This is a genomic window from Pseudomonas syringae group sp. 26L6 (assembly GCF_032587815.1).
Classification (GTDB): Bacteria; Pseudomonadota; Gammaproteobacteria; order Pseudomonadales; family Pseudomonadaceae; genus Aquipseudomonas; species Aquipseudomonas amygdali.
Genome location: NZ_JAWHPJ010000041.1, coordinates 1 through 57,671, shown reverse-complemented (window position 1 = coordinate 57,671; position 57,671 = coordinate 1). Strand labels below are relative to the sequence as shown.

51 protein-coding genes, 4 tRNA genes and 2 pseudogenes (1 of these 57 running past the window's edge) are annotated in these 57,671 nt (G+C 57.9%); 36 read left to right on the top strand and 21 right to left on the bottom strand.

The window, feature by feature from the left end; genetic code table 11:
• On the bottom strand, window positions 1-395 hold the 5' portion of the coding sequence (locus RYA97_RS17835; RefSeq protein ID WP_117140404.1) for a pilin. The gene continues 37 nt to the left of window position 1, outside the view; only the first 395 of its 432 coding nucleotides appear in the window; the start codon lies at window positions 393-395; the stop codon falls past the left edge of the window.
• Between the two features lie 226 nt (window positions 396-621).
• On the opposite strand from RYA97_RS17835, the gene pilB reads away from it, so the two are divergent.
• From pilB to yacG, 5 genes are read left to right on the top strand one after another with little or no spacing between them, the layout of a single operon-like run.
• A complete protein-coding gene (gene pilB / locus RYA97_RS17830) occupies window positions 622-2,316 on the top strand; it encodes a type IV-A pilus assembly ATPase PilB (protein WP_117140405.1) in 1,695 nt (564 codons plus the stop codon).
• Window positions 2,317-2,318: 2 nt separating this feature from the next.
• Window positions 2,319-3,536: a type II secretion system F family protein gene (locus RYA97_RS17825; protein ID WP_117140406.1), complete on the top strand. Its 1,218-nt coding sequence runs from the start codon at window positions 2,319-2,321 to the stop codon at window positions 3,534-3,536.
• A 1-nt stretch (window position 3,537) separates the two neighbouring features.
• Complete coding sequence (locus tag RYA97_RS17820; protein ID WP_117140407.1) at window positions 3,538-4,410, top strand: prepilin peptidase; 873 nt, start codon at window positions 3,538-3,540, stop codon at window positions 4,408-4,410.
• Complete coding sequence (gene coaE / locus RYA97_RS17815) at window positions 4,407-5,030, top strand: dephospho-CoA kinase (protein ID WP_117140408.1); 624 nt, start codon at window positions 4,407-4,409, stop codon at window positions 5,028-5,030. The genes RYA97_RS17820 and coaE overlap by 4 nt, the downstream gene beginning before the upstream one ends.
• Window positions 5,027-5,236, top strand: a complete 210-nt coding sequence (gene yacG, locus RYA97_RS17810; RefSeq protein WP_002552020.1) for a DNA gyrase inhibitor YacG — start codon at window positions 5,027-5,029, stop codon at window positions 5,234-5,236. The genes coaE and yacG overlap by 4 nt, the downstream gene beginning before the upstream one ends.
• 138 nt (window positions 5,237-5,374) lie before the next feature.
• Here the strand turns inward: yacG and RYA97_RS17805 are convergent, their stop codons facing one another.
• The 3 genes and pseudogenes from RYA97_RS17805 to RYA97_RS17795 all read right to left on the bottom strand — a co-directional run.
• Window positions 5,375-5,833, bottom strand: a complete 459-nt coding sequence (locus RYA97_RS17805) for a hypothetical protein (protein ID WP_005782685.1) — start codon at window positions 5,831-5,833, stop codon at window positions 5,375-5,377.
• Between the two features lie 104 nt (window positions 5,834-5,937).
• Window positions 5,938-7,410, bottom strand: coding sequence for a tetratricopeptide repeat protein (locus RYA97_RS17800; protein ID WP_117140409.1), 1,473 nt, complete (start codon window positions 7,408-7,410; stop codon window positions 5,938-5,940).
• Window positions 7,407-7,720: pseudogene (locus RYA97_RS17795) on the bottom strand (hypothetical protein); the annotation flags it as partial. The pseudogene RYA97_RS17795 and the gene RYA97_RS17800, both read right to left, overlap by 4 nt.
• Before the next feature lie 114 nt (window positions 7,721-7,834).
• On the opposite strand from RYA97_RS17795, the gene RYA97_RS17790 reads away from it, so the two are divergent.
• The 13 genes from RYA97_RS17790 to RYA97_RS17735 all read left to right on the top strand — a co-directional run bounded on the left by RYA97_RS17790 (window position 7,835) and on the right by RYA97_RS17735 (window position 19,608).
• Window positions 7,835-8,464, top strand: coding sequence for a DUF1780 domain-containing protein (locus RYA97_RS17790; protein ID WP_003430735.1), 630 nt, complete (start codon window positions 7,835-7,837; stop codon window positions 8,462-8,464).
• Complete coding sequence (locus RYA97_RS17785; RefSeq protein WP_117140410.1) at window positions 8,461-8,994, top strand: MOSC domain-containing protein; 534 nt, start codon at window positions 8,461-8,463, stop codon at window positions 8,992-8,994. The genes RYA97_RS17790 and RYA97_RS17785 overlap by 4 nt, the downstream gene beginning before the upstream one ends.
• Window positions 8,879-9,115 (top strand): DUF3094 family protein, encoded by a 237-nt coding sequence (locus RYA97_RS26590; protein WP_327203937.1) that lies wholly within the window; start codon window positions 8,879-8,881, stop codon window positions 9,113-9,115. The genes RYA97_RS17785 and RYA97_RS26590 overlap by 116 nt, the downstream gene beginning before the upstream one ends.
• A 96-nt stretch (window positions 9,116-9,211) precedes the next feature.
• Window positions 9,212-10,510 (top strand): NAD(P)/FAD-dependent oxidoreductase, encoded by a 1,299-nt coding sequence (locus RYA97_RS17780; protein WP_011167718.1) that lies wholly within the window; start codon window positions 9,212-9,214, stop codon window positions 10,508-10,510.
• Between the two features lie 389 nt (window positions 10,511-10,899).
• Window positions 10,900-12,117, top strand: a complete 1,218-nt coding sequence (locus RYA97_RS17775) for a methyl-accepting chemotaxis protein (RefSeq protein WP_410478508.1) — start codon at window positions 10,900-10,902, stop codon at window positions 12,115-12,117.
• 9 nt (window positions 12,118-12,126) lie between these two features.
• The gene (locus RYA97_RS17770) at window positions 12,127-12,495 is read left to right on the top strand and encodes a response regulator (protein WP_002553206.1); all 369 of its coding nucleotides are present in this window, start codon (window positions 12,127-12,129) and stop codon (window positions 12,493-12,495) included.
• Window positions 12,496-12,518: 23 nt separating this feature from the next.
• Window positions 12,519-12,809 (top strand): lipid asymmetry maintenance protein MlaB, encoded by a 291-nt coding sequence (locus RYA97_RS17765; RefSeq protein ID WP_057404257.1) that lies wholly within the window; start codon window positions 12,519-12,521, stop codon window positions 12,807-12,809.
• A gap of 46 nt (window positions 12,810-12,855) precedes the next feature.
• The gene (locus RYA97_RS17760; protein ID WP_016981128.1) at window positions 12,856-14,958 is read left to right on the top strand and encodes a chemotaxis protein CheA; all 2,103 of its coding nucleotides are present in this window, start codon (window positions 12,856-12,858) and stop codon (window positions 14,956-14,958) included.
• Between the two features lie 30 nt (window positions 14,959-14,988).
• Window positions 14,989-16,644, top strand: a complete 1,656-nt coding sequence (locus RYA97_RS17755) for a methyl-accepting chemotaxis protein (protein ID WP_005745467.1) — start codon at window positions 14,989-14,991, stop codon at window positions 16,642-16,644.
• Window positions 16,645-16,680: 36 nt separating this feature from the next.
• A complete protein-coding gene (locus RYA97_RS17750) occupies window positions 16,681-17,220 on the top strand; it encodes a chemotaxis protein CheW (RefSeq protein ID WP_005745466.1) in 540 nt (179 codons plus the stop codon).
• 9 nt (window positions 17,221-17,229) lie between these two features.
• Window positions 17,230-18,039 carry a CheR family methyltransferase gene (locus tag RYA97_RS17745; RefSeq protein WP_003371237.1) on the top strand — a complete coding sequence of 270 codons (810 nt, stop codon included), beginning with the start codon at window positions 17,230-17,232 and terminating at the stop codon, window positions 18,037-18,039.
• On the top strand, window positions 18,036-18,569 hold the full coding sequence (cheD, locus tag RYA97_RS17740) for a chemoreceptor glutamine deamidase CheD (RefSeq protein WP_003371235.1): 534 nt from the start codon (window positions 18,036-18,038) through the stop codon (window positions 18,567-18,569). The genes RYA97_RS17745 and cheD overlap by 4 nt, the downstream gene beginning before the upstream one ends.
• Complete coding sequence (locus RYA97_RS17735; RefSeq protein WP_003430751.1) at window positions 18,532-19,608, top strand: chemotaxis response regulator protein-glutamate methylesterase; 1,077 nt, start codon at window positions 18,532-18,534, stop codon at window positions 19,606-19,608. Before cheD ends, RYA97_RS17735 begins: the two co-directional genes overlap by 38 nt.
• A gap of 94 nt (window positions 19,609-19,702) precedes the next feature.
• Here the strand turns inward: RYA97_RS17735 and RYA97_RS17730 are convergent.
• The 3 genes and pseudogenes from RYA97_RS17730 to RYA97_RS17720 all read right to left on the bottom strand — a co-directional run bounded on the left by RYA97_RS17730 (window position 19,703) and on the right by RYA97_RS17720 (window position 24,170).
• Window positions 19,703-20,506: pseudogene (locus tag RYA97_RS17730) on the bottom strand (type III effector).
• 166 nt (window positions 20,507-20,672) lie between these two features.
• A complete protein-coding gene (locus RYA97_RS26585; RefSeq protein ID WP_410478509.1) occupies window positions 20,673-21,950 on the bottom strand; it encodes a cellulase family glycosylhydrolase in 1,278 nt (425 codons plus the stop codon).
• A 114-nt stretch (window positions 21,951-22,064) separates the two neighbouring features.
• Window positions 22,065-24,170 (bottom strand): NUDIX hydrolase, encoded by a 2,106-nt coding sequence (locus tag RYA97_RS17720; protein WP_005782659.1) that lies wholly within the window; start codon window positions 24,168-24,170, stop codon window positions 22,065-22,067.
• 705 nt (window positions 24,171-24,875) lie between these two features.
• Here RYA97_RS17720 and RYA97_RS17715 point away from each other — a divergent pair.
• From RYA97_RS17715 to RYA97_RS17670, 10 genes are all read left to right on the top strand, one after another.
• Window positions 24,876-25,889, top strand: coding sequence for a LacI family DNA-binding transcriptional regulator (locus RYA97_RS17715; RefSeq protein ID WP_005745459.1), 1,014 nt, complete (start codon window positions 24,876-24,878; stop codon window positions 25,887-25,889).
• 258 nt (window positions 25,890-26,147) lie between these two features.
• Window positions 26,148-27,092, top strand: a complete 945-nt coding sequence (locus RYA97_RS17710; protein ID WP_005745458.1) for a substrate-binding domain-containing protein — start codon at window positions 26,148-26,150, stop codon at window positions 27,090-27,092.
• A gap of 11 nt (window positions 27,093-27,103) precedes the next feature.
• Window positions 27,104-27,880, top strand: coding sequence for an ATP-binding cassette domain-containing protein (locus RYA97_RS17705; RefSeq protein WP_005745457.1), 777 nt, complete (start codon window positions 27,104-27,106; stop codon window positions 27,878-27,880).
• Between the two features lie 14 nt (window positions 27,881-27,894).
• Window positions 27,895-28,914 carry an ABC transporter permease gene (locus RYA97_RS17700; protein WP_005745456.1) on the top strand — a complete coding sequence of 340 codons (1,020 nt, stop codon included), beginning with the start codon at window positions 27,895-27,897 and terminating at the stop codon, window positions 28,912-28,914.
• A complete protein-coding gene (locus RYA97_RS17695; RefSeq protein WP_005745454.1) occupies window positions 28,911-30,026 on the top strand; it encodes a phosphotriesterase in 1,116 nt (371 codons plus the stop codon). The genes RYA97_RS17700 and RYA97_RS17695 overlap by 4 nt, the downstream gene beginning before the upstream one ends.
• Window positions 30,023-30,778 carry a glutamine amidotransferase gene (locus tag RYA97_RS17690; protein WP_016981123.1) on the top strand — a complete coding sequence of 252 codons (756 nt, stop codon included), beginning with the start codon at window positions 30,023-30,025 and terminating at the stop codon, window positions 30,776-30,778. Before RYA97_RS17695 ends, RYA97_RS17690 begins: the two co-directional genes overlap by 4 nt.
• Window positions 30,779-30,790: 12 nt before the next feature.
• On the top strand, window positions 30,791-31,954 hold the full coding sequence (locus tag RYA97_RS17685; RefSeq protein WP_005745451.1) for a M20 family metallopeptidase: 1,164 nt from the start codon (window positions 30,791-30,793) through the stop codon (window positions 31,952-31,954).
• 195 nt (window positions 31,955-32,149) lie between these two features.
• Entirely contained in the window at window positions 32,150-32,347 is a 198-nt protein-coding gene (locus RYA97_RS17680; protein ID WP_005745450.1) for a hypothetical protein, read from the top strand.
• Between the two features lie 64 nt (window positions 32,348-32,411).
• On the top strand, window positions 32,412-32,588 hold the full coding sequence (locus tag RYA97_RS17675) for a hypothetical protein (RefSeq protein ID WP_005745449.1): 177 nt from the start codon (window positions 32,412-32,414) through the stop codon (window positions 32,586-32,588).
• Window positions 32,589-32,762: 174 nt separating this feature from the next.
• A complete protein-coding gene (locus RYA97_RS17670; protein ID WP_002553187.1) occupies window positions 32,763-32,987 on the top strand; it encodes a hypothetical protein in 225 nt (74 codons plus the stop codon).
• A 34-nt stretch (window positions 32,988-33,021) separates the two neighbouring features.
• Here the strand turns inward: RYA97_RS17670 and RYA97_RS17665 are convergent, their stop codons facing one another.
• From RYA97_RS17665 to RYA97_RS17650, 4 genes are all read right to left on the bottom strand, one after another.
• Window positions 33,022-34,638, bottom strand: a complete 1,617-nt coding sequence (locus RYA97_RS17665) for a hybrid sensor histidine kinase/response regulator (RefSeq protein ID WP_005745448.1) — start codon at window positions 34,636-34,638, stop codon at window positions 33,022-33,024.
• Window positions 34,639-34,714: 76 nt separating this feature from the next.
• The gene (locus tag RYA97_RS17660) at window positions 34,715-36,079 is read right to left on the bottom strand and encodes a TolC family protein (protein WP_005745447.1); all 1,365 of its coding nucleotides are present in this window, start codon (window positions 36,077-36,079) and stop codon (window positions 34,715-34,717) included.
• A gap of 11 nt (window positions 36,080-36,090) precedes the next feature.
• The gene (locus RYA97_RS17655; RefSeq protein WP_117140412.1) at window positions 36,091-38,229 is read right to left on the bottom strand and encodes a peptidase domain-containing ABC transporter; all 2,139 of its coding nucleotides are present in this window, start codon (window positions 38,227-38,229) and stop codon (window positions 36,091-36,093) included.
• Entirely contained in the window at window positions 38,226-39,482 is a 1,257-nt protein-coding gene (locus RYA97_RS17650) for an HlyD family secretion protein (RefSeq protein WP_117140413.1), read from the bottom strand. The genes RYA97_RS17655 and RYA97_RS17650 overlap by 4 nt, the downstream gene beginning before the upstream one ends.
• Window positions 39,483-39,731: 249 nt before the next feature.
• Here RYA97_RS17650 and RYA97_RS17645 point away from each other — a divergent pair, with 249 nt between their 5' ends.
• Entirely contained in the window at window positions 39,732-39,956 is a 225-nt protein-coding gene (locus tag RYA97_RS17645; protein ID WP_005782644.1) for a hypothetical protein, read from the top strand.
• Window positions 39,957-40,018: 62 nt separating this feature from the next.
• Here RYA97_RS17645 and RYA97_RS17640 read toward each other — a convergent pair whose 3' ends face one another.
• Window positions 40,019-40,519, bottom strand: a complete 501-nt coding sequence (locus RYA97_RS17640) for a hypothetical protein (protein WP_004663667.1) — start codon at window positions 40,517-40,519, stop codon at window positions 40,019-40,021.
• A gap of 335 nt (window positions 40,520-40,854) precedes the next feature.
• Between RYA97_RS17640 and RYA97_RS17635 the strand changes: the two genes are divergently transcribed.
• Window positions 40,855-43,878, top strand: a complete 3,024-nt coding sequence (locus RYA97_RS17635) for an autotransporter domain-containing protein (protein WP_117140414.1) — start codon at window positions 40,855-40,857, stop codon at window positions 43,876-43,878.
• Between the two features lie 279 nt (window positions 43,879-44,157).
• Here RYA97_RS17635 and RYA97_RS17630 read toward each other — a convergent pair whose 3' ends face one another.
• Window positions 44,158-44,364 carry a hypothetical protein gene (locus tag RYA97_RS17630; RefSeq protein ID WP_005782638.1) on the bottom strand — a complete coding sequence of 69 codons (207 nt, stop codon included), beginning with the start codon at window positions 44,362-44,364 and terminating at the stop codon, window positions 44,158-44,160.
• Between the two features lie 119 nt (window positions 44,365-44,483).
• Between RYA97_RS17630 and RYA97_RS17625 the strand changes: the two genes are divergently transcribed.
• Entirely contained in the window at window positions 44,484-44,855 is a 372-nt protein-coding gene (locus RYA97_RS17625; protein ID WP_005782636.1) for a hypothetical protein, read from the top strand.
• Between the two features lie 82 nt (window positions 44,856-44,937).
• Here the strand turns inward: RYA97_RS17625 and RYA97_RS17620 are convergent, their stop codons facing one another.
• Complete coding sequence (locus tag RYA97_RS17620; protein WP_005732296.1) at window positions 44,938-45,096, bottom strand: hypothetical protein; 159 nt, start codon at window positions 45,094-45,096, stop codon at window positions 44,938-44,940.
• A 360-nt stretch (window positions 45,097-45,456) separates the two neighbouring features.
• Between RYA97_RS17620 and RYA97_RS17615 the strand changes: the two genes are divergently transcribed.
• A complete protein-coding gene (locus RYA97_RS17615) occupies window positions 45,457-47,541 on the top strand; it encodes a M10 family metallopeptidase C-terminal domain-containing protein (RefSeq protein WP_005782635.1) in 2,085 nt (694 codons plus the stop codon).
• Between the two features lie 274 nt (window positions 47,542-47,815).
• On the opposite strand, the gene RYA97_RS17610 is transcribed toward RYA97_RS17615, so the two are convergent.
• The 7 genes from RYA97_RS17610 to rluD form a co-directional block, all read right to left on the bottom strand.
• Window positions 47,816-47,892 (bottom strand) — tRNA-Pro (locus RYA97_RS17610).
• 97 nt (window positions 47,893-47,989) lie between these two features.
• Window positions 47,990-48,065: transfer RNA gene (locus RYA97_RS17605), tRNA-Lys, on the bottom strand.
• A 5-nt stretch (window positions 48,066-48,070) separates the two neighbouring features.
• Window positions 48,071-48,147 (bottom strand) — tRNA-Pro (locus RYA97_RS17600).
• A 29-nt stretch (window positions 48,148-48,176) separates the two neighbouring features.
• Window positions 48,177-48,252 (bottom strand) — tRNA-Asn (locus RYA97_RS17595).
• Between the two features lie 295 nt (window positions 48,253-48,547).
• A complete protein-coding gene (clpB, locus tag RYA97_RS17590; RefSeq protein ID WP_004663469.1) occupies window positions 48,548-51,112 on the bottom strand; it encodes an ATP-dependent chaperone ClpB in 2,565 nt (854 codons plus the stop codon).
• A 170-nt stretch (window positions 51,113-51,282) separates the two neighbouring features.
• Window positions 51,283-52,011 carry a peptidoglycan editing factor PgeF gene (gene pgeF, locus RYA97_RS17585; RefSeq protein WP_046832873.1) on the bottom strand — a complete coding sequence of 243 codons (729 nt, stop codon included), beginning with the start codon at window positions 52,009-52,011 and terminating at the stop codon, window positions 51,283-51,285.
• The gene (gene rluD, locus RYA97_RS17580) at window positions 52,008-52,970 is read right to left on the bottom strand and encodes a 23S rRNA pseudouridine(1911/1915/1917) synthase RluD (protein WP_002551999.1); all 963 of its coding nucleotides are present in this window, start codon (window positions 52,968-52,970) and stop codon (window positions 52,008-52,010) included. Before rluD ends, pgeF begins: the two co-directional genes overlap by 4 nt.
• Window positions 52,971-53,119: 149 nt before the next feature.
• On the opposite strand from rluD, the gene RYA97_RS17575 reads away from it, so the two are divergent.
• The 4 genes from RYA97_RS17575 to RYA97_RS17560 all read left to right on the top strand — a co-directional run bounded on the left by RYA97_RS17575 (window position 53,120) and on the right by RYA97_RS17560 (window position 57,433).
• A complete protein-coding gene (locus RYA97_RS17575; RefSeq protein ID WP_005733851.1) occupies window positions 53,120-54,142 on the top strand; it encodes an outer membrane protein assembly factor BamD in 1,023 nt (340 codons plus the stop codon).
• 129 nt (window positions 54,143-54,271) lie between these two features.
• Window positions 54,272-54,511, top strand: coding sequence for a PP0621 family protein (locus RYA97_RS17570; protein WP_002551997.1), 240 nt, complete (start codon window positions 54,272-54,274; stop codon window positions 54,509-54,511).
• The gene (locus RYA97_RS17565; RefSeq protein ID WP_005777807.1) at window positions 54,501-56,093 is read left to right on the top strand and encodes a sensor histidine kinase; all 1,593 of its coding nucleotides are present in this window, start codon (window positions 54,501-54,503) and stop codon (window positions 56,091-56,093) included. Before RYA97_RS17570 ends, RYA97_RS17565 begins: the two co-directional genes overlap by 11 nt.
• 2 nt (window positions 56,094-56,095) lie before the next feature.
• Window positions 56,096-57,433 carry a sigma-54-dependent transcriptional regulator gene (locus RYA97_RS17560; protein WP_016982716.1) on the top strand — a complete coding sequence of 446 codons (1,338 nt, stop codon included), beginning with the start codon at window positions 56,096-56,098 and terminating at the stop codon, window positions 57,431-57,433.
• Window positions 57,434-57,671 lie beyond the last annotated feature (238 nt).

Here is a 57,671-nt window from a genome sequence, read left to right as displayed (position 1 = left end):
GCAGTGACAGCACAAGTCCATGTTATTTGGTCATTTACTGTAGCCTGCGCTGGCGTCAGAGTAAATATTGGCTGAACTGCAGCGCCAGTTGCTTTAGTAGTTACAGTAATAACACCTCCGTTGGCAATAGCCACAGCTGCTACGTAAGTATTGTTACCAGCAACTTGATTAAATACATAGCCGGAGTTAGCTGCTGTAACGTTAGCAACACCACCAACGTTTGCAGCTGCCTCAGTTACGGCCAGCTTCGCGGAGGCAGCCTGACCCATACCTTCAGTGACCTTGCTTCTGATGGTATAGTCCTGATAAGCAGGTAATGCCACCGCAGCCAAGATACCAATAATCGCAACGACGATCATCAACTCAATTAATGTAAAACCTTTTTGTGCTTTCATCACGAACTTCTCCGAGGCGTCAATTTTTGGGTGCCTTGATGAAAGGTAAGCACACGTCATGCCAAGATGAAAGATCAGGACCTTCTGATTTAAAAAGGTGCAACGCCTGCCTTAACCCATCATAAAATTCGCAAAAACTGACAATTTTTGTCACGTAGCTGTATGTCATTTGGCACGACCGCCCGACTACGCTATAAACCTCTCACTGTCTGTATCTGGTGGATTTATGACTGATGTCGTCCTTACCGGTTTGGCCAAGCAACTGGTTCAGGCCGAGCTACTTACCGAAACTGCCGCGCAGCTAGCTCATCAGCAAGCTCGCCGCGACAAAATTCCGTTAGTCAGCCATTTAGTCCAGACCAAATTGGTCAAAAGCCTGACGCTCGCCGAAATGGCTTCCGATCAGTTCGGCGTGCCATTCATGGACCTCGCCAGTCTAGATAAGGAAAGCCAGCCTAAGGGCCTTGTGAGCGAAAAACTGGTTCGCCAACATCACGCGCTGCCCCTGTGGCGACGCGGTAACAAGCTATTTATCGGAATTTCAGATCCGACCAATCATCAGGCGGTAACGGATATTCAGTTCAGTACTGGCCTGAACACAGAAGCGATTCTGGTCGAAGATGACAAGCTGACCGCTGCCATAGATCGTTTTTTTGACAGTGATAGCGGTCTGGGTAATCTGGAAGATGTCGACTTGGGTCTGGATATCGAGCCGGCCGATGGCAAAGAAACCTCCCTCGCTGCACAGAACGACGCTGATGACGCTCCAGTGGTACGTTTTGTCAACAAAATGCTTATGGATGCCATCCGATTAGGGTCATCCGACCTGCACTTTGAGCCTTACGAAAAGATATTCCGCGTGAGATTGCGTACTGACGGCATCTTGCATGAAGTCGCCAGACCGCCCATTCACTTGGCCAATCGTATTGCCGCGCGTTTGAAAGTCATGGCCAGTCTGGATATCTCGGAACGGCGCAAGCCGCAGGACGGACGTGTAAAGTTGCGGGTGTCCAAAACAAAAGCCATCGATTTTCGTATGAATACGTTGCCCACGCTGTGGGGCGAGAAGATCGTGATGCGGATCCTCGATCCTACCAGTGCACAGATGGGCATTGATGCGCTGGGCTACGAGCCAGAACAAAAAGCGTTGTATCTGGAGGCGCTGAAGCAGCCGCAAGGTATGATTCTTGTTACCGGCCCGACAGGCTCCGGCAAGACCGTGTCCCTGTATACAGGCCTGAATATCCTTAATACCGTGGACATCAACATTTCCACTGCTGAGGATCCAGTAGAAATTAATCTGGAGGGCATCAACCAAGTCAACGTCAACCCGCGCCAAGGACTGGACTTTTCCCAAGCATTGCGCGCATTTTTGCGTCAAGATCCCGACGTAATAATGGTCGGCGAGATACGAGACCTGGAAACGGCAGAAATTGCCATTAAAGCCTCGCAGACCGGCCATATGGTGCTTTCCACACTGCACACCAACAGCGCAGCGGAAACTTTGACTCGACTGCATCATATGGGCGTTGCAGCGTTCAACATTGCCACAGCAATCAACCTGATTATTGCGCAACGACTTGCGCGGAAGTTGTGTAGCCATTGCAAGAAAGAACTGGATATCCCTCGTGACACACTGATTCAGGAAGGTTTTCCAGAAGCTAAAATCGGCACCTTCAAGATCTTTGGTCCGGTGGGCTGTGAGCACTGCAACGGGGGCTATAGAGGCAGGGTCGGTATTTACGAAGTGGTCAAAAAAACACCGGAACTGGAGCGCATCATCATGGAAGAAGGCAACTCATTGGAAATATCCAGACAGATGCGCAAGGACGGCTTCAATGACCTTCGCACATCGGGGCTTTCGAAAGCCATGCAAGGCATCACCAGCCTTGAAGAAGTCAACCGCGTGACCAAGGATTAAGCATGGCCAGCAAGGCAGTTAAAGTCAGTATCTATACTTGGGAAGGCGTAGATAAAAAAGGCGGAAAACTCAGCGGTGAATTGAGCGGCCATAACCCGGCACTCATCAAGGCACAACTGCGTAAACAGGGTGTAAACCCTACCAAGGTGCGCAAAAAATCTGCTTCTATCTTCGGTAAAGGCAAAAAAATAAAACCGTTGGACATCGCATTTTTTTCTCGGCAAATGGCGACAATGATGAAAGCTGGAGTGCCGCTGTTACAGTCGTTCGACATTATTAGCGAGGGGGCAGAGAACCCAAATATGCGAGCATTGGTAAACTCGCTCAAGCAGGAAGTTTCGGCGGGAAATAGTTTCGCAACAGCATTACGACAAAAACCTGAGTACTTTGACGACCTGTTCTGTAATTTAGTAGATGCGGGAGAGCAGGCAGGAGCACTCGAAAGTCTGCTGGACCGAGTCGCGACTTATAAAGAAAAAACAGAAAAACTCAAAGCCAAAATCAAGAAAGCAATGACCTATCCTGCGGCCGTGTTGATCGTTGCGGTGATCGTATCAGGTATTCTGCTCATAAAAGTTGTACCACAATTTCAATCGGTTTTTGCGGGTTTTGGCGCTGAGTTGCCAATGTTCACATTGATGGTTATCGGGCTTTCCGAGGTCATCCAGCAATGGTGGATAGCTATTGTTTTGGCGTTCTTTGCTAGCTTCTTTTTATTCAAAAAGGCTTATAAAAAATCACAGAATTTTCGAGATAGTATTGATCGAATATTGTTGAAGATCCCGGTTATCGGACCGTTGATTTTTAAGTCATCCGTTGCACGTTACGCACGAACACTGGCAACTACCTTCGCTGCCGGCGTTCCGCTTGTGGACGCGCTGGACTCGGTCGCAGGTGCGACAGGTAATGTGGTTTTTAGAAATGCGGTAAATAAAGTTAAACAAGACGTATCCACAGGGATGCAGTTGAATTTTTCAATGCGAGCAACGGGAGTTTTTCCAAGTCTGGCAATCCAGATGACTGCGATCGGCGAAGAGTCCGGGGCTCTGGACAACATGCTGGATAAGGTCGCGACCTACTATGAGGATGAAGTCGATAACATGGTTGATAGCCTGACCAGCCTAATGGAGCCAATGATCATGGCCATACTAGGCGTCGTTGTAGGCGGCTTAGTGATTGCGATGTATTTGCCGATATTCAAACTAGGGGACGTTGCCTGACATGCCCCTCCTCGACCTCTTGGCCAGCTCACCGCTGGCCTTCGTCATTACCTGCTGCCTACTCGGCCTCATCGTCGGAAGCTTCCTCAACGTAGTCGTCTACCGCCTCCCCAAAATGATGGAGCGCGACTGGAAAGCCCAATCCCGTGAAATGCTCGGCCTGCCCGCCAAACCTGATCAGCCTGCCTTCAACCTGAACCGCCCCCGCTCCAGTTGCCCGCACTGCGCGCACAAGATCCGCCCGAGGGAAAACCTGCCGCTGATCAGCTATCTGCTGCTGCGCGGTAAATGCTCACAATGCAAAGCCCCCATCAGCATGCGCTACCCAATGGTCGAGCTGACCTGCGCAGTGTTGTCGGCCTACGTCGCCTGGCATTTCGGCTTCGGCTGGCAGGCAGCGGCGATGCTGGTGTTGAGCTGGGGCCTGCTGGCGATGAGTCTGATCGACGCCGACCACCAGCTGTTACCTGACTCTCTGGTGCTGCCACTGCTGTGGCTGGGCCTCATCGTCAACGCTTTCGGGCTGTTCACCTCGCTGAACGATGCGCTGTGGGGCGCGGTGGCCGGTTATCTGGCGCTGTGGTCGGTGTTTTGGCTGTTCAAGCTGGTAACCGGCAAGGAAGGCATGGGTTATGGCGACTTCAAGTTGCTGGCCATGCTTGGCGCATGGGGCGGCTGGCAGATTCTGCCGTTGACCATCCTGCTGTCATCGCTGGTAGGCGCGGTGCTCGGGGTGATCATGATGCGTGTGCGCAGGGTCGAAAGCGGTACGCCGATCCCCTTTGGTCCTTATCTGGCCATTGCGGGGTGGATCGCTTTGCTCTGGGGTGGTCAAATAACCGACTCTTACATGCAGTTTGCCGGTTTCAGATGACTCACCCTGATCAAAAACCCTGGATTCTTGGCCTGACTGGCGGCATTGGTAGCGGTAAAAGCGCAGCGGCGCAGTGCTTTACCAACCTTGGCATCGACACCGTGGATGCCGACCATGCCGCCCGCTGGGTGGTCGAGCCAGGGCGTCCAGCGCTGGAGCAGATAGCCGCGCACTTCGGTAAAGGCGTGTTGCAGGCCAGCGGCGAGCTGAATCGCGGCGCGCTACGCAAGCTGATTTTTGAAAACCCGGAGCAGCGACGCTGGCTGGAAGCGCTGCTGCATCCGTTGATCAATCAGGAAATCGTCAGTCATCTGGCCAGGGCCAAATCGCCGTATGCCATTCTGGTTTCGCCGCTGCTGATCGAGTCCGGGCAATACCGTATGGTGCAGCGCCTGCTGGTTATTGATACTCCGGCACACCTGCAAATAGAGCGCACCATGCTGCGCGACAGTTCCAGCCAGGAGCAGGTCGAAGCCATTCTCAAGGTGCAGATCCAGCGTGAAGACCGTTTGCGTCATGCCGACGATGTGCTGGTCAATGACCGCGATCACGCCTGGCTGAACAGCGAAGTCGAGCGGCTGCACCACTTTTACCTTACTTTGCGTGGAGGCCAATCATGAGCCAACCAATGACCGTCCAATGCCCAACCTGCGATGCCCCGGTGGAATGGAGCGCCGCCAGTCCGAGCCGCCCGTTTTGCTCAGAGCGCTGCAAACTGATCGACCTAGGGGCCTGGGCTTCTGAAGAGCATGCGATTCCGGTGAGCCCGGATGCTGAGGATGAATTGTTCTCGGGTGATTTAGAGGCTCCGCACCGGGGGCATTGATAGTCCTCAATACGCAGGCAATTCTGCTTCTGTCCAACGGGTCTCGGAGTCACCGGGGCGGCGATCCGCATTACTCACGAAGGCTGCCTCACAGTCGCCTGACTCCAAGCGGCTGTGGTCAAACTCTCAAGGGTATATTCACCTGACGCTCATTTTCCTGAGCCCAGAAACCGCAATCAGAAAATCTCGTGCAGACCAAACCCAGCCTCCCAGCAAAAGACAGGGAACCAGTATGGAAAAGAATTGATGAAAGTCAGAAAATGGCCTCTTGGCAACCCCCACTCCAACAATCGCCAGAATAAAAAGACAGAAAAACAAATAACCGAGCGTTCTAAAAAACAAATAAACGACGTTTGAAAATCTCATACTGCCTACCCACACCACACCCTTTGGCGAGAAAAGTGCCATCCAACAAGCGTGGCATACTGTCGACCAACCAAAGCAAGTAAACTGATAGGTCGATATTCGAACTCCCGCGTCAAGATAAATCCAGGCATACGTGGCATTCATCACCTCACCGGCAGCTGTTAAATGACCGGTAAAATAATAGAGACCTATACCGCCCAACACATAAACCGCCAAACCCAAAATAAACACTGCCAGGTTCCTGCTTCAGGATAATTTTACCTTCACCACCCCGCCCTTTTTTTCAGAGCAGGATGACGCGTTTTCCAAATCGTTAACAAGCTGTGCAAAAATTCTTATTTCAGATAATTATCGACAGCAACGCTCTTGTTTCTACAAATCTCGTGCGACAGTCTGTCTCCATCCACAGCCTTTCCGGAATCCATCTGCTGCGCAACCTTATCTATCGCATCTTTGTAGACTTCGCTGTCAGGGTTTATGCTAGACGCGCACTTCATCAAGGCATAGCTAATCACTGGATTTCTCGAAACACCCAGACCTTTTTCATAAATCAGGCTAAGGTTCGCGAAAGCGGCGTCGTCATCCTGTCCTGCCGCTTTCCAGTACCAGTCCATAGCTTTCGAGTAATCCTGGGGAACACCATAGCCGTGTTTGTACATGTTGCCTAACTCGTTTTCCGCATAGGCAATGCGCTCCGCAGAGAGCGCACGAAAATACAGCAGCGCTTCTGCATAGTTATGCTCAACACCACGCCCCTCTTTTAACATGAGCGCAAGTTGATACTGCGCACGAGGCATACTTTGAGCCGCAGCCAATCGATACCACTTTGCAGCTGTGGCGTTATCAACAGCACCGCCACGGCCTGATTCAAAAAGACTTGCCAGATCCGCCTGCGCAACAGCAAGCCCTTGAGTAGCTGAGAGCCTAAGCCAATAACGAGCCTCTTTGTAGTCCGTCGCCGTCCCTTTGCCAACGTTATAAAAATATCCAATCTTATACTGCGCAGGGGCATAGCCAGTTGAAGCGCTGCGCCGGTACCAGGCAAGGGCGCTCTCATAGTTCTGTTCTACACCTTTGCCATACTCATAGGCTTGGCCCAGCGCCAGTTGACCGATAGGGTCGTTTCCCGCAGCGGATTTTTCATACCATTTAAATGCCTCATGCTCATCTTTCTCGACACCCGTTCCTTCCGCGAGGCTTTTAGCCAGGTTTCGTTGCGCCAGGAGATCGCCTTTCTCGGCTGCCAATTTAAGAAAACGAAAACCTTTGACCGCATCAAGGTCGACACCACGACCTTCGATATACCCCACGCCCAGAATATTCAACGCCTCGGCATCACCACTGTCAGCGGCACGCTGTATGAAGCCAACCGCTGACACTTCATCTTTTTCTACGCCTCTTCCTTCGCCAAGCATAAGTGCGTATCGGGACTGTGCAGCAGGTAAACCTTGCTCCGCAGCGGCCTTATAAAGGTCAGCAGCCTTTGATAGATTTACAGCTGTGCCAATACCGTTTTCATAAAAAAAACCTAACCTGTACTGAGCCAGCACCAACCGCTGTTGTGCGGCGGCAGAGATATTCTCAAAGGCCTTTAGCGTATCTTTGGATACACCTTTCCCCTCCTCATACTGCAACCCGATGTAGTACTCGGCCTCAGCATTACCCTTGGCAGCCTCCTTCTGGAAGAGAGAAAATGCTTGCTCATACAGTCCTTGACTGTACGCATCCAGGCCTTTTTGCATTGATGCCAATGCGCCCTCTGAAAGACAAAAAAATAAAAGTCCGGCGAAGAGTGCATTAGCGTTCAATATCCAATTCCTGAATGCATATTCTGAGTACCATTTGACTGGCTTTTCATGCCTTCGGCGCCGTACAGAAAAGCTTTAGGCGGCTGACTGATCAGCTGCCCGTCGCGCAACTGTAACCACAGCCTTTTATCGTCATCGCCTGCGTACTGCGGCACGATGCGCACCTCTCGATCAAGCATGATGCGATAGCTGTAATCGCGTATTTTGGGAATGGCGAACGTCATGGCGATGGATGGCATTTCTGGATGTCAGCGACGAACACCGTGTGGCGTGATCTCAGAACGCCTTTTGGCTTGTCCTGAAGAGCCTCGATAAAAGCAGCGCCTGCGGGCATTTTTCGCAAGCGATCAAAAAATGAATTGCCAGTCTACACACCTGCATTCACTCTTCCAGTCATGGCAACTTGAACGCTAAGCTTGGCCCTATGGATGACTCAGACTACCTACGCCTGTTGACGATCCAGGCCGAACAAGCCAACGCCTTTCTCTCCAATGCGCGGAAGTGGGAGCGTGAGCGTTGGGTTTGTCAGCGCCTGTTGCAGGGGCTGAACATTGCGCATCGCAACGAGGACTTCACGCCTGCCACTCAGGAGCCGCCGGATGTGCTGTTTCGTGACGGGCGTTTCGAGGTGTTTTTTGTGCTCGATGAAGGGCGTCGTCTCAATGACGAGTGGCGCGAGGAGCTGGCGCGACGACGTAGCGCTTTTTCGTTGAGCCAACTGGTACGTCGGGAAGCCAAGCCTAAACGGATTCCTGCCTCTGAACTGCTGCACCGACTCGCCCCTACCCTGCGCAAGAAATCCACCAATTATCGCGAACGCGGCATTGACCTGGGCGGGCTGGATATCATCGCCTTCGCCAGCCTCAAGCGCGAGGTGCTGGACCTCAACAGTCATTTTCCACCACCGACCGAGTATCTGCGTCAAGGCTGGCGTTCGTTGTCGCTGGTGGGGCCGACCTTTGCTCGGGTATTGTTCGCGCATCCGGGCGCTCCGGACTTTTTGCGTACCAACCTGGGGCGCAGTGTCGTTTTCGATGTTGGAATCAGTTTATGAGCCCCTTGCAGGAACTGCTGGCCGATGTGCCTCAACAAGGCCGTGTGCGCTGGATTGGTGTGCGCCCGGAGTCGCGGGCCGAGATGATCGAACTGGACGCGGTGGAAGCGCGGCGCGAAGCGGGGCTGACCGGCGATCATTCGCGACCTGGTCCGCGCAACGCCCGGCAGGTGACGTTGATCCAGTGGGAGCATCTGGCGGTGGTCGGTTCATTACTGAACCGCGCGGCGGATAACCCCATCGTGCCACAGGACTTGCGGCGCAACCTGGTGATCAGCGGCATCAACCTGTTCAGCCTGAAAAACCGACGCTTTCGCATCGGCCAGGCGATTTTTGAAACCACTGGCTGGTGCCAGCCTTGTGCGCGGCTGGAACAGCGCCTTGGTCACGGGACCTTTCAGGCGGTGCGTGGGCATGGCGGAATCACTGCGCGAGTGTTACAAAGCGGCATCATCCGCCTGGACGATGTGTTGCAGGTCGAGCCGCTGGAAATCACTGATTCCTGGCCCCCTGCCCGTCAGCACGCTTGAGACAACGCATAAATTGAGCCGCCACCTGAACCCGGAACCGCAAAGGTGTGTCGAAGAGTACCTTCAGGCAAACCGGCATCCAGTCGAGCGCAGGCCGCTCCTGATCCCGGTGTTGCCGTGATGAACCCGTTTATCGAGCCTTCTGACGCTATGAGCTGCCTTGCGCTCGCGAAGATCAGGCTCCCCGCGAATTCCTTAAACCTTCCGAGTAATCCTTATGACGCATCGTATTGTTATCGTTGGCGGCGGCGCTGGCGGTCTGGAGCTGGCGACCAGCCTGGGTAAAACCCTGGGCAAGAAAGGCACGGCCAGTGTCACGCTGGTCGACGCCAACCTGACGCATATCTGGAAACCGCTGTTGCACGAGGTCGCGGCGGGTTCGCTCAACTCGTATGAAGACGAGCTGAACTACGTGGCTCAGGCCAAGTGGAACAACTTTCAGTTTCAGCTCGGGCGCATGACCGGGCTGGATCGCGCCAGTCGCCAGATTCACCTGGCCGAGACGCTGGATGAAAACGGTGCCGAACTGGTTCCGGCACGCAGCCTGGGTTACGACTCGCTGGTCATCGCCGTGGGCAGCACCACCAACGACTTCGGCACCACGGGCGCGGCGGAACATTGCCTGTTTCTCGACAGCCGCAAACAGGCCGAGCGTTTCCACCAGCAACTGCTCAACCACTACCTGCGCGCCCACGCCGGTCAGGCTGACAGTGCTCAGGAAATCACCGTGGCCATCGTTGGCGCAGGTGCGACGGGTGTTGAACTGGCGGCAGAACTGCACAACGCGGCGCACGAGCTGGCGGCTTACGGGCTGGGCCAGATCAAGCCGGAAAACCTGCGCATTACCGTGATCGAAGCCGGGCCTAGGGTGCTGCCCGCATTGCCAGAGCGTATCGGCGCGCCGGTGCACAAGACACTGGAAAAACTTGGCGTGACGGTGCTGACCAATGCCGCGGTAAGCGAAGTGACCGCCGACGGCTTGATCACGGCCAGCGGGCAGGTCATTCCGGCCAGCCTGAAGGTCTGGGCAGCGGGTATTCGGGCTCCGGCGTTTCTGCATGAGCTGGATGGGCTGGAGAGCAACCGGATCAATCAGTTGCAAGTGCTGCCGACGCTGCAAACCACCCGTGACGAGAATATTTTCGCCTTCGGTGACTGCGCCGCCTGCCCGCAAAAAGGCACCGACCGCAACGTCCCGCCACGCGCTCAGGCTGCTCATCAGCAGGCGTCGTTGCTGGCCAAATCGCTGCGCCTGCGGATCGAAGGCAAGACGTTGCCGGAGTACACCTACAAGGACTACGGCTCGCTGATCTCGCTGTCGAGCTTCTCGGCAGTCGGCAATCTGATGGGTAACCTGATGGGCAGCGTAATGCTTGAAGGCTGGCTGGCGCGGATGTTCTATGTGTCGCTGTATCGCATGCACCAGATGGCGCTGTACGGCACCTTCCGCACCCTGATGCTGATGCTGGGCAGCAAGATCGGCAAAGGCACCGAGCCACGGATGAAGCTGCACTAAGGCCCGCCAGCCGAGAGGCGTGCGGGAACACACCATCGTGCCCATGCTTCGCGTGGGCATGCCCTTCTGCGTGCCCTGCGTCCTCCTTGAATTGACCTGTGCAGCGCAGAACTTGCGACGCAGAGCGTCGTGAAATTCATTCTTACGCTGGAGCGTGAGGAACGAGAGGCGTGCGGGGAGAACACTATCGTCATGCCGCTCTGGACGCTCTTGAGTGCATCTCGCTCTACGCTGACTTGCAGTGCCCTGAATACCCGCTATTTTTAGTCTGACCGGGCTCTGCGCGATGCGATCGGACGGAAGGCGCTCGTACAGGTATCAAGTTCGTCTGCACCGCGCAGATAACCATTGAGTCGTGTACAACGCTGCACTGTTCAGGGATCGAACCCATGATGTCGAATCATTCCAGCAGTACTCCTGCGCAAAGTCGTCCGCATTTCATCTGGTTTTCTCTGATTCCCGTCATACCTGCCGTTGCCTGGATCCTCACGCAATCCGGTACGAGTACGACCAATCTGCTTGCTTGTGCGGCCCTGCTCGCTATCGGTCTCGGTGCCTGTGCACTGGCTGCCCGCGCCCAGCAGAACGACGTGCGTCGCGCTGTTGCCCAAGCGCTGGACCATCACCAGGCACATAACGCTCAAACCAGTGCCATGTCCTCCCATGCACAGCTCAATGAAGTCTTTCTCGGTGCCATGCCGATCTGGGCCAAACAGGTCGAAAGTTCGCGCCAGCAGACCGAAACCGCCATTGTCGAGCTGAGCAGCCGCTTTATGGGAATTTCCGAACGCTTGCAGGAAACCGTGCAGGCCTCGCAGCACGCTGCCGGTGAGCTGGACGGTCAGAATGCCGATGGCGCTCTGAAAGTCCTGTCCCAGAGCGACAGCGAGCTGAGCCAGGTGATTGACTCCCTTAAAGCCACCCAGGCCAGCCGCGACCAGACGCTCTCCCAGGTTCGCAGCCTGACCGCCTACACAGGCGAGTTGCGCACCATGGCCGCGGACGTCGCAGCGATTGCTGCACAGACCAACCTGCTGGCCCTTAACGCCGCGATTGAAGCGGCGCGCGCAGGTGAAGCCGGCCGTGGTTTTGCCGTGGTCGCCGACGCAGTGCGCAGCCTGTCGAGCAAGTCCAGCGAAACCGGTCAGCAGATGTCGGCCAAGGTCGACATCATCAACAATGCCATCACGCAACTGGTGCAGGCCGCCTCCAGCGGTGCTGATCAGGACAGCCATTCGGTGGCAGCTTCCGAGCAAAGCATCCAGAACGTCCTGGAGCGTTTCCAGAGCATTACCGGTCGCCTGGCCGAATCCGCCGACCTGCTCAAGCAGGAGAGCTTCGGTATTCGCGACGAAATGACCGAAGTCCTTGTAAACCTGCAGTTTCAGGACCGGGTCAGCCAGATTCTCGCTCACGTACGCGACAACATCGACTCTTTGCACGCGCATCTGTTGCAAGCCAGCCAGTCTCCCGATGAGGCCGTCGCCATCGACGCCCGGCAATGGCTGGCGCGCATGGAGTCCACCTACGCGACCGACGAGCAACGCCGCACTCACCGCGGCGAATCGGCAGCACAGCAGAGTTCGCAGGAAATCACGTTTTTCTAGGAGTAGATCATGGCTAAGAGTGTATTGGTGGTCGACGATTCAAGCAGTGTCCGGCAGGTTGTCGGCATCGCGCTGAAAAGTGCCGGATACGACGTTATCGAGGCCTGCGATGGCAAAGATGCACTGGGCAAGCTGACCGGGCAGAAAGTGCACCTGATCATCAGCGACGTGAACATGCCGAACATGGATGGCATCACGTTCGTCAAGGAAGTGAAGAAGCTGGCCAGTTACAAGTTCACGCCGATCATCATGCTGACCACCGAGTCTCAGGAATCGAAAAAGGCTGAAGGTCAGGCGGCAGGCGCCAAGGCCTGGGTCGTCAAACCGTTCCAGCCAGCGCAAATGCTCGCAGCGGTTTCCAAGCTGATCCTGCCCTGAGATCAAGGGCCATGGAGGCCAGCATGCCAACCCCAGACGACAATCAGGCTGACGCCACCCGCGTGCAGATCGACGGCGAGCTGACGATCTACACCGTGACCGAACTCGCCGCCCGTTTGCTGCCACAGATCACTGGTGCGGCGCGAGTGGAAGTCGACTTGTCGCAAGTTACCGAGATGGACGGTGCCGGCCTGCAATTGCTGGCAGTCATCCAGCGCGAAGCCGGCAAGACCGGGACCTGGCTGCGCATGACCGGGCAAAGCAAGGCAGTCACCGAAACCTTCGAGTTATGCAATCCCGGTGTCGTGCTGTAGCGCGTCCATTTGCATTATTGCCGAGTGATCGATCAAGGAAGTCATCGTGAGTATTAATCTCGATCAGGCACAGCAGACGTTCATCGTTGAAGCGCGTGAGCTTTTGCAGGCCATGGAGGAATCCCTCCTGCAACTCGAAAGCGAACCCGGCGATCAGGACGCAATTGGCGCAGTGTTCCGCGCAACGCACACCATCAAGGGTTCGGCCGGGCTATTCGGGCTGACGCCTATCGTCAGCTTCACCCACATCGTTGAAGACGTGCTCGACCGCCTGCGTGAAGGCAGCGTGTCGGTGGACGCCGGGCTCATCGCAGTGCTGCTCAAGTCCGGCGATCACATGCTTGAGTTGATCGACGTAGTGGCCAGTCGTGGCCAGACATTGCAGCCACCAGCACTGGAACGCGAAGCGGCGCTGCGTCAGGCATTACAGGTCTATCAGGCGCCGGGCAATGCCCAGCCTGCTGACGAGGCGCAAGCGCCGAGTGTGATCGATGAACAGCCTGCCGAAGTGCTATGGCATATCTCGCTGCGTTTTGGCGTGGATGTGTTTCGCAACGGCATGGACCCGCTGTCGTTTCTGCGTTACCTCAATACGCTGGGGCAAATGGTTCAGGTCACCACCGTTACCGACAGCATCCCGGCGTTGGAAGCGTGGGACCCGGAATCCTGCCACCTGGGCTTCGAGATCGATTTTCGCTCGTCTGCCGGGCATGCCGCGATCAACGAAGTGTTCGACTTCGTGCGGGAAGACTGCGCCGTAGAAATCACCTTGATGAGCGAGACAGCAAACCACGTCGACCCCACTGGCACAGACCTGGTCTCGCAGACCGGACAAAGTCCTGCGGTTGCCAGCGGCGAACTGCTGGGTGACCAGCGTGCCGTGCCGCGTGCGCCTGCTGCGGCAACAGCTTTAGAGCGCCCTTCTTCGGCCAGCGAGCAGAAAAACAAGGACGGTCGTTATGTGCGCGTCAATGCCGACAAGCTTGATGAGCTGATCAATCTGGTCGGCGAACTGGTCATCGCTAGCGCCGGGGCCAGCCTGCTGGCCCGTTCGTGCGACAACGACCCGCTTCAGGAAGCCAGCTCGACCGTGTCGGGGCTGGTCGAGCAAATTCTGGATGGCGCGCTGCACCTGCGCATGATCCCCATCGGCGACACCTTCAATCGTTTTCGCCGCGTAGTACGTGATGTCAGTCAGGAACTGGGCAAGGACATCGACCTGATTATCAACGGTGCGGAAACCGAACTGGACAAAACCGTTGTCGAGAAGATCGGCGACCCGCTCATGCACCTGCTGCGCAATTCCATGGACCACGGCATCGAAAGCGCCGAAGCACGTCGCGCAGCAGGCAAACCGGCCAAAGGTCATTTGAGCCTCAACGCGTACCACGACTCGGGCAGCATCGTCATTGAAATCGCCGACGACGGGGCCGGACTCAACCGCGAGCGCATCCTCGACAAGGCCCAGCAACGCGGACTGGTGGCGGCCGGCGCAAGCCTCACCGATCAGGAAATCTACAACCTGATTTTCGAGCCAGGTTTTTCCACTGCCGAGGCCGTCACCAACCTTTCGGGGCGCGGTGTCGGCATGGACGTGGTCAAGCGCAACATCACCTTGCTGCGCGGCACGGTGGATCTGGACAGTCAGCCCGGTCAGGGCACCACCGTGCGCATCCGCCTGCCGCTGACGCTGGCGATCATCAACGGCTTCCTGGTCGGTATCGATCAGTCGACTTACGTGATCCCGCTGGACATGGTGCAGGAATGCATCGAGCTGGACGAACGCAACCGGCAGTTGACCCGCGACAGCGGCTACCTGGACCTGCGTGGCGAAGTGCTGCCGCTGGTCTACCTGCGTGACCACTTCAATCATGAAGGCCCGGCCGCCAGGCGCCAGAACGTGGTTGTGGTGCGTTACGCCGAGCACAAGGCCGGTCTGGTGGTCGATGACCTGCTTGGCGAGTTCCAAACCGTTATCAAACCTCTGGGCAAGCTGTTCGGCGCGCTGCGCGGCATCAGCGGCTCGACGATTCTGGGCAGCGGCGCGGTGGCGTTGATTCTCGACATACCCGCCCTGCTCAACCAGATCGTACAAATGGAGGCCCGCTCGACCCAGGCGCCTCAATCCCTGTTGCCCACTTCTCGCTGACGGATTCGCAATTCCCAAGGAGTTACTTCAATGAAATGGTTCTACGATCTGAAGATTTCCACCAAGCTGATTACCTCGTTTCTGGTGGTTCTGGCGTTGACCGCGGCCATGGGAGTCTTTGCCATCATCCAGCTCGGCCAGGTCAACCAGGCCGCTCAGGACATCAAGGAAAACTGGATGCCGTCCATGCGCGCGGCTTCGGGCATGCGCTTCTTCGCCGCCAACTATCGCTTGAAGGAAAACCGCCACATTGCAGCCGACACCGCCCAGGAAAAGGCGCAGATGGAGCTTGAAGCAGCGGACTCTCGCAAACAGTTCGAAACCCGCCTCGCCACCTATGACAAGCTGGTGGTCAGTGACGAAGATCGCCAACTGTTCAATGGCGTTACCTCGACATGGGCTGCGTACCTCAAGAGCAGCAACGAGTTGTTCGACATGTCCCGTCAGGGCCTCGAAGCCCAGGCACGAGCGCTGCTGAAGGGCGAGTCCAAAACGCATTTCGACGAAGTGACCAGTCAGTTGCAAAAAATGGTCGAGCTCAACGACGCCGGGGCGACTGCTGCTGGTGACAAAGGCACCACGCTGTACGAAAACGCACGCATCTCGATCGTCGTCGTGCTGGTTGCAGCCTTGTTGATCGGTCTCGGCCTGGCGCTGTTCATCGCCCGGATCATCTCCCGCCCGCTGAAAGAGGCTGCAACGGCCGCCGAGCAGTTGGCAGAGGGCAACCTCAACGCCCACATCGGCCACGGTTCCAAGGACGAGACCGGCATGGTGCTCAACGCCATGCGCAACATGGTCGGCAAGCTGTCGCACATCATCGGCGAAGTGCGTAATGCCGCCGACAACCTGGCCAGTGCCTCGGAAGAAGTCAGCGCCACCGCTCAGTCGATGAGCCAGGCCACCAGCGAGCAGGCCGCCAGCGTCGAAGAGACCAGCGCGTCGGTCGAGCAGATGAGCGCCAGCATCAACCAGAACACCGAGAACGCCAAAGTCACCGATGGCATGGCCAGCAAGGCCGCCAAGGAGGCCACCGATGGCGGCGAATCGGTGCAGCAGACCGTTGTGGCGATGAAGAAAATCGCCCAGCGCATCAGCATCATCGACGACATCGCTTACCAGACCAACCTGCTCGCCCTCAACGCTGCCATCGAAGCCGCGCGTGCCGGCGAACATGGCAAGGGGTTTGCGGTTGTGGCCGCCGAGGTGCGCAAGCTGGCCGAACGCAGCCAGGTGGCCGCGCAGGAAATCGGCGAGTTGTCGTCGAGCAGCGTGGACATGGCCGAGAAGGCCGGCAAGTTGCTGGACGAGATGGTGCCCTCGATCAACAAGACCTCCGACCTTGTGCAGGAAATCAGTGCTGCGTCGGAAGAGCAGGCAGCCGGTGTGGCGCAGATCAATACTGCCATGACCCAGCTCAACCAGGTCACCCAGCAAAACGCATCGAGCAGCGAAGAACTGGCGGCCACAGCTGAAGAAATGAGCAGCCAGGCCGAACAACTGCAACAGGCCATGAGTTTCTTCACCCTCGACGCATCGCCACGGGCCGTCGCGCAGAACGCTACGTTCGACAGCCGCAACAGCCCGAACCGTCAGCCTCCGCGCCCTCCACAGCAGGCTCCGCGCAAGGCATTTGCGCAAAACATGGCGGGCGCCCCGGACGAATCGGAATTTACCCGTTTCTGATTGCCGGCTTCGATAGAGACTCCAGGGGAGAACGACATGGGCTCATTGGTCACGACTCGGCAGACCGCAGCGACGGTCGAAGAAGAGGCGCAGTACCTGACTTTCATGCTCGGTGGCGAGATGTTCGCCATCGGCATTCTGGGCATCAAGGAAATCATCGAGTACGGCAGCCTGACGGTGGTGCCGATGATGCCCGCCTTCGTGCGCGGGGTGATCAATCTGCGCGGCGCGGTGGTGCCGGTGGTCGATCTGTCGGCGCGCTTCGGGCGGCAGAACTCGGATATCACCCGGCGTTCGTGCGTGATCATCATCGAGGCCAACAGCGAGGACGGCCAGCCGCAGGACATCGGTCTGCTGGTCGACAATGTCTCGGCGGTGCTGGAGATTCCGGCGTCGCAGATCGAGCCGCCGCCGAACTTCGGTGCGCGAATTCGCGCCGACTTCATCAGCGGCATGGCCAAGGTCGACGGCAAGTTCGTGATCGTTCTTGAGGTCGACCGCGTGTTGTCCATCGATGAAATGTCCAGCCTTGCCGAGGCAAGCCAGTCGCTACCGCCCGACGTCGATGCGACGTGAGGTCTGCACATGCCTGATACAGCGTCGCTCACCGATCGCGAATTCGGCCAGTTCCAGAACTGGCTGTACAACGCTGCGGGCATCAAACTGACGCTGGCCAAGAAAGCGCTGGTCGCCGGCCGTCTGTTCAAGCGTCTCAAGCATTACGAGCTGGACAACTATGGCGAGTATTTCAAGCTGATCATGAACGATCAGCGCAACGGCGAGCTGCAAGTGGCGCTGGACCTGCTGACCACCAACGAAACGTATTTCTTCCGCGAACCCAAGCACTTCGATTTTCTGCGTCAGCAGGTGCTGCCCAAGGTCACGCACGGCAAAATGTTCCGTATCTGGAGCGCTGCCAGTTCGTCTGGCGAAGAGCCCTACAGCCTGGCCATGACCCTGGCCGAACAACTGGGCACAACCCCTTGGGAAGTGGTCGGTTCGGACATCAGCACTCGCGTGCTGAGCAAGGCGCGCAGCGGTCACTACCCCATGGAACGCACCGAGACGTTACCGCAACCTTTGCTGTTCAAATACTGTCTGAAAGGCATAGGTCGCCAGGAAGGGACCTTCCTGATCGACAAGTCGTTGCGCAGCCGGGTCAGTTTCGTGCAGGTCAATCTCAATGACACCCTGCCGGATCTGGGCGAGTTCGACGTAATCTTCCTGCGCAACGTGATGATTTATTTCGATCAGGAAACCAAAAGCAAAGTGGTGGCGCGGTTGATCCCGCGTCTCAAGCCAGGAGGCTATTTCATCATCAGCCACTCAGAAAGCCTGAACGGTGTAAATGACATGTTGAAAATGGTCTCCCCTTCGATTTACCGCAAACCATGAACACGCCTGTCGGTGTAGCCGAAATAGTGCTGGGGCCTGGCGAAGTGGTCTTTCAGACCCGGCCGACTCGCCTGCGCACGTTGCTGGGTTCATGCGTCGCGATTACCTTCTGGCACCCGTGGCGGCGTATTGGCGGCATGTGCCACTTCATGTTGCCCGGGCGTATACGCAGGCATCAGCCACTGGACGGCAGGTACGCTGACGAAGCGATGGAAATACTCATTCGCCATGCGCTGGCCAATGGCACCCTGCCGGAGGAATATCAGGTCAAACTGTTTGGCGGCGGCGAAATGTTTCCAGCTCATCGCCATGACCCGCACATGCAGAACGTCGCTGACAGCAACGTTCATGCGGCGCTTGCGCTGGCCGAACAGCACCGCTTGAAGCTGATGGCTCAGGATCTGGGCAGCACCGGCCATCGCAGCATCATCTTCGACCTGTGGGACGGAAACGTATGGGTCAGGCACCAACCAATGGAAGCAATGGAAAAAGATGCCAAACAAAAAAATCAGCGTACTGCTGGTCGATGACTCGGCCGTGGTACGCCAGGTACTGGTGGCCATTCTCAACGACACCCCCGATATTCACGTGATGGGTGCGGCGTCAGACCCGATATTCGCCATGAGCAAGCTCGCTCAGGAATGGCCGGACGTCATTGTGCTGGACGTGGAAATGCCGCGCATGGACGGCATCACCTTTCTCAAGAAGATCATGAGCGAGCGGCCGACACCGGTGGTGATCTGCTCGTCGCTGACCCAGAAAGGCGCGGAAACCTCATTGCAGGCGCTGTCTGCCGGGGCGGTGGAAATCATCACCAAACCCACCACCGGCCTGAAGAACTTCCTCATCGATTCGGCTGCCGAGCTGGTTGCAGCAGTACGCGCAGCAGCCAACTCCAACGTCAGGAACCTCGGCAAGCGCACCGCCGCCCCGGTGCTGACCCCGGCCAGCAAACTGACCGCCGATGCCATTTTGCCGGCTGCCAGCGGCCATGCCATGGCGCAGACCACTGAACGCATCGTCGCCATCGGCACCTCGACAGGCGGTACACAGGCACTTGAAGCGGTTCTGACGGCCCTGCCCCGCGTCTGTCCCGGCATGGTCATCGTCCAGCACATGCCGGAAAAATTCACCGCATCGTTCGCCGAACGCCTGAACAGCCTGAGTCAGATCGAGGTGCGCGAGGCCAGAAACAACGACCGCATCCTGCCCGGCCTCGCGTTGATCGCCCCCGGCGGCAAACACATGATGGTCACGCGCAGCGGCGCCTACTACCACGTCCAGGTCATCGACGGCCCGCTGGTCAACCGCCATCGTCCTTCGGTGGACGTGCTGTTCCGTTCGGTGGCCAAATTCGCCGGCAAGAACGCCACCGGCATCATCATGACTGGCATGGGCGACGACGGCGCACGCGGGCTCAAGGAAATGCTCGACGCCGGCAGCGCGACAGTGGCTCAGGACGAAGCCAGCTGCGTGGTATTCGGCATGCCCAAGGAAGCGATCAAACTGAACGCGGCGCAGCGGATCATCCCGTTGCAGGAGATTCATCAGGTGATCCTGCACCGGTGAACCCGGAGCTGTCGCCGTGCAACCAGCGTTTCTTTCGACACCCACGTTTCACGACAGAAACCCCGGGCGCACGGCAGCGCTCAGAAAAACAGCCTTATCGGGCCCACGATGGTGTCAGCAAAGCCTGATGGCCAGCGCTGGACCTGGATGACCCTGAAGCCCCGTCAGAGAATGAGACCAACTGGAAAAAAGGCTCTGCCTCCAGGTTCCTGTGCTGATTGGAAGTCCCTGATCTGTTGCTTTTATGCTCATTGCGGTAAGACGCATAGCTCCAGTGCCCAGGGGAGACATCGGAGTCCGGACGATGGCTGCTCTGCCTCACACCGGCGGCGCTCAACTCCTGTTCGATACTGCTGATCATCCCCCTCATTTTGCCCATGTACTCTGGGCTGTAGGTGTTATCTGCACGGTCAGGCTTGGCGTAGATTGTGAACTGAGCGCCCAGCGCCACACGCTGCTTTGCCGCCGGCATCTCTGCCTGCAGGCACTTCATGTCAGTCACTTTCCACGAGTCCACCGGGCTGTCGCTCGCCTGCAGTATTTTGCCTATCGCATTGAATGCGTTCGGTACATCCTAAGGCGCCACGCTGAGGTGGATCTTGTCTCCGGCAAACTCTCCCTTGCAGTTCGGCTCCAGGCGATCCATATGGATGAAGACTTCAGACCCCGTCATCTTGAAATGATTGGCGGCAGTCCAGCCACCGTGATTTTCACCCAGCGCACTTTGTGCGACGTCATAAGTGGGGGCACGGTGATTAACGGCAAAACGTGTCTGTGTGTTGGCACGTACTTCGCTCTGATTCAAACGGCGCAATTCTGCACCTGCATCCTTCTTCACAGTCGGCTGGGCAATTGCCGTATTGAGTTTTAAATTGAAGGCGGGTCTGTTGATAGGCATAGCTTTTATACCTGCTACTTATCGGTCATGAAAAAAGGGGGTTACGCAGATAGCGGCAGCCTCTGCGCAACCTCTCCAACTCGCCGCTCTGCACTGGTCGTTGGCGACCTCGCAGATAGCTGCCCGCTGAGTGGTCAACAGGCACATCAGGTTCCATTAAACAGGATCAGGAAAACTGATCGCCTTTCGAGAAACCGACATCGTGTTTGATCTTGCCGTTCTCGAACTGGTCCATCCATGGCAGCACATCGGCACCGGCTGCTTTCAGGGCGCCCATGTTGTCTTTCACGGCCTGGTTGGCGCCGTCGCGCTGTTCGAAGTTACCGCCTCCGGTCCAGTTGGCGTTGCCGACTTCACCGATTTGCGGCTTGAAGCCCGCGCTCGTAAGCGCCTTGATCTCCGATGACAGACGCGAGGAGGCATCAGCACCGCTGGCGTACTCATGGATGCTGCCGATCAGGCCAGGGTTGTTGCTGCCGTTGGCGGCTTTCAACTGATCAGCGTATTTGACCAGCCCGCTTTCCCCGCCGGCTGTCAGACCACCACCCCAATTGCTGTCCTCCACCACGATGTCGCCTTTGTAACCTGCGTCGCGGGCGGATTTGATCAGCGTGCTCTGCATATCGGCCCAACCTTGAGTGGCACTCTTGCCGCCCTCATTGAACGTATCGAGTACAAAACTCGGATGGTTTCCAAGGGCAGATACCACGTTTTTGACATCGTCGGCGGCTTGTCGGAGCTTGTCGCCGGACAAGACGTTGCCACCACCGCCATTGGCGTTGTCACGAAACGTAAACTGAATCCTGACCCCTTGTTTGTCGCCGGCATCGACCATCGCCTTGAGCTTGGCCATTTGCGCCGGGTCATTGATCTGGTCATGGGTCATCTGGATGCGAAGTGTTTCCCCTCCGGCACTTTTCACGTCTTCGACCATTTTTTGCGCTGCCTCAGGAGACGCAATTCGGTCAGGAACCGTATTCGCGCCGCCATGAGACCCCAAGCCAGTGTTATTGAACGGTTGGGCTTGATTTGACTGCTCAGACAGTCCTGAGTCTGGCGTCGAACTGGCAGCGCCGCCGGTAGAAGCAGAAGCTCGACCTGGCCCGGACGAAGCTGGGGACGGGTTCTCGGAAGGGTTATTTGCAGAAGAGTTACTTGCGGAAGAATCACCGAGCAAGCGTTTCAGCAGCGCCTGAATCAGCGTCGTCAACGCCTCGATCAAGTCACTTTGATCGCCCCCTCCTGCTCGTCCATTCCCGGTGGTGGCGGTTGTCGGCGCGCCATTCCCCCAACTCACCGTGTTCGGCGCGCGCCGGGTACTTTCCGGAGGAAGAAAGTGCACGGCATTGCTCGACGATTTACCTGAATAGTCCGGACTCGGAGCCTGGTTGCCCGATGAAACAGGGGACCACCCCGGGCTGTTGTTGCTTACAGAGGTATTCATACTCATTTCATTACTCCTTTTTGTGGAGGTAACGCGTTTGGGTGAACGGGTTTTTGTGCAGGGCTTCAGAAACCCTCTTTATCGTCTGTCAGCGCTCAAGCAGATGGAGATTCATTAAAAGGGGCCCTTTAGATAAGCCCGCTCTGCGTCTCGCAAGATGGCAATATCCACGGCGTTGGGTAGCAGTCTTTTGGCCTCGGTAATGTTTGCCAGCTTGACGCTTTGAGATTCAAAGCCCATATCGGACGGTGTTCCATCGATCCGTTTGGCAAGGTAATAACGAGTTCGGGATGTTGTTCGGTCGTAGTCACCGATGAAGCCGTGGAACTTCACCAGAAGCCCCGTCTCTTCGTAGACTTCCTTGAGTGCATTGGTCCTCAAGTTCAAACCGGCTTCCTGCTTTCCCTTGGGAAAAGCGTGCGTTGCGCCGAACGGGTGATTGGTCGGCTCGGTGATCCACACCCTGCCGTCGGGCTCAAAAATGATCGCTCCACTGGCGGGAGCAAGGTGCTGGGAACGCTTAAATTCCGGCTCTGTGAAGTTGACCGCCCGGGTTGTAAATCGGCGCCAGCCATCCATTGTGTTGGGGGGCGTAAATGATCTGAACGGCAGGTTGTTCATGCTGCCACGGACAGCGCTGTGGGGTACAAAAACGGCTGTGGCGTATCGATCACGCCACGTATCCAAAGCGCTGGGAGACGTGGGATTTTTAACAGTGACAACATTGCCGCGCTCGTTCTTTTGGCGATGAATATAAGGAAGCGTCTGCTTCATATCGACCAGCCACTTCTTCCGACTGATCAGTCTTTTACCGAGCTCAATGCGTTCGCTGTGATTGCCAGGACCGTGCTCTGCGCAAAGTGCGGCAATACGCGCATCCGGTATTTTTTCTATCGCTGCAATACCCTCGCGGATGTCATTACGCTCGATGTTCCGAAAGACACGACTGGACGAATTGTCTTCACGAGACAGCATCGTGACCAGTTCCATGGGCGTGGTACCGAACTGACTACCCTTGTGCTCCCCTTGGGCGCGGAAGACCAGCGCGCCGCCAAGGTCGATGCGCACAGGTTTGTTACGGTGATTGAAGATGACATTGTCCCCCGTCAGACCGATGACATCCCAGTTCGCCAGCCAGGCATCCACAGCAAAGCCGCACTTCAACTGGCTATTTTTTGCCAGCGTATCGAGGTCTTTGGGGTTCCCTACTATCAGTTTTGAAATCAGTGCGGGCTTGCCTTTGCGGGACGCCAGCTCTATGTCAGGAACATCGATTCCTGCGGCACGGTACAGCCTGGAGGCAAGCACCTCGTTTCGAAGCCTATTGGCAGACGGGTTGGTTTTCACATACCACTTAACGCCATTGGGCGCTTGAAACAATCCACCTGGATTAGAGCCCTTGGCGCCAGAGAGTTGTTTCCATTTGTCAGTCTCGACGAGAGCGAATTCACCTCCCCTCTTGGACCGTCCTAAAACCGTCATGTCGACGACAATGAACTCACCGCTCCGGCGAGCCTGCGTAATTTCGTACCGGTTGGTGATATCCAGAATGACTTCATGTTCACTCTTGCTGGCCACCGATAACGGCAACCGGCTCTCACTGAGTGTCACCCCCTTCGCACCACTGTGGTTGAGCGCGGGAACGGCAGGCATCGCTTTCAGTACAAAAAGAACCGGTGTTTCTTTTTTCCTGTTCGCGTTCACCAGCGCAAAGCCTTGCGAAACGGCTGACACTGTCGAGGCACTGGCCACCCCGGTCGCGGTGTAAACGCCTTTAACCACGCGCAGGCCGTGAATAAGACCATGGGCTATTTCACGACTGCGGTAACCCTTGGAGGTATTCAGTAACAGCGACGCAGTCTCATCATCCAGAGATATCCCCCGATAAAGCACTTTAGGGTGATCCGACTCGGCCAACTCAATGGAGTAGCGCGGTATGGCGGCCCTCAGGTCGGCAAATTCTTCTTCGGTTGTTTCAGAGGCCGTGTACTTCTGCAGCAGTCGCATGAACTCTTTGCCGTCTATCGAATCCAGTACGCTGTCCTGCCGCCCCGCCAAACGACACTCTTCGACAGTATTGAATTGCTCCACTGGAACTCCCTTGCCTCGCCCTCGCGAAACAAAGTTGGGCACTTTATTACTGACAGGCCCCAGTGCCGAGGTACTTTGAGCGTTTGAAAACCCAAGGTGACTGAAATTGTGTTTTACGGGATTTATCATTAAGCCCTCCTGAACGTTCGTCTTGGGACACGCGATGAACATTCGTCCCTGGAATGACAGGCATCAGGACTGTTATCAGACTCGAACGCCATCAACCGATACTCACAAGGCAAATAGCCATTTTTCGGGTTGATCCACTCATGGATAAAGCCTGCTGATAATGAACAGCCCCCAGAAAGCAGCCAGTTGCTATCACCGAGAAAATATTGAAAATAAGCAGAACTTATAATTGGCTGAACAGCATTCATCGCAAACACTCATCGCCCGCATTTACTGGAAAATTGAGTAAATGAGTGTCGCAGTGTGCTGTGCGGTTCCATTAAGCAAACAAGAGGGACTTCTTCAATGGGGAACCATCACTGTAAGTGATCGACATTCGTGGCGAATGTCTTAAAGCCAATGCAATGAATACTAAGCTACTTGCGTGACCGTAGTGTGTGAAGTGATCAGACATAAGTCATGCGACAACATATACATAATGCGCCATATTCAGTGACGCACTAAAAGCTCCAGACCGCACACATTTGCCCGAGCAGAGCATGTCGCCAACGTGCAAAAGGTTAACGAGATCTGGCCGACCAACGCCCCACATGGATTTTTTCGACGTCACCCGCAGAGAAAATCGTCGGGCTGTTCGGGCACGCATGAGAAGATACCGGCACCTCACGTCAATGCTTCGTTTTTCAGGTATAAAATCCGACCGCCATGACCAGACCCGTAACACTTCAGGATGTCGCCAACCATGCCGGCCTTTCCAAAGCTGCGGTGTCGCGCTACCTGAATCGAAGTATCAGCCTGCCGCCGGAGACCGCGAAACGTATCGACACGGCGATCAAGGCGCTGGACTACCGGGGCAACAGTCTGGCCCGACGCCTGAGCAAAGGCGGCAGTGAGACCATCGGTCTGGTGCTGCCGGACATCGCCAACCCGTTTTTTGCCGAGCTGGCAGACGCGGCCGAGGAAGAGGCGTCCGCCAACGGGTATAACCTGGTGCTGTGTGTCACCCGCAACCTGCTTGAACGTGAAAGCACCTTTGTGCGCTGGCTGGATTCACGTAACGTCGATGGCTTGCTACTGGTCAGCAACCGTCCGGACGACGGCACGCTGGCCAGTCAGTTGGCGAGCTACCGCAATATCATTCTGCTCGACGAAGACGTTCCCGGCACCTCGCAGCCCAAAGTGTTCGCCGACAACCATCAGGGCGGTCGCCTGGCGACTGACTATCTGATCCGCCATGGCCATCGACGCATCGCTCATGTGTCCGGGCCGTCAGCCTTGATGAGTGCCCGCGAGCGCTATGCCGGCTACCGGGAAGCGCTGGCGCTGGCGGGCATCGCAGAGGTGCCGGAATACCTGTGCTTTGGAGATTACAGCCGTGAGTTCGGGCGTATCGCAACCGCTCAGTTGCTCACCCTGCCCCACCCTCCGGAGGCGATTTTCGCCGCCAGTGACTTCATCGCTCTGGGCGTGCTCGATGTCCTGCGTGAGCGCGATATCAGCGTGCCCGGCGCCATGTCGCTGGTGGGGTTCGACGACGCCGTTTATGCCAGTCTGCTTACCCCACCGCTGTGTACCATCCGCCAGTCCTCCAGGGAGCTTGGCCGTCTCGGCGTGGCGCAATTGCTGCAGCGCATGGCGGGCGGCGACTGTACACAGGACGTCGTGCGCGTACCCGTAGAGTTGGTCTGCCGGGGCACGGTAGCAACTCGCAGTGACTGATTGCGGGGCAACCAGTAACACCCGGCCTTAAATCGGTGCACTGCCATCGGCATCCTGAAAAGCCGATGATTGCGGAAAACTGTGGCGCATCAAGGACGTACGGTGCCTGGCCGACATCGTGAAAAAAATGGCACACAATCTGCTTTCTCCAGTTCTCAAACCTGAAGACAAAGCTCATTTGTCTTTTTTTTGAAACGGCTGGTAAACCGGTTTACCGATCTGATTTGCCGCACCGGCAAACAGACTAGGAGGATGGCAATGCTGCGTTTCAGCAAGCGTTTCACCCTGACCCTCGGCGCTGTCCTGGCCTTGGCGTTGTCACCCATCATTCAGGCCCAGACCGGCAAACGTCTGGCTCTGGTACAGGTCAACCAGCAGGCGCTGTATTTCACCCAGATTACCCAGGGCGCACAGGCTGCGGCGAAAGCTGCCGGAGCAGAGCTGGTGGTGTTCAACGCCAACGACAATCCGGCAGCCCAGAACGACGCCATCGAGGCCTATATTCAGGACAAGGTCGACGCCATTCTGGTCTGCGCCATAGACGTCAACGGTATCAAACCTGCGGTCACCGCAGCTGCGCAGGCGGGAATCCCGGTGGTGGCAATCGACGCTGTGATTAATGGCGACAATGCCGTACAGGTCGGCGTGGATAACCGCGAGGCAGCCCGACAGATCGGCCAGTACACCGGCGAATACATCAACCGCGAACTGGCGGGCAAAGCCAGCATCGGCGTGGTCGGAGCCCTCGGCTCTTATGTACAGAATCTGCGTCTGGACGGTTTCCGCGAGGGCCTGGCAAAGACCGCCAGCCAGGCGAAGATCGTCAACACCGTAGACGGCAACAACGTACAGGACACCGCCCAGGCTGCCGCGGAGAACCTGCTGACCGCCAACCCTGAATTACAGATCATTTATGCCACTGGCGAACCCGCCCTGATTGGCTCGGTTGCCGCGAGCATGTCGCAAGGTGCGGGCGAGCGGGTCAGGATTTTCGGGTGGGACCTGTCCTCTCAGGCAGTGCAGGGTCTGGATGACGGCTCTGTCGCGGTGGTGGTGCAACAGAACACGCAGGCCATGGGCAAGACGGCGGTGGAGTCGGCACTGGCGCTGTTGTCCGGAAAAACCGTGGCTCGCGAACAGAGTATTCCCGTCACGCTGGTGACCAAAGCCAACCTGGCCGCTTATCGCGCCGAGTTCAAATAAGAGGGCTCAGCATGCAGACGCCTGGCGAAGTGCCTCGGGTACAGATGAGCGCGATCACTAAACACTATGGCTCGATAGCGTCGTTGCGCGGTGTGGACCTGCTGCTGCAGCCCGGTGAAGTGCTGGGGCTGGTGGGCGACAACGGCGCAGGCAAATCCACCCTGACCAAGATCCTCTCGGGTGCGGTACTGCCTACCAGTGGGCGTATCGCCATCGACGGCGAAGAAGTCAGCTTCAGCGGCCCGGCAGATGCTCAACGCTGTCATATCCAGATGGTGTATCAGGACCTGTCGCTGTGTGACACCGTCGATGTGGCCGGAAACCTCTTCATGGGCCGCGAACCGATGCGCCGCGTGCTCGGCGTGCCGTTGCTCGATGAGACGCGCATGCACCGCGAAGCACGGCAGATTCTTGAAGCGCTGGGTATCACCATCCCTGATACCCGTGCGCAGGTTCGCCATCTTTCAGGCGGCCAGCGCCAGGCTGTTGCGATTGCCCGCGCGGCTGCCTTCGGCCCCAAGGTTCTGATCATGGACGAACCCACCGCAGCGCTTGCGGTAGCCGAAGTCGAGGCGGTGCTGGAGCTGATTCGCACCATCAGCCGCAAAGGCGTCAGCGTGATTCTGATCACGCACCGGCTGCAGGACCTGTTCCTGGTCTGCGACCGGATCATGGTGATGTATGACGGGGCCAACCTGGCCGAGCGAAGGATCGCCGACACCGACCTCAACGAGGTCGTCGAACTTATCGTCGGGCACAAATTCACTGCCCGCTCCGCTTGTGCCTGAGAGGACACGACTTCATGAACACTCTCGACCTGACACGCCAACCTATCCTGCCTCAGTCCCGGCTCAAGCGCGTGCTGCACGATTTCCCCGGCGTGGTCAGCATCGGCCTGTTTTTCGCCCTGTGCCTGGTGCTGTTCACACTGGTGACCGACAACTTCCTGAGCAGTGCAAACCTGCTTAATGTCATTCGCCAGAACGCCCCGTTACTGATCGTCGCCGTGGCAATGACGCTTGTAGTCACCACCGGCGGCATTGACCTGTCCGTGGGCTCGACGCTGGCCCTGGTCGGGGCGCTGGCAGCCATGGCGCTCAATGCCTGGCACCTGCCATGGCCGCTGGTACTTGTCGGCGGGCTTGGTGTGGGGGCTATGATCGGCGCGTTGAACGGCTATTTCATTGCCTATGCGGGCATCCCGGCGTTTATCGTCACCCTCGCTACCCTGACCATCATTCGCGGCCTGGCAATGTTGCTGACACAAGGCTACTCAATTCCCGTACCACGCGAAGAGACCGTGTTTCTGGGCCTCGGGCGCGGATGGTTTCTGGGTGTGCCGCTGGCCGCCTGGCTGGCCCTCCTGACGGCGCTCGGCGGGGCGTTGATGCTCGGCAAAATGCGTTTCGGACGCTACCTCACCGGCATTGGTGCCAACGCCGAAAGTGTACGCCGGGCGGGGGTAAACCACAGGGGCGTACTGCTGCGGGTGTACATGCTCAGCGGTATGGCAGCGGCGCTGGCGGGCATGATTGTCACGGCGCGTTTAGGCAGCGGCTCTTCGAATCAGGGTGAAGGCTTTGAACTGGAAGTGATCGCCGCCGTGGTGCTTGGCAGCACCAGTCTGTTTGGTGGTTTCGGCACGATCGTCGGCACGCTGCTGGGAGCCCTGACCATGGCCGCGATCAAGAACGGGCTGATTCTGGCCCACATTTCACCGTTCTACACGCAAATTGCCACCGGGCTGATCGTGCTGCTGGCAATCTGGCTTAACACACGCATTCTGCGCACCGGTCGTCCACTCGGGAGGGCTGGAGCATGAGCCTGTTTCGTCATCCTTCACCCCTTCCACTCGGCGTCGACAGCGGCCATGCCATGACGGTGCTGGGGCCAATGCCGGTCGAGCGCCTTGGCGCCACTTTGATGCACGAACACATTCTGCTCGACGCATCGGGCAAATGGGTCGCACCCAGTTGCTGCGGCGAACGGCACCTGGCCGAGCGCCCGGTGAGCATCGAACTGCTCGGCGAGCTGCACATGAACCCGCTGGTCAGCCGCGACAATTGTCAGTTGTTCGATGTCGACCTCGCGTGCGAAGAACTGCTGAAGTACCGGGCGCTGGGCGGGGAAACGGTGGTCGATCCGACCAACCTGGGCATCGGCCGCGACCCGCAGGCCTTGCAGCGGATTTCCCGTCTGACCGGCCTGAATATCATCATGGGTGCCGGTTTCTATCTGGAGCCCTCGCACCCGCATTACGTGCGCGAACGCTCGGTGGAACAACTGGCGGAGCAGATCATTCATGACGTGGGCGGTGGCGAGGAAAAGCCGGAGGTCATTGCCGGCCTGATAGGCGAGATTGGTGTTTCTGCCGCATTTACGGCTGACGAAGAGAAATCACTGCGTGCCGCAGCCCGTGCAAGTGCCGCGACCGGCGTACCGCTCTCGGTGCATCTGCCGGGCTGGGAACGCCTCGGCCACCGGGTACTGGACATCGTTGAGGCTGAAGGCGCCGACCTGCGCCATACGGTGCTGTGCCACATGAACCCGAGCCACAGCGACCCTGCGTATCAGCATGCGCTGGCGGCACGCGGCGCGTTTCTGGAATACGACATGATCGGCATGGGTTACTACTTCGCCGACGAGCACGCGCAGTCGCCCAGCGATGAAGAAAACGCGCGGGCCATCGTCGCCCTGATCGAGCACGGCTTCGGCTCGCAGGTGCTGTTGTCTCAGGACGTCTTTCTGAAAACCATGCTGACTCGCTATGGCGGCCATGGTTATGGCTACCTGCTGAAACACTTTGTCCCGCGCCTGCGCCGTCATGGCGTTACCGGTGAACAACTCGAAAACCTTTTGATCGACAACCCGCGCCGGGTCTTCCAGCGCGGCTTCCAGGCTCCTTTTTCATCGCAGAGGAATGCAACGTCATGAAACAGTCCGTATTGCTGGCTGGCGAATCATGGGTCAGCACGTCAACCCACATCAAGGGCTTCGATCAGTTCGACAGCGTCACCGCGCACAATGGCGCACGGCGTTTGCTTGCGGCGATGGCAGACAGCGACTATCAGATCACGCAGATGTGCGCCGATCAGGCACAGATCAACTTTCCGGCCACGGTTGAAGCACTCCGTCAGTATCAGGCGGTGATCCTCTCCGACATCGGAGCCAATACCCTGCTGCTGCACCCGGACACCTGGCTGCGTGGCAAGCGTACGCCCAACCGCCTCAAAGCCCTTCGCGAATACGTCTTGCAGGGCGGTGCATTGATGATGGTCGGCGGCTACTTCAGCTTTCAAGGCATCAATGGCGGCGCGCGCTACCGCGGAACGCCTGTCGAGGAAGTCTTGCCTGTGCGCTGCCTGCCTTACGACGATCGTGTCGAAGTGCCGGAAGGCTTTCTGCCGCAGATCAACAGCGATCACCCGATACTGCAAGGCCTGGGCGGCGAATGGCCGTACCTGCTTGGCTACAACGAAGTTGAGTTGCATCCCGAAGCTCAATTGCTGGCCACCGTCGAAGGCTCTCGGCACCCGCTGCTTGCCGCGCGTGAAGTCGGTGCAGGTCGCACGCTGGCCTGGACCAGCGACCTTTCCGAACACTGGCTGCCGGAAGCTTTTCTCGACTGGGAAGGCTATCGCCGCTTCTGGATCAACAGCCTCGACTGGCTGACCCGCCGTACCTGACCGGAGGCTCCGATGCTCGATGACCCGATAGCCCTGACCCGGGCACTGTTAGCGTTCCAGACCCTCAACCCGCCGGGCGACGAGGAAGCGTGTGCGGCTTTTCTTGCCGAGCAGCTGAGCCGCCACGGTTTTGTCTGCGAGCTGCAGCGTTTCGGTGAGCGCCGTTTCAATCTGGTCGCCTGGCTTGAGGGCGACGGCCCCGGCAAACCGCTGGGGTTCACCGGCCACCTGGATACCGTACCGCTCGGCAATGCCACCTGGAGTCACTCGCCGTTTGCCGGTGAGATTGCCGACGGCCGGCTGTACGGGCGAGGATCCAGCGACATGAAAGCGGGCATTGCCGCCTTCATCGTGGCCTGCCAGCGCAGCCGTGCCGCCATTCAGCGCGGCCCGGGCGTTCGCTTGTTGCTCACCGGCGGAGAAGAAACCGGCTGTGATGGCGCCCACGCACTGTGCACGGACGCTCCCCATTTGCTTGGCGAACTCGGCGCACTGCTGGTCGGCGAACCGACTGCCAACTATCCGATACTCGGGCACAAGGGCGCATTGTGGCTACGCTGCGCCAGCCACGGTCTTACGGCGCATGGAGCAATGCCGGAAGAAGGCGTGAATGCCATCTATCTGGCCGCCCGACATATCGACCGCGCACAGACCTTTGAGGTGGGCCCGGCCCATCACCTTATGCGCAAGCCCACCCTGAACATCGGCACCATCAGTGGAGGCCTGAACATCAACTCGGTCCCGGACTACGCAGAGTTCACCCTCGACCTGCGTACAGCGCCGAATCTGGACCATGATGAGATCCGCACGCGATTAGCAGCGCATCTGGGCAACGGTGCAGAGTTGAGTACCCTGATTGATTTGCCTGGTGTTTGCGCCGATCCCGACGAGCCTTGGGTCCGACAGGTTTTTGCCCGCTGCCAGGCTTTGCATGACGCCCCTTTGCAGGCACAGACCGTGCCCTACTTTACCGATGCCGCTGTGCTGCTACCCGCCGTCGGTCACCCGCCCACTCTTATTCTCGGCCCGGGAGAGCCGAGCATGGCCCACAAGGTGGATGAGTATTGTGAGGTCAGCAAACTTCAACAGTGCGTCGAGCTGTATGCCGGTTTGATCGAAGACTGGGCAAACATTCAATCCACCGCTGCAGCACAACACACTAACGCATCACAATAATAGCCTTTTAATATTAACCCCCTGTCTTAGCACACCTGTACTATTTCCTTAGCCTGCGCACTGGTTATTATTGTAACGGCCACTAACACTTATCAGGCAATGACTGAAATGCCTGTAATGCGCTAATGGCTTACTGACCAGAAACTTTGAAATAACACGACAAACAGGTGATTTCAAATGAATAAGGAATTAATGATGCGCGAACTCAATAATGAAGAACTGGCACAGATCGGTGGAGGTATGACAGTAGGAGAAGGCGTGGCAGCCATCGGCGTAGTGGCCGCTGCAACGGCGCTGGCTCCGGTGACTGCGGTCGGTGCGGGTGTCATATTGGTCGGCGTGGCAGGGGCCAGCGCGATTGACGCCTTTCAGACCTACCAGATGGCGCAGTAACACGCCTTGCCATTTCGGGTGGGCAGCGCAGTGCAGGCACCTACCGGGAAAACAGGAGAACATTATGATGCCCGATCGTCATAAGCTCTTTGGGAAAACCGTCAATTCGTCGAGACTGTTCTGGCTGGCAGCGCTCGCATTTCTTATTGCCGCCAGTATCGATTTTCAATGGCATTACATTGGCCTTGCCGGCATGTTTACAGCGCTGGCCGCCACCGCTCGGCGTCGGCAGGAAACCTGACCAGCCCAGACTCATGATGCATGACTTGATCATCTAACCTCTTGCAACGGTTGATCCGGCTGCAAAACTCACAGACCGCCAGCGCCTGGATACAACCGATTGCACACGATGATCAAGCCGCCCGACCGCCCACTTGGTTTATAGTATTTTTCAATAACGACCACGAGGTTTGACATGATTATCCGCAATCAGAAAACCACTGGAACCACCGTCGACAATTATTCGGTTCATGCTCATGTACTGACCGACGCCGAGATGTACAGCGTCTCCGGTGGTGCCGATTTCACCATCATGCCGGTGCCTGGCATTGGTGTGATCAAACCGGACCCGATCTGCGTGTATCCATTCCCTGACGTGCCCCCGCCGTCGGATATTCGCGGGCCATTCATTACTGCCTGATGCCCCGTTATTCCCTGGCCCGTATGCACGCAGGTCAGGGAGTACTCATTCGCCGCTCGCGAATCGAGAGCAGGTTCAGACGCAGTTCCGAAGGCCGCAACGGCTTGGACAACACTGACACTTCCGCGCCCTGCATTGACTCAAGCACGACTTCCACTTCCCTCCCGGTAACAATCAGCGCAGGCACATCCCAGCCACGGGCAGCTCGTATACTCTCGATGCAGTCCAGACCATTGGCCACTGTGCCCAGATCGTAATCGGCGACGATAATGTCGCAATGAGTGGTGAGCCCCTCCGCCGATCGGGCGGTCTGCACTTCGCATCCCCACCTTTCAAGCAGCGCTGCGGTGGCCATCAGAACGTTCTGGTCGTCCTCCACCAGACACACCCTGACCCCTTTGAGCAGGCTCTCGCCCAATGCCTTCTTGGGTACCACCCGAACAGGCGCGCTCACCTCTTCAAGCCCATGAATGGTGACCGTAGTCCCGCGGTCTATTCGCGAGACAATCGCGATTTGCACATTGAGAATCTGGCTGAGCCTTTTGACGATGGACAACCCCAACCCGACGCCCTCCACGTCTTTGTCGCGCACATGGCGGATGCGGTAGAACTCGTCACAGACCCTGGGCAAATGTTCCGCAGCAATACCCCGGCCCCGGTCATACACACTGATCGACAGACGCCCCGCATGGCTGCGCACACCGATCAGCACCGGGTGATCAGGGGCATATTTGAGCGCATTGGAAATGATGTTCTGCACCATCGTGGCGAGCAACGTGGCATCGACCCTGACCCAGCGTCGACAAGGTCGCACCCGAAGCTCTACACCGGCCCAGCGGGCAGCGGCAGTGTTCTGATGAGCGACTTCATTGAGCATGTCACCCAGATTGACCACATCCGACTTGGCTGAAACCTTGCCGCTGTCCAGCGTGTAAATATCCAGAATCGAGCGAAACAGCTGCGACACGTTGTGCAGGGAGCGATCGATATTATCGACCAGTTGACGCTCATAATCGCCCAGCGGGCTGGACCGCAGGCAAGCGGTAAACATGCCGATGGAGTGGATGGGCTGGCGCAGGTCATGACTGGCCTGAGCCAGAAACCGCTCTTTCTCGCGATTGGCCACGGTCGCCTGCTCTGACGCCTCGCGAGCCCTCACCAACAGAATGTGCGCATAGCCAGGCACCAGAATAGTGACGGCGACGAGCATCAGGACCATAAATGGCTGCGCCTGCCAGTACGGCGTCAATTGATAGATGACCAGTATCGCCAACAAGGCCAGGGACGCCGCAATTGCAAGATATCGCGAACCAAAGCGCATTCCGTTGCCTAGAGTGACCCAGACCATCACGCTGAAAACCGGCAGTGTTGCCTCCCCGCCAACGATCAGTCCGACGGAAATGGCAGTGTAGTCATGCACCATCCCGAATACACGGCGCAACGCAAATACACCTGGATAGCTGATGATGTGCTGGCGCAAGACCAGAGAAACCACCAGAAAGCCCGCATAGTAGAAAATGATGGGCTGATAGGTGGCAACCTTGAGCCCCGGCAGAAGACCAATCAACGATACATAGCTGATCGCAAACGTCGCCACGATCAACCGCAATGTGGCCTGATCCAGTTCAGCGTTTTTCTTTCGGTCTTTCATGGATGCACCTCGTTGTGCAGCGAGCGCAGTACATTCTTGCGTCCATGCAGTCGATCACCCGGGGCCTGTGACGGCATCAGTCGCCGATGTTCAGGCTGCCAAGGTCAGATGCCAATTGCAGCTTGGCGTTATGCCAGTTGACCAGAGACTCCACGCGTTTCTGGGTCGCCGCGCTCAGATCGTTTTGCGAGCGCAGAAGCTCAAGAATACTGCCAACGCCTGCTTTGTAACGACCCTGGGCAATTTCGTAAGACTTGCTGGCACTCTCGACAAAAAGACGACTGATTGCCAGCGCCCTTGTTCTGGACTCCAGGGTCTGTCGACTCTTCCAGACACTGAGCGCAATACTGTTTTCAACCTCGTGCAGGGCCTGTTCGCGGGCGGCGCTTTCGTAACTGGCGGCCCGCGCTCTGCGCCGATTGAGAAAGCCATCGAAAATCGGCACGGTGATTTGCACACCGATAGTCCAAGTGTTCACCTCCTGACGGGTTGAAACCTGCTCGATAGGCGTGTCCTGACGGCTGTAATTGCTGAACAGCGACACCGTCGGCAGCCCCTGAGCTTTTGCCGCATCGGCCTTGGCCTGGCTTGCCGCCCAGTCGGCGCGGGCCTTTTCGATAGCCGGATGGGACGCTCTGGCCTGCTCCATCAAACTATTGACGTTGCCCAGAAACACCCCTTCATCAGCCCCGGGTTCATCCAGTTCAACCAGCTTGAACGGTGCTGATGGCGACAGCCCCAGTTGGCTGGCCAACTCGCCTTGTACCGCCGCCAGATCGCCCTCCGCCATGACCCTGTTCAATTGTGCTTCGGCATAACTGGATTGAGCCTGGAGACGATCCGTCTGCTCGCCGGCACCCTCGCGATACTTTGCGTCAGCGGCTTTCAGACTGTTGGCCGCCAGACGCTCGGCGCTGACTCTGGCGTGTAGCAACGCCATGTTCGCCTGCACTTGATAGAAAACCCGGGCGGTGGCAAGCATCGACTTCTGCACCTCTTCGATCCGGCTGCTACTGGCGACATTCAATAACTGCCGGGCGCTTTCGACTTTGGCGGCGCGCAGGCCAAAGTCGAACAATACCCAACTCAGGTTGAGGCCGTAGACGCTGGTATTGGAGTTCAACCTGGAGTCGGCTTCGGGAAAACCCGGGTAGCGCGTGGTCTTGCCAGCCCGCCCCTTTTGAAACTGCCCCTGCACGGTCGGATAGTAAGCCGAATGCTCAGCATCCAGGTCAGCCTGCCGTGCCAGCTCGGTCAGCCAAACCTCACGCAATTTCGGGTCGGCACACAGCGCAACAGACACGGCCGTTGCCAGACTCAATGCGTCTGGCAGACGACTGGAGCCGGGGCACGCGTCCACACGAGCATCGGCCAGGCACAACGACGCCATTAACAGGCCGAACGCGCTCAACAGGCACTGCCAGCCAGCGCAACGAATCATGCCCCGCCGCCTCACGCTGAAGGAGCCTCGTTAAGCACCGGGCCGTCGTAGGCAACCCGGCCTTGCGCAAGTGCCACGACCCGATCCGCCGTGCGGATGGTTTCCGGACGGTGGGCAACGATGATGCGGGTGATGTTCAACGTTTGCAGCGCCTGATTGACTGCGGCTTCCCTGTTGATGTCCAGGTGGCTGGTCGCTTCATCGAGAAACAGGAGTTGCGGGCGCTTGTAGAGGGCGCGGGCCAGTAGCACCCTTTGCTTCTGCCCTCCGGACAGTACCGTGCCCATGTCGCCCACCAGCGTGTTATAGCCCATCGGCATCTGCGCTATATCATCGTGGACTGCAGCGAGATGCGCGCATTGCTCGATCCATTTCTGATCGGCACCGGTCTCGAAAAAACTGATGTTGTCGCCGATGGAACCGGCGAACAGCACATCGTCCTGAAGCACAGTACCGGTGATACGGCGCAGCCTGTCGATGTTTTCCGGCCCGACCGGCAAGCCATCCAGCAGAACACTGCCCGCGCAGGGCGCCAGAATGCCCAGCATGACATTGAGCAAGGTACTTTTACCGCCACCCGAGGGACCGACGATGGCTACCGATTCGCCTGCGTGGATATGAATCGACACGTCGTCCAGCACATACGGTTCATGCTCGGAATAGCGAAAGCGCAATTGCCGTACTTCAAGGCTGGGCACCCTGTCGTTGCACGCGTCATCGAACGTATCCGGACCGGCAATCGGCTCGGCATCGTGCAGCACGATGTCGGCGAGCCGCTCACCGTGCAGGCGCAACATGATCACGTCGACAATCTTGTCGATCAGACCAGCCACCCGACCGTTGAACTGCTCCTTGTACGAGTTGAACGCAATCAGCATACCGGCGCTGAATTGCCCTTCCAGAACCAGTCTGGCACCCATCCAGATAACAATGATCGTGACCAGTCCGAACAGCACGCCGTTGAAGGCCCGATAGGCCAGTTGCAGTTTTTGCGGGTGCAGACCGGCATTGATTTCCTCGACCAGTAAAGCGCTCCAGGCACTGCAACGCTGCTCATGCCGATTGAACAGCTTGATGGTGCGCACGCCGCGCGCGCTTTCCAGAAAGTGCGACTGCTGACGAGCAGCATGGACCAGCTGGTTCTCGCTGGCACGCCGCAACGGCCCGAACCAGATCCAGCGCGCCAGGCCGTAGATAATCATCGCCACCACTGCAACAAGCGCCAGCTTCGGGCTATAGGCAATCATCAGCCCCAGCGTGACGACCGTCATCAGCCCATCCAGCAGGGCCTCAATGAACGATGTGGTAACGGTCTGCTGGATGGCCTTCAGAGAACCGAAGCGCGAGACGATATCGCCCAGATGACGACGCTCGAAAAATGCTACCGGCAGGCGCAGCAGATGGGTAAAGACATTGATCTGCCACTGTGACCCGAGCATCGTGCCCAGGTACATCAGCGCCCATGCACGGGCCAGCGCAACGGTGTGCTGAATGATCAGCAATAGGCCAAAGCCGATCGCCAGCACCGTCAGCAGGTCCAGGTCTGCGCTGACCAGCACCTTGTCGATAACGGTCTGCATGAAAAACGGACTGAGGATGGTACACAGCTCCAGCGCCAGGGCCAGAAGCAGCACCTGCGTCAGCACCCGGCCAAAGCCCTGTACTCGCCCCAGCAGTTTGCGCAGCGGGATCGGCGGCTGTGCAGCGGCGGGCTGAAAATCACTTTCCGGCCACAACTCCAGTGCCACGCCGGTAAATGCTGCCGACACCTCGTCAAGCGTCAGCTTGCACAGGCCATGCCCCGGATCATGCACCACAACACCGCGTGCATTGACCTCCTTGAGCACTACGAAATGGTTGAAGTTCCAGTGCAGCACGCAGGGCAACTGCAACTGACCGAGCGCATTCAGCTCGACCCGCAACGCACGGCTGCCCAACCCGAGCCGCGCAGCCATGTGGGTCAGTTGCTTGAGGTTGACCCCTTTCATTGAGGGCGAGAGACGTTGCCGCAACGACAAGAGGTCACTGTGCTGGCCGTGATAGCTGGCGATCATGGCCATGCACGCCAGACCACATTCAGTGGCTTCGGCCTGGAGCACAACCGGCAGCTTTCTCCCCACACCAAAAGCGAAGGTATTTCTCAGGTTCAAAGCCGCTTTCCTATTCCGCGCAAGGGCTCCAGCATCCACTCATAGAGCGGCAGCCTTTCCTGCATGATGTCGGCGTCCAGTTGCATGCCGGAACGCAAGCGCTCGTGCATGCCCTGGCCGTCGATGGCTTGAGACGCCAGGGCAACCGTGACCCGGTAGAAAGGCCCCTGTTCACGCATCGGCTCAGAGACGTTGCCCAGGGTCATGACTTCATCGGCCGGCAAGGCGGTACGCGAGATCGATGACACCCTGCCCGGTTGCAGTCCAAAGCGTTGATAGGGATAGGCCTGGTAACGCAACATCACCGTGTCACCAGTGCGCACGAACCCCACGGAGCGGCTGGGCAGATACAGTTCGGCGTGCAGTTTTGCGTCGGCAGGCACAATGCTCAGTAACGGTCGCGTACTGTCGACTCGTGATCCATTGGAGACCGCGATCGCCGTGGCCTCACCCAGCGTCGGTGCGGTGATGAAAATCTCTCGTTTGGTTTCACTTTCGATCAAGCGGTCCTGATTCTCGGCCAGCCTGCGTCGCAGATCGGCAAGCTGCTTGCTCTGGTTGAACGGCAGCTCGACCAGTTCCGCCCGCAGCCTGGTGCTTTCGGCACGCACCGTGAGCAGCGAGCGATTCAGCTCTTCGCTCCGCAAGCGCATGTCCAGAACTGCATCCTGTTTTTCCTGAAGCTGGTCACGGGACACGTAGTCCTGACGTTGCAGGTTGGCGTAGCGCTCGGCAAGGCCCTTGGTCAAAGCCAGCCGCTGACGCGTCAGGTCGATTTGCGCGAGTATTTTCTGCTGCTCGGTTTCAAGCGCCGCGACCTGACGTTTCTTGCCCTCCAGCTCCTGAAGATGCAGAGCGAGCGTCTCGTCGATTTCCTGAGCGAGGCTTTCCTGACGACGTTTGATCGACAGGCTGATCGCCCGTTGCGCGCCACCCGCCTCACCGCTTTGTGTGTCGCTGGACAAGGCCATCAGCACGGCACCGTCTGTAACGTGTTGCCCCTCGACGATGTCGAGCCGGGTGATCACGCCAGCTTGTGGTGAGTAGATCCTGATCAGGCCGGTTTCAGGCAGCAGTACGCCGCTTGCGGCTGTACGTTTGGTGTAGGTGGCGAAGGTCAGGAACAGGCCCATGCTGATGCAAAACAGCAACGCCACCGCAGCGGCCAGCCTCATCGACAATGGACTGACCAGCAAAACCGTCCCCAACGTACTGCGCTTTTGCGCATCAAGCGCCTCAGATCGAAAGAGCATGAATGACCATCGCTTCAATCATCAGGAATGCTCCATAAAACAGGCACCATAAACGGGCGACGTATTACAGCCCTGACGACAAGTAACCTCAATAGCACACATGAACTAATGGCCAAAATACACACTAACAAGTAGCTCATTTGTGCTATTGAGGTGTTTGTAATCGGTGACTTTAATGGTGTTGTCTTCCGTCGTTCAACGGTACGTAAGCCCTGATTTATCAATGACCCTTTCAGAGGAAACAACGCCATGACTCAAGCAGTGAACCCACAACAGGCACATGATGCCCTTCCTGCCGGACCAGCACTTCGAGTGCTGAACGAGACCGAGTTGAGCCAGGTCGGCGGTGGTATTGAATTCAGCGCATTTGGTTACACTTTCGCAGGCGGAGAGTCGTTTGCGCCAGGTTTCAATTATGCATCCATCACCAACTCGCGGGGTATTCCGGTTTATTACACAACCTGGCAGAACTGACAGCGTTATCAATGCGCGGCTTACAGAACCCGGACATTGTCCGGGTTTTATGCTGACGGCTTCTATTTCTGAAGTGTGAATTCGGCTTTGTCAAAAGACAGCCAGCAAGCATCATTGTCGGTCCACTTTGATTCACTGGTGCCCAACACACCTTTCACAAGAACCCTGTCGCCCTTCTTGAAGCTGCTTATTTTTTTCTTGTTGACCAACAGGTCATCGCGGGTCAAGCCCTGGCCCGTGCATTTGGGATTGGACGGATCGCTGAAGATGACCGCAATCTGATTCTGACCGACCGCCGTCCCGGTTTTAGTAATGCGCTGTACGACGCCAGGAATGATCAGTGTTTGAGCGTCCCATTTTTCTTTCGCGGTAACCTCATTGGTCTGCCAATCGCGCCATATTTCTGTCAAGGTTGTTTCTCTGGCCTCAGCCAGTCCTCTGAAATCCCCGCTCAGTACATCACCTGTTTGATCAAGAACGCCATTGGTCATTGACATGGCCTGATCAAGACCCGCACACCCCGACAATGCCAGAATCAACGGAAACAAGGCTACACTTTTCATTCATACACTCCACTGACTGGCACACCAGACACCTAACGCTGCCACTCATTATTTAAATAATTAACGTCGAATAATTTCGCACGCAACCGTAGTCACGGCGTAACAGAATATCAATAGTACAGATGCACTACGTCATCCCTGACTAACTGATCAACCCAGGCATTAATATGTGCCACTAGTACATACGCGTACGTGCCACTAGTACATGCGTGCTATTTCCATTCAACCTTCGCCTCTCAATACTCCCGTTGTTGGCACCCCGCCGAACGGAAACGCCTAAGCCCTCAGGGCTGGCAGCCACCCCTTGTGGTTTTTATGGAGTATCTGGAGTCGCTATGAACCCCTTATTCAAACTATCCCCGCTTGCTTTTGCGGTTACTCTTGCACTGCTTCCAGATGCTCAGGCAGCGGATTACGTTCTTACCAATGGTCAGGAAACCTTTAACAGCGACCGTTTGATCGATGGCGCGATCGACGTCAATGCAACTGACGGCAACACTTCTACCCTGACAATCAACAGCGGCGCAACCGTGACCAGCGAAGGTGGCAGCATCGTTGGCCAGGCCAGCAGAACCGGCGTCAATATGGCTCAGGCCAATGTTGTGGTTGAAGGGGCAGGTTCGCGCTGGGTAGTACCGCGTACCTCATTTGTACTGGGTAACACGATCGTTGTCGGTGGGGTCGGTCAAGGCGACCTGAACGTGCGCAACGGGGGTCAGGTGTCGGTGCGGGATCTGGATCTGGGTGAAGTCAACGGCTCCCGCTCCAACGCATTTTCAAACGCGCAGTTGCTGGTGAGTGGCCAGAACTCCCTGGTCGACGCGGTCAATATCGAAGCCGGTGGGGTGTTTGTCTACAGGTCGAGCATAACGGCCAATGATGGCGGCAAGATCAACAGCCAGCAGGTAGACATCGACTCCGTCGTCAATCTTTCCGGCGCCGGAACCCGCTGGGACAACAGTGGCGCGTTCAGAAACAGAAACAACCTTACTCTCGATAACGGCGCAGTACTGACCACCGACTCGCTCTTACTGGGTTCGGCCATCATCGGCCGCAGCAATCAGGTGAGTATTTCCGGACAAGGCACCCGCCTGGCAGCGCAAAGCATGACGCTCGGCACCAGTGACTCTCGCACTTACCTGACGCTGTCCGACGGTGCCGAGCTGAGTTCTACCAACGGTATTCTCATCAGCACCATCAGCAGCATCAACAATCCGACACGCGGCACGCTTGCTGTGGGCGGTCCGGTCGTGACCGACCCCAACCGTACCGATATCGATTCGACGACTGCCGGAACAGCTCAGGCGGCCGGCCGACTGGACCCGCAAACCGCCATTAATTTCGGCACCGGCAACGGGGGACATTTGGCGTTCAACCATACCGATACTGATCTGCAGGTTGCCAACACGCTGAACGGAACGGGCCGAGTGTATGCGTTCAACGGCAACACCACATTGAGCGGCGACCTTACCGGGCTGGCCGGCAGCGTCGTTGTGCGCGGTGGGCGACTGGTGCTGTCGGGGAACGTCGACCAGGTCAATCAGCGCGGCAATACAGCCACCACCCAAAGCCTTTCGCGGTTTAACGTAGGCAATGGCACCCTGGTGGTCAATGGTATTGCCGGGCGCACCGAATTCGGGACTTATACCAACAGCGCCCAAGTACTGGACGGCGGTGTTCTGGCCGGCGTCGGTCAGGTGGGTACTACGCAGGTAGCTTCCGGCGGTACTCTGTCGCCCGGCGAAAGCGCCATAGGTGCGCTGGCCATACAAGGCGACCTCGACATGGCCGCAGGCTCACGTTACGCCGCGGACATCGCAGGCGACGGTAGAGCAGACAAGATCAACGTAAGCGGCACAGCCACACTGCGCGGTACGCAGGTCAACGTCACTGCGCTGGATCCTGCGCAGAGCTATCAGAGCGGCAGGACTTACACCCTGCTCTCTGCTCAGGGCGGTGTGGTCGACGGTGCCGCCGCAGGCACCGCCTATGCCCAGGCGCTGACCAACTCGGCGTTCCTGAATGTCGGACTGCAGCGCACCGCCAATGATCTGAACCTCACCATCGAGCAAAAAAGCGTAGAGCCGACACCTACGCCAACTCCTACTCCTGAGCCAACTCCAACTCCAACACCGACACCGGAGCCAACTCCTACTCCTGAGCCGACACCGACACCGACACCGACACCAGAGCCTACACCTACGCCCACTCCAGAACCCGCACCTGCTCCGGGCATCTTTCAGACGGTCATGCTGACTCAAAACCAGTTCAATACCGCTGGCGCGCTGAGCGTACTCGAGCAAAGCGGTGAGCCGCTGCGCCTCTACAACAACCTGCTGGTTCTGGATGCCGAAAGCGCTCGCAACGCAGCCGATCAACTGTCTGGCGACTACCTCGGCAGTACCTCGACAGCCCTGATCGCTAATAGCCAGGTGGTATCGGGAGTGCTGGGCACTCGTATGCGTAATCTGCTGGATACGGGAACATTGCGCATGCCAGCCATGGCACTCAATCTGATGCCAAGCACACCGACCACGCAAAACGGCGCCTGGGTGCAGCCATTCGGCAACTGGACCAAGACAAGCGGCAATAACGGTGCCGGTGGTCTGCACCAAAGCACTGGCGGCCTGCTGTTCGGGGCAGACGGTAGCTTCACACCGGATTGGCGCGGTGGCGTCTACGTCGGGTACAGCCGTTCGAAGTTCGACGCCGATGACCGCGATGCCGACGGCCACAGCGACAACTATCATCTGGGCCTCTACACCGGTGGTCAGATCGATGCCCTGCGCCTCAGTGCTGACGTCGGTTACACCTGGCACAAGCTGGAAAGTGAGCGGAACGTGGCGTTTGCCGGATTCAGTGATCACTTGACCGGCAAACGCAATGCCCAGTCGCTGCAGGCAAGTGGTGAAGCGGCCTACCGCATACCGGTCGGCAGCATGGCTCTGGAGCCTTTCGCCGGCCTTTCCTACGTGCGCTACGACGCAAAAGATCTGCACGAAAAAGGCGGACCAGCCGCACTGGACGTGTCCAGCGATAAACAGGACACCTTCTTCTCGACACTGGGTCTGCGCGCGTCGTCGAGCATCAATGTGGCGAACGTCAATACGCAGGTTTACGGCTCAGTAGGATGGCGACGTGCCTACGGTGACCTGGACCCGCGCAACGTCCAGTCTTTCGCTGGTGGGCCAAACTTCGAAGTGCAGGGCGTCGCTCAAACGCGCGACACCGCCTTGACTGAAGTGGGCGCGAAACTGCGCTTGAACAGGCAGACCGATCTGGACCTGTCCTACCAAGGGCAGTTCGGCACCGACACGCGCTTCCATTCGGTTAATGCAGGCGTGACGGTTCGCTTCTGACCGTAGTTGTAGCGCTCGGCGTTATACACAAGTCTGCTCTCGATTCTGGCCTAAGGCCGTGGGAGCAAGCTTGATCGCCAAGGGTCCAGTACAGCACCGAAAACGGGGCGTCTGGACCCTTTTTTCTTGAGCAGGCTCATCACGGACTTCAGGGTCGAACTCACTCTCGAATGAAGACAGATCGCACTTCTCGCTCCGCTGCCTGAAGAACCTCGAACGCAGCGTAGCGCCTGCGATGCTGGTCTACGAGCGCTCCCTGTACCGGTGTAAACACGCGGTTCAGGCTCGCCATGCATTCCATGACATCGAGCAGACGCAGACCCGCTTCAGCAGCAACGGAAATTCGGGCACCACGTGCAGACCGTCGGCCAGGCTCAGCGCCGCGCTGCCGAGGGAGCCGCCCCAGCCCGCATGGGCGTCGATCAGTGCGGTGCTCAACGGCTCCTGGCGAAAACGACGGATCAAGGAGGCGACGGCGTAGCTCATCCAGTCTCTCTCTGACGAACACGGCTACAGCACCAATCTGCAGGCCCGTGGCCTGCGACAGTCTCGTTCCGGCCTGGTCGGGCTGATGCTGCCGCGATCCGCAGTTGGAGCTTAGTACCGTGGAGTCGCTGCTGGCCTACTCCATCGACGAGCTATTCATCGTCGACGCTACCGATCCGGACAGCATCCACAGCGCCTGCGCGCGTGCCGGCGTGCGGCATCTCAATCTCGACCTGCCGTGTACCCTCGCTCCATCGATCACCAGTGACAACTACCCCGGCGCCTTCGAGCTGACGCAGGCAATCCTCAGCGAACTGGCGCCCATCAGCGACCTGTCATCGACGGATCTCTGCCTGTTCGGCGGCTACTCCGACTATGCCAGCCGGGAACGGATCGGCGGATTTCTGGCCGCCAAGCGAGCGCATTTCGGCGAAGCTACCAGCGACGACGTCTTAAGCGAGGTGCCCTATGTTCAAAGCGGTCTCGACTGAAAATTTATCCTTGAACAAAAAAAGCGTCCCTGGGGACGCCTTTTCTGTTGAGCTCAATCTTCAAGTCAGGCTTATACCTGGCTCAAGCTTGCTCGTCTTGCTTGTCATCGTCGTCGTGCTTGAGTGCTGGCTTCATGCCTGGCTGAGGCGCGTGTTCAGCGTTGGGCGCGATTTCTTCGCCGTGGTTCTTTTTCTCTTGCTGAACTTTTTTGTCGTGGGCGACGTTACGTGGGTCGGTCATGGGAATTCCTTGATTGGGCAGAGGATTCAAGCACCCATCGACGTGATACGTTGGCTTTGAGCGCCGGGGCAAGATTTGGAGTCAGACTGGGCGGAGGCGTTCAGTGTATTTCGACCGGCGAGCACGCGACCACTCACGCTCATCTCTGATGAATGGAGGCAAGGACGACCGACCCCGGTCAACTAACGCTTTTGGCCGTTTGTTCAATACCGGAGTACTAACGCGAGGGCCAGTTGACCCGGTGTGCTGTCGGCGGAACACAAAACGTTCGCATTTATCCATCCTGCCAGGGTCAGATCCAGAGGATCCGTGCAAGCCTCTTCCCAACCCGTTCGGGTTCCATGCCTAAAGGACAATGTCATGGCGTCAATCGATAGCAAGGCCACCATCAACTACACCGTGCGAACAGGCCCGGGGACAGTGCAGGTCGACCCCTCCACGGGTAGCGATTCAAACTGGAGCATCATCCTTCAGCCTGACGGCAAAATCCTTGTCGGTGGCGAAAGCTTCCAGACTGCCATTGGCTATCCTGGCTCGCCGGGCGATGAAAGCTATGGTACGCGCGGCAGCTACACGGCGGTGCGCCTCAACGCTGACGGCAGCCTGGACAACAGCTTCGGCCAAGAGGGAATTGCCCTCGTGCCCGGCAACCTGGACCCGGAAGATTATGCTTACTACGTAATGGCGGTGCAGGCCGACGGTAAAGTGCTATCAGCACAGCCAGGGCTTGGCGGTTTGAAGGTAGAACGTTTCAACGTGGATGGCACTCTGGATACCACATTCGGCAATGGCGGTGCCGCGGGCCTTGACGTACCGATCGGCGCTGATGGAATGGCTATTTACGCCACAGCAGATGGCTCGGTGTACGTCAGCCTTCGCGGCACGTCCCAAGCGATCGTATTCAAGCTGGACAGCACCGGGGCGCCGGTAGAGGATTTCGGTGCCAACGGCGCACTTCTCCTCAACCCGACCGGGCAATACGGCACCGGCAATATCGCCACGGTCGTTCAGCCCGACGGCAGCGTATTGCTCGGCAGTTGGCTGTACGTGGGTGCCGACGGCCCCCACGACCCGGGCGATCCGGTTTATGCCGTTCAGCGACTTGCAGCGGACGGCAACCTGGATACCGCGTTTGGCGTGGACGGCGTGGTGTATTTCGATACCGCGCTGGGGCTGGACTACCGCGCTGCGATAACCGTGCAAGCCGATGGCAAGATCATTGTGTCCGGCGAGAGTAACGACAATAACGCCTTCAACGTACTGCGGCTGAATGCGGATGGCTCGTTCGACACCTCCTTTAGTGACGATGGCAAGCTGACGATCCAGGTACCCCAAGGCGCGTCGAACTATGCCCACTCGGCAATCGTTCAGCCCGATGGCAAAATCCTTATCGCCGGCGACGTGATCACCCGTCTGAACGCCGATGGCAGCCTGGACACCACCTTCGGCAGCCAGGACGGCCAATACCACGTGGACGGATCCAGCCAGGCCAATCACCTGATTGGCAACGACACGGCCGAGATTATCCGTGGCCTGGGCGGAGACGATGTGCTGCAAGGCGCGGGTGGCCGTGACGTGCTGGCAGGCGGGATGGGCGCAGATATTTTCCGCTTCACCCAGATCAGCGACAGCTACCGTACCGCTACCGAAACAGGCAGCGACCGGATTCTGGACTTCGACGCCTCTCAGGACCGTGTCGATCTGACTGCGTTGAGCTTTACCGGCATTGGCGATGGCCACAATGGCACGCTCGCCGTCCAGGCCAACGCCGAGGGTACTCGCACATACCTGAAAAGCTTCGATGCCGACGCCAACGGACAGCGCTTCGAACTGGCGTTCGAAGGCAACCTGGCGGGGCAGTTGAACAGCACCAACCTGGTGTTCACGGCCCCCACCGTCGAAGGAACGGCTGGCAAGGACGTAATCACGGGGAGCGCAATGTCGGAAGTCATTTATGGCCTGGCCGGCAACGACCGTATCGACGGCGGCAGAGGCTCGGATGTGATCATCGGAGGCGCGGGCGCCGACTTGCTGATCGGCGGCGACGACCCGAACCTTTCGGTCTATGGCCGTAATGGCATCAATGACGCTGACGTGTTCCGCTACACGGCAGCCACTGACAGCTACCGCACGGACAGCCAGAGCTTCGTGGACCTGATTGCCCGGTTCGCAGACAACAATGACAAGATCGATGTGTCGGCGCTGGGTTACACAGGGTTCGGCGACGGTACCGGCACTACGCTGAAGATGGCCTATAACGCGGATCTGGACCGCACCTACCTCAAGGATGTGGAACCTGACGCTGAGGGCCATCGGTTTGAGATTGCCCTCACCGGCGACTGGACCCAGGATCTGGGCAACAACGATATGATCTTTGCGCCAGCCGCGCAGGTGTCTCTGGTGGGTGTGGCTAGCGCGGCCACCCAATCAACAGACATGGTGTAAACCAGGCATAACGCCTGCGGGGGTTGTAGGAAGCCGGGGGTCGCCTTGAGACGTTTGTGCTTAGCCAGACAGCGTGCAAGCAGTCTTACAGGCAACCCTCTACCGGCCAGACCGTAAACAGGTGGGGTCAGGCGTACGAAGTATTAATCGCTTCATGAGTGTTGTAGCTATAAGTCTCCAACAAAAAAGGCGTCCCGAAGGACGCCTTTTCTGTTGAGCTCAAAACAATTGTTTTTGAGCTCTGATCTTCAACCCTGATACAGCTAGGCGAAAATGGTCGGGGTAAGGGGATTCGAACTCCTGACATCCTGCTCCCAAAGCAGGCGCGCTACCGGACTGCGCTATACCCCGATGATGCTAAAAAACACCTCCGAGGAGGCGTTTTCTATTTGGGTGACGCTTGTGGCGTCACTCCCTAAGATCCAGCCAGATACAAACTGACCAAAAATGGTGGGTCGTGTGGGATTCGAACCTACGACCAATTGGTTAAAAGCCAACTGCTCTACCAACTGAGCTAACGACCCAAATATGGTCGGGGTAAGGGGATTCGAACTCCTGACATCCTGCTCCCAAAGCAGGCGCGCTACCGGACTGCGCTATACCCCGACTGAAACTGCATTGAATCTTGCGAAATCTGGCTCCACGACCTGGACTCGAACCAGGGACCCAGTGATTAACAGTCACTTGCTCTACCAACTGAGCTATCGCGGAACTATCGATTTCAGATTCAACTTTACAACCTGTTGCCTTGAAACCAGCGTGCTGTTAACTCGTTGATTTCAATCTCATCGACCTTTGCGCTTCGTTTGTATCGTTGCGTTCACGTCTCTGAGGCGCGCTATTCTACAATTTTAAAAACACCTGTCAACCCTATAAATTGCTTTTTAAGACAATGATTTGCGATTTTTTCCCAGATCCCCTTTCAGGCCCGATTTTACTGCTGGCAGCATCCTCAGAAAAAAGGCCCTCGGCGAGAGGGCCCTCTATATAGAGCTGGCGAGCGCTATCAGGCAAACACGATCTCGTCGTCGACCACCTTGCCGGTAATGGTGGTACCGGGCATGAAGCTGCCCGAGAGGATCATCTGTGCCAGCGGGTTCTCGATCCAGCGCTGGATCGCCCGCTTCAGCGGCCGTGCTCCATAGACCGGGTCGTAACCGACGGCAATCAGCTTGTCTAGCGCCTCGGGGCTCAGGGTCAGCGCCAGCTCGCGTTCGGCCAGACGCTTGCGCAGGCGGCCCAGCTGGATATCGGTGATACCGGCGATCTGGTCACGCGCCAGCGGTTCGAAGATCACCACTTCGTCGATCCTGTTCACAAATTCCGGGCGGAAGTGCGTACCCACCGCATCCATCACCGCAGCACGTTGCGCCTCACGATCACCGACCAGTTCCTGGATCTGGGCCGAGCCCAGGTTGGAGGTCATGACGATCACGGTATTGCGGAAGTCCACCGTCCGCCCGTGGCTGTCAGTCAGGCGTCCGTCTTCAAGCACCTGCAACAGGATGTTGAACACGTCGGAATGTGCCTTCTCGACCTCATCGAGCAGGATCAGCGAGTACGGCTTGCGACGCACGGCTTCGGTCAGGTAACCGCCCTCTTCGTAACCGACATAGCCCGGTGGTGCACCGATCAGGCGAGCCACGGAATGTTTCTCCATGAACTCGGACATATCGATACGCACCATCGCCTCTTCGGTATCGAACAGGAATTCGGCAAGCGCCTTGCAGAGTTCGGTCTTACCCACACCGGTCGGACCGAGGAACATGAACGAACCGCTTGGACGATTCGGGTCGGAAAGCCCTGCACGCGAACGACGTACGGCATTGGAGACCGCGACCACCGCTTCTTCCTGACCGATTACCCGGTTGTGCAGCAGGGTTTCCATGCGCAACAGCTTCTCGCGCTCGCCTTCCAGCATTTTCGACACGGGAATACCGGTCCACTTTGACACGACTTCGGCAATTTCTTCCTCGGTCACTTTGCTGCGCAGCAATTGGTTCTCGGGTTTGCCGTGCTGATCGACCATTTGCAAGCTACGTTCCAGGTCCGGAATGATCCCGTACTGCAACTCGGCCATGCGGTTCAGGTCGCCACGACGACGCGCCGCTTCCAGTTCCTGACGGGACTGCTCTATTTTCTGCTGGATCTGTGCAGAGCCCGTTACTTCAGCTTTTTCCGAGGTCCAGATTTCTTCGAGATCGGCGTATTCCTTCTCAAGGCGCACCACTTCTTCCTGGAGTTTTTCCAAGCGCTTGATAGCCGCTTCATCCTTTTCCTTCTTGAGCGCCTGAGCTTCCACTTTCAGCTGGATCAGGCGACGCTCAAGACGATCAAGCACTTCAGGCTTGGAGTCGATCTCCATACGAATGCGGCTGGCCGCTTCGTCGATCAGGTCGATGGCCTTGTCAGGCAACTGGCGATCGGTGATATAGCGATGGCTCAGCTTGGCCGCGGCGATGATCGCACCGTCAGTAATGGCGACCTTGTGGTGCACTTCATAGCGCTCTTTCAGGCCACGCAGGATTGCGATGGTGTCTTCTTCGCTCGGCTCGTCCACCAGCACTTTCTGGAAACGACGCTCAAGCGCAGCGTCCTTCTCTATATATTGGCGGTACTCGTTGAGCGTGGTGGCACCGACACAATGCAGCTCGCCGCGAGCCAGCGCAGGCTTGAGCATATTGCCAGCGTCCATCGAGCCTTCGCCTTTGCCGGCGCCGACCATGGTGTGCAGTTCGTCGATAAACAGGATGATCTGGCCTTCCTGCTTGGACAGTTCGTTGAGCAGCGATTTCAGGCGCTCTTCGAACTCACCACGGTACTTGGCACCGGCGATCAGCGCGCCCATGTCCAGCGACAGCAAGCGCTTGCCGCGCAGGCCATCGGGCACTTCACCATTGATGATGCGCTGCGCCAGGCCCTCGGCAATGGCGGTCTTACCCACGCCAGGTTCGCCGATCAGCACCGGGTTGTTCTTGGTGCGGCGCTGCAGGACCTGAATGGTGCGACGAATCTCGTCATCACGACCGATCACCGGGTCGAGCTTGCCCTCTTCGGCACGCTTGGTCAGGTCAACGGTGTACTTGTCCAGCGCCTGACGCGACTCTTCAACGTTAGGGTCATTCACGGCACCTTCGCCGCGCAGGTTGTTGATGGCGTTTTCCAGGGCTTTCTTGCTGACGCCCTGCCCCAGCAACAATTTGCCGAGCTTGCTGTTCTCGTCCATTGCTGCGAGCAGCACCAGCTCGCTGGAAATGAATTGGTCGCCTTTCTGCTGCGCCAGACGGTCGGCCTGGTTAAGCAGGCGCGCAAGATCCTGCGACATGTTGACGTCGCCAGTGGGGTTCTGGATTTTTGGCAGTCGGTCCAGCTCTGCGCTCAGTTCCTTGCGCAAGCTGTTGATGTCGAAGCCTACCTGCAACAGCAGAGGCTTGATGGAACCGCCCTGCTGCTCAAGCAGCGCCTGCATCAAGTGCGCAGGTTCGATGGCGGGATGGTCGAGGCCAACGGCCAGCGACTGGGAATCGGATAACGCTAACTGTAATTTGCTGGTCAATCTGTCGATACGCATTAGTCACCTTCCTTTAATGCAGGCCGGAGCAATGAACACACCTATAACGAAAACCTGCTGAATAGCCAGTTAGATGCGGACGATTCTGCGCGTTTCAAGCGTGCCGTGGTTGATACAGATCAGACGTGTGTTCAGCCAAGCCTAGCTGGCCCGCGCAAAAGAGCCTGCAATCAGGTGTGATCAATCCAGATCAGCGAGGCGAAGCGGCCAGTGCGCGCGGCACGCCTGTAGGAAAAGAAGCGCGGATCGGTGAAGGTATCCAGCCCGCCGCCGTACACGGCAGAGATACCTTGGGCTGCCAGTCGTAACCGGGCGAGCGCGTAGATGTCGGCCATGAAACGATCAGGATTCGAACTGGCGACAAACGCAGCGACTGTCTGCGGGTGGCTGGCGGTAAAGGCCTCGCGCACCTCGGGGCCGACTTCGAAAGACGGCTGGCCTATGGCCGGACCCAGCCAAACCATGATGTCTTCAGGAGCGCACTGAAAACTGTCGGCGGTGGCTTCCAGCACACCGGCCGCCAGTCCGCGCCATCCGGCATGCGCGGCGGCGACGCGGGTGCCGTCGCGACGACAGAACAGTGCGGGCAGACAATCGGCGGTCATGATGGTGCAGGCAACGCCAGGGCTATCGGTCCAGCTGGCATCGGCTTCGACAACCCGGGACGGATCAGCAGGCACGACGTCGACGCCATGCACCTGCTTCAACCAGGCGGGCTGAGCCTTGAGACTGGAGGTCAGGCGCTGGCGATTGGTCGCCACGGCCTGCGGGCTGTCATCGACGTGATCGCCCAGATTGAAGCTGTCGAACGGGGCCAGACTGACCCCACCCGAGCGGGTGGTAACGCACGACTTGATCTGAGCTGGCGCAGGCCAGTCAGGTATCAGCCAGTCATTCACCCGATGAACGCCTCGCGATCCTGCTTGAGCAGCGACAGCAACCAGACGAAATCATCCGGCAGTGGCGACTCCCAGCTCATGCGCTTACCGGTGGTCGGATGATCCAGCTCCAGGAAGCGGGCATGCAACGCCTGCCGCGGGAAGGTCTTGAGCGAATCGACCATGGTCAGGCTGGCCGCTGGCGGAATACGGAAACGACCGCCATAGGCAGGGTCGCCGACCAACGGATAGTTGATATGCGCCATGTGCACGCGAATCTGGTGGGTACGCCCGGTTTCCAGCTTGACCCGTACATGGGTGTGCGAACGGAAGCGCTCCAGCACGCGGTAATGACTGACCGCCTGCTTCCCGCCCTCCATCACGGCCATGCGCTGGCGCTGCTGGCCGTGACGGCCGATCGGTGCGTCGATCTTGCCGCCTGCGGTCACCACGCCAATCACGATGCACTCGTAGATACGACTGACACTGCGACTCTGCAACTGGGTAACCAGTTGGGTCTGTGCCTGAATGGTCTTGGCGACCACCATCAGACCAGTGGTGTCCTTGTCCAGACGATGCACGATGCCGGCACGCGGAACATTGATGATGTCCGGCACATGGTGCAGCAAGGCATTGAGCAGCGTGCCGTCGGCATGACCGGCAGCCGGATGCACCACCAGCCCCGCAGGCTTGTTGATGACGAGGATCTGGTCGTCTTCATAGATGATGTCGAGCTCGATGTCCTGAGCAACCCATTCACCCTGGGCCTCCTGCTCGGCAATCAGCTCGAGAACAGCGCCACCATGCACGATGTCGCGGGGGCGCAATACGCCTCCGTCCACAGTCAGGCGGCCGTCCTTGATCCAGGCGGAAAGGCGCGAGCGCGAGTGCTCAGCGAATAATTGTGCGGCGACTTGATCGAGGCGTTGACCGCCCAATTCGGACGGCACCTCTGCGCGGAGTTCTATATTTTCGGACATGACCAGACTAGGTGGCGGCTAGCCTTTGGTTTCGGCAGCGCGCTTGTGGTTAAATACGGCGTCTTTTGTCCCGCCGGTATCGCGGGGCGCTCATCATAACAGGACGGCCCCGCCCAAGACAGCAGGCCGTTATAGGGACGCAAGCCGCCATGCAAGTGAAACACCTGCTGCTGATCGCCATCCTCGCATTGACTGCGGCCTGTTCGTCGAAGGAAGTCATCGACGAAAACCTCAGCGAAGTCGAGCTGTACCAGCAGGCGCAGGCCGACCTGGGAAATAACAGCTATAACAGTGCCACGGAGAAACTCAAGGCACTGGAATCACGCTATCCGTTCGGTCGCTACGCTGATCAGGCCCAGCTCGAGTTGATCTACTCGAACTACAAGAACGGTGAACCCGAAGCAGCCAAATCCGCTGCCGAGCGTTTCATCCGTCTGCATCCGCAACACCCGAACGTCGATTACGCGTATTACATGAAGGGCCTGACCTCCTTCGATCAGGACGTCGGCCTGCTGGCGCGCTTCCTGCCGCTGGACCAGACCAAACGTGACCCGGGCGCTGCCCGCGACTCGTTCAACGAGTTCGCTCAGCTGACCAGCCGCTTCCCGAACAGCCGCTATTCGCCGGATGCCAAGCAGCGCATGATCTACCTGCGCAACCTGCTGGCCTCCTACGAAATTCACGTAGCCGACTACTACCTGACCCGTCAGGCCTATGTCGCCGCCGCCAACCGTGGCCGCTATGTCGTGGAAAACTTCCAGGAGACGCCATCGGTAGGTGACGGTCTGGCCGTTATGGTCGAGTCCTATCAGCGTCTGCACCTCGACGATCTGGCAGCCACCAGCCTTGAAGTGCTCAAAACCAACTACCCGAACCACCCGCAATTGGCTGACGGCAAGTTCACCCCGCGTCAGGCCGAAGCCGACAACCGCTCGTGGCTGTCGAAAGCGACCCTTGGTCTGATCGACGGTAGCGCACCGCTGCCACCGGGCCAGACCCGTGCCGATCAGGACATCAAGAAGCAGTATCAGGACGCCAAGGACGCCATTCCGAAAGAGTTGTTGCCGGAAAATCAGGCAGAGCTGGACGAGCAGGCGGAAAAAGACGCCGAAGCGAAAGGCACCAAGAGCCGTTCGTGGTTCAGCTACATGACCCTGGGTCTGTTCGACTGATCTTCACGGCATTAAGAAAGAGGCCTTCGGGCCTCTTTTTTTATGCAGCACATTTATGCGCCGCAGCCACTGTGCGCCTGACTGTACCTTGGCTACACTGCGCCATCGTCAATCACTAAGCTGGTAGTCATGGTTCGCTTACTCATGTGGGCCGCGTTGATCGCGGCGGTGATCTGGTTCGTCAAGCGCCTGATCAATCCCCCCAAGCCGAAGTCCCGTGCCGAGCCGCCTGAAATAGCGGCCACCCCAATGGTGCGCTGCGCACACTGTGGCGTTCATCTCCCTCAGGATCGCGCGCTGAGCCAGGCACAGCAATGGTATTGCAGCGAGGCACACCGCCTGGAAGGCCCTGCGGCACGTGACCGCTGACACGCCCTCGCTTGCCAGCCCACAGGCGCAAAGGATTCTGCGGCTTTACCACCTTTATCGGCTAACCATCGGCGTGGTACTGGTCCTGCTGATTTCCAGCAGTCTGGAAACCGAACTGTTGCAACTGGCCAATCCAAACCTGTTCCGCTCGGGTTGCTGGCTGTATCTGGTGTTCAACATTCTGGTCGTCGTGCTGCTGGAGCGTCCCAGCCGTCAGGCGCAGCTTTTCAGTCTGGCAATGACTGACGCAATCATGCTCTCTGCGCTGTTCTACGCGGCGGGTGGCCCTTCCAGCGGCATCGGCAATCTGTTGATTGCTTCCGTAGCAATCAGCAATGTATTGCTGCGGGGCCGTATCGGTTTGCTGATCGCCGCCGTTTCTGCCATCGGCATTATCTACCTGACGTTCTATATCAGCTTCGGTACACCGTCGGTTTCCAACGACTACGTGCAGGCCGGCTCTCTGGGTGCCCTGTGCTTCGCCGCCGCACTGCTGGTGCAGGCGCTGACAGCGCGCATGCAGGTCAGCGAAGTGCTGGCCGAACAGCGTGCAGCGGATGTCGACAGCCTTGAAGAACTCAACGCGCTGATCCTGCAACGCATGCGTACCGGCATTCTGGTACTGGATGCCAACCGTCAGGTGCTGCTGGCCAATCAAGGTGCCCTTACCCTACTGGGCCATGAGCGACTGGTCGGCCAGGTTATCGACGCTTACTCGCCGCAACTGGTGGAACGCCTGCGCCACTGGCTCGTCAACCCGATCATGGTGCCGCGCAGCGTCACGACTTCACCCATCGGGCCGGTGCTGCAACCGAGCTTTGCCGCGCTCAATCGTGGCGATCAGCGCCAGACGCTGATCTTTCTTGAAGACCTGTCGCAAATTGCTCATCAGGCGCAGCAGCTCAAGCTCGCCGCGCTGGGACGCCTGACCGCCGGGATTGCCCACGAGATACGCAACCCGCTGGGCGCAGTCAGCCATGCCGCACAGTTGCTCAACGAATCTGAAGAACTCAGCGCAGCGGACCGACGCCTGGGGCAGATCATTCATGACCAGTCGGGGCGTATTGATCGGGTCATCGAAAATGTTCTGCAATTGTCGCGCAGACGCGAAGCGCAGCCCGAACTGCTGGACCTGAAAACCTGGCTGGAAAACTTTGTTGCCGAGTTTCGCAGCGCCGCCATGGCCGGACAGTCGGTTCATGTCGAAATCAGTCCCGGCACGCTGACAACCCGCATGGATTCAGGGCAACTGACCCAGATCATGACCAACCTGCTACAGAACGGCCTGCGCTACAGCGGCAGAAATCATTCGTCAGCGCAGGTCTGGCTGAAGCTGCATCATGACCAACAAAGCGACTTGCCGATTCTGGAAGTGCAGGACGACGGGCCAGGGGTCAGCGAGCAACATTTGGCCAAGCTGTTCGAGCCGTTTTTCACCACGGAAAGCAAAGGCACCGGTCTTGGTCTATATCTGTCACGCGAGCTGTGCGAAAGCAATCAGGCGCACCTGGAATACGTCCCGCGGCAAGGTGGCGGCAGTTGTCTGCGCATAACCTTCGCCCACCCGTTCAAAACGAGCTGAGCATGAGCCAACGGCAAAAAATCCTGATAGTCGATGACGAGCCGGATATCCGCGAACTGCTGGAGATCACTCTGGGGCGCATGAAACTCGACACCCGATGCGCCCGCAATGTTGCCGAGGCCCACGACTGGCTGGCCCGCGAGCCGTTCGATATGTGCCTGACCGACATGCGTCTGCCCGACGGCAACGGCCTTGAGCTGGTGCAGCATATTCAGCACGGCTACCCCCATGTGCCAGTGGCGATGATCACTGCCCACGGCAACCTGGACACCGCGATTAATGCGCTCAAGGCCGGGGCTTTCGATTTTGTGACCAAGCCGGTTGACCTCGGCAGGCTGCGCGAACTGGTCAATAGTGCGCTGAGCCTGCCTTGCGCCCAGCCAGCCCGCAGCATCGACAGCCGCCTGCTGGGCGACTCGCTGGCGATGCGTACCTTGCGCAACCAGATCGGCAAGCTGGCCCGCAGCCAGGCGCCGATCTACATCAGCGGCGAATCGGGCAGCGGCAAGGAGCTTGTAGCGCGGCTCATCCACGAGCAGGGTCCGCGCATCGATAAACCGTTCATACCGGTGAATTGCGGGGCCATTCCTTCCGAGCTGATGGAGAGTGAATTCTTTGGCCATCGCAAGGGCAGTTTCAGCGGTGCCCACGAAGACAAGCCTGGTCTGTTTCAGGCGGCACATACCGGGACGCTGTTTCTCGACGAGGTGGCCGACCTACCGCTGGCCATGCAGGTAAAGCTGTTGCGAGCCATCCAGGAAAAATCCATCCGCAGCGTAGGCAGCCAGCAAGAACAGATTGTGGACGTACGCATTCTGTGCGCCACGCACAAGAACCTTAATGCAGAGGTTGCGGCAGGCCGTTTCCGTCAGGATCTGTATTACCGGTTGAACGTGATCGAAGTGCGCGTCCCCTCATTGCGCGAACGGCGCGAGGACATCGATCAACTGGCAGCCAGTGTTCTAAAGCGACTTGCTGGCAATGGCACGCAACCGGTGGCGCGCCTGAATGCGCAGGCGCTGGACACGCTGAAGAGCTACCGATTCCCCGGTAACGTGCGCGAACTGGAAAACATGCTGGAGCGCGCCTACACGCTCTGTGAAAACGATGAAATCCACGCCAGCGATCTGCGCCTGGCAGAGTCCGCCAGCCCCCAGGAGCACAGCGGTCCTAGCCTGGCCGACATCGACAACCTTGAAGACTACCTGGAAAGCATCGAGCGCAAGCTCATTCTGCAGGCCCTGGAAGAAACCCGCTGGAACCGTACCGCAGCGGCAGAAAGGCTCAGCTTGTCCTTCAGATCGCTGCGTTACCGGCTGAAGAAACTGGGCCTGGATTGAGCGCTCCGTACGGCACAGCCTGACCGACTATCGTGCGACGCTCCGCATCGGCATGCATTTCTGGACGCTCTGCGTCCTATCCTGAATAAGCGGCGCGGCGCAGATTTGTGACGCAGAGCGTCACGCAAGGCATTCCCACGCTGGAGCGTGAGGAACGATAAGTGTCTGGGCTAGGGCGCAAGGAACGATAATCTCCACTATCGTGCGACGCTCCGCGTCGGCATGCGTTTCTGGACGC

Excerpts from the sequence above, each read along its gene's own strand:
- clpB (WP_004663469.1), bottom strand. The coding sequence starts at position 51,112 with ATGCGTATCGACAGATTGACCAGCAAATTACAGTTAGCGTTATCCGAT.
- RYA97_RS17685 (WP_005745451.1), top strand. The coding sequence starts at position 30,791 with ATGCTCGATGACCCGATAGCCCTGACCCGGGCACTGTTAGCGTTCCAG.
- RYA97_RS17825 (WP_117140406.1), top strand. The coding sequence starts at position 2,319 with ATGGCCAGCAAGGCAGTTAAAGTCAGTATCTATACTTGGGAAGGCGTA.
- RYA97_RS17790 (WP_003430735.1), top strand. The coding sequence starts at position 7,835 with ATGGATGACTCAGACTACCTACGCCTGTTGACGATCCAGGCCGAACAA.
- RYA97_RS17660 (WP_005745447.1), bottom strand. The coding sequence starts at position 36,079 with ATGATTCGTTGCGCTGGCTGGCAGTGCCTGTTGAGCGCGTTCGGCCTG.
- RYA97_RS17670 (WP_002553187.1), top strand. The coding sequence starts at position 32,763 with ATGATTATCCGCAATCAGAAAACCACTGGAACCACCGTCGACAATTAT.
- RYA97_RS17680 (WP_005745450.1), top strand. The coding sequence starts at position 32,150 with ATGCGCGAACTCAATAATGAAGAACTGGCACAGATCGGTGGAGGTATG.
- yacG (WP_002552020.1), top strand. The coding sequence starts at position 5,027 with ATGAGCCAACCAATGACCGTCCAATGCCCAACCTGCGATGCCCCGGTG.
- RYA97_RS17570 (WP_002551997.1), top strand. The coding sequence starts at position 54,272 with ATGGTTCGCTTACTCATGTGGGCCGCGTTGATCGCGGCGGTGATCTGG.
- cheD (WP_003371235.1), top strand. The coding sequence starts at position 18,036 with ATGAACACGCCTGTCGGTGTAGCCGAAATAGTGCTGGGGCCTGGCGAA.
- RYA97_RS17650 (WP_117140413.1), bottom strand. The coding sequence starts at position 39,482 with ATGCTCTTTCGATCTGAGGCGCTTGATGCGCAAAAGCGCAGTACGTTG.
- RYA97_RS17745 (WP_003371237.1), top strand. The coding sequence starts at position 17,230 with ATGCCTGATACAGCGTCGCTCACCGATCGCGAATTCGGCCAGTTCCAG.
- RYA97_RS17710 (WP_005745458.1), top strand. The coding sequence starts at position 26,148 with ATGCTGCGTTTCAGCAAGCGTTTCACCCTGACCCTCGGCGCTGTCCTG.
- RYA97_RS17780 (WP_011167718.1), top strand. The coding sequence starts at position 9,212 with ATGACGCATCGTATTGTTATCGTTGGCGGCGGCGCTGGCGGTCTGGAG.
- rluD (WP_002551999.1), bottom strand. The coding sequence starts at position 52,970 with ATGTCCGAAAATATAGAACTCCGCGCAGAGGTGCCGTCCGAATTGGGC.
- RYA97_RS17620 (WP_005732296.1), bottom strand. The coding sequence starts at position 45,096 with ATGACCGACCCACGTAACGTCGCCCACGACAAAAAAGTTCAGCAAGAG.
- coaE (WP_117140408.1), top strand. The coding sequence starts at position 4,407 with ATGACTCACCCTGATCAAAAACCCTGGATTCTTGGCCTGACTGGCGGC.
- RYA97_RS17770 (WP_002553206.1), top strand. The coding sequence starts at position 12,127 with ATGGCTAAGAGTGTATTGGTGGTCGACGATTCAAGCAGTGTCCGGCAG.
- RYA97_RS17755 (WP_005745467.1), top strand. The coding sequence starts at position 14,989 with ATGAAATGGTTCTACGATCTGAAGATTTCCACCAAGCTGATTACCTCG.
- RYA97_RS17575 (WP_005733851.1), top strand. The coding sequence starts at position 53,120 with ATGCAAGTGAAACACCTGCTGCTGATCGCCATCCTCGCATTGACTGCG.
- RYA97_RS26585 (WP_410478509.1), bottom strand. The coding sequence starts at position 21,950 with ATGAATACCTCTGTAAGCAACAACAGCCCGGGGTGGTCCCCTGTTTCA.
- RYA97_RS17630 (WP_005782638.1), bottom strand. The coding sequence starts at position 44,364 with ATGAGCTACGCCGTCGCCTCCTTGATCCGTCGTTTTCGCCAGGAGCCG.
- RYA97_RS17695 (WP_005745454.1), top strand. The coding sequence starts at position 28,911 with ATGAGCCTGTTTCGTCATCCTTCACCCCTTCCACTCGGCGTCGACAGC.
- RYA97_RS17785 (WP_117140410.1), top strand. The coding sequence starts at position 8,461 with ATGAGCCCCTTGCAGGAACTGCTGGCCGATGTGCCTCAACAAGGCCGT.
- RYA97_RS17665 (WP_005745448.1), bottom strand. The coding sequence starts at position 34,638 with ATGAAAGACCGAAAGAAAAACGCTGAACTGGATCAGGCCACATTGCGG.
- RYA97_RS17690 (WP_016981123.1), top strand. The coding sequence starts at position 30,023 with ATGAAACAGTCCGTATTGCTGGCTGGCGAATCATGGGTCAGCACGTCA.
- RYA97_RS17775 (WP_410478508.1), top strand. The coding sequence starts at position 10,900 with ATGATGTCGAATCATTCCAGCAGTACTCCTGCGCAAAGTCGTCCGCAT.
- RYA97_RS26590 (WP_327203937.1), top strand. The coding sequence starts at position 8,879 with ATGGCGGAATCACTGCGCGAGTGTTACAAAGCGGCATCATCCGCCTGG.
- RYA97_RS17675 (WP_005745449.1), top strand. The coding sequence starts at position 32,412 with ATGATGCCCGATCGTCATAAGCTCTTTGGGAAAACCGTCAATTCGTCG.
- RYA97_RS17765 (WP_057404257.1), top strand. The coding sequence starts at position 12,519 with ATGCCAACCCCAGACGACAATCAGGCTGACGCCACCCGCGTGCAGATC.
- RYA97_RS17715 (WP_005745459.1), top strand. The coding sequence starts at position 24,876 with ATGACCAGACCCGTAACACTTCAGGATGTCGCCAACCATGCCGGCCTT.
- RYA97_RS17750 (WP_005745466.1), top strand. The coding sequence starts at position 16,681 with ATGGGCTCATTGGTCACGACTCGGCAGACCGCAGCGACGGTCGAAGAA.
- RYA97_RS17615 (WP_005782635.1), top strand. The coding sequence starts at position 45,457 with ATGGCGTCAATCGATAGCAAGGCCACCATCAACTACACCGTGCGAACA.
- RYA97_RS17720 (WP_005782659.1), bottom strand. The coding sequence starts at position 24,170 with ATGATAAATCCCGTAAAACACAATTTCAGTCACCTTGGGTTTTCAAAC.
- RYA97_RS17735 (WP_003430751.1), top strand. The coding sequence starts at position 18,532 with ATGCCAAACAAAAAAATCAGCGTACTGCTGGTCGATGACTCGGCCGTG.
- RYA97_RS17820 (WP_117140407.1), top strand. The coding sequence starts at position 3,538 with ATGCCCCTCCTCGACCTCTTGGCCAGCTCACCGCTGGCCTTCGTCATT.
- RYA97_RS17635 (WP_117140414.1), top strand. The coding sequence starts at position 40,855 with ATGAACCCCTTATTCAAACTATCCCCGCTTGCTTTTGCGGTTACTCTT.
- pilB (WP_117140405.1), top strand. The coding sequence starts at position 622 with ATGACTGATGTCGTCCTTACCGGTTTGGCCAAGCAACTGGTTCAGGCC.
- RYA97_RS17560 (WP_016982716.1), top strand. The coding sequence starts at position 56,096 with ATGAGCCAACGGCAAAAAATCCTGATAGTCGATGACGAGCCGGATATC.
- RYA97_RS17705 (WP_005745457.1), top strand. The coding sequence starts at position 27,104 with ATGCAGACGCCTGGCGAAGTGCCTCGGGTACAGATGAGCGCGATCACT.
- RYA97_RS17645 (WP_005782644.1), top strand. The coding sequence starts at position 39,732 with ATGACTCAAGCAGTGAACCCACAACAGGCACATGATGCCCTTCCTGCC.
- RYA97_RS17640 (WP_004663667.1), bottom strand. The coding sequence starts at position 40,519 with ATGAAAAGTGTAGCCTTGTTTCCGTTGATTCTGGCATTGTCGGGGTGT.
- RYA97_RS17700 (WP_005745456.1), top strand. The coding sequence starts at position 27,895 with ATGAACACTCTCGACCTGACACGCCAACCTATCCTGCCTCAGTCCCGG.